General features: G+C 68.9%; 57 protein-coding genes (1 of these 57 cut by a window edge). 28 read left to right on the forward strand and 29 right to left on the reverse strand.

All coding sequences use genetic code 11. The annotated features are described in order from the left end of the window. Positions 1 to 105 precede the first annotated feature (105 nt). The 6 genes from EJO66_RS22120 to EJO66_RS22145 are packed head-to-tail and all read left to right on the forward strand — an operon-like array spanning position 106 to position 6,805. Complete coding sequence (locus tag EJO66_RS22120) at positions 106 to 2,367, forward strand: type VI secretion system Vgr family protein (protein ID WP_164547879.1); 2,262 nt, start codon at positions 106 to 108, stop codon at positions 2,365 to 2,367. 9 nt (positions 2,368 to 2,376) lie between these two features. Continuing rightward, positions 2,377 to 3,717 (forward strand): DUF2169 family type VI secretion system accessory protein, encoded by a 1,341-nt coding sequence (locus tag EJO66_RS22125; RefSeq protein WP_125966116.1) that lies wholly within the window; start codon positions 2,377 to 2,379, stop codon positions 3,715 to 3,717. Next, a complete protein-coding gene (locus EJO66_RS22130; protein ID WP_062364914.1) occupies positions 3,714 to 4,070 on the forward strand; it encodes a DUF4150 domain-containing protein in 357 nt (118 codons plus the stop codon). The genes EJO66_RS22125 and EJO66_RS22130 overlap by 4 nt, the downstream gene beginning before the upstream one ends. Before the next feature lie 2 nt (positions 4,071 to 4,072). After that, the gene (locus tag EJO66_RS22135; protein WP_124961750.1) at positions 4,073 to 5,278 is read left to right on the forward strand and encodes a hypothetical protein; all 1,206 of its coding nucleotides are present in this window, start codon (positions 4,073 to 4,075) and stop codon (positions 5,276 to 5,278) included. Between the two features lie 24 nt (positions 5,279 to 5,302). Beyond that, positions 5,303 to 5,785, forward strand: a complete 483-nt coding sequence (locus EJO66_RS22140) for a hypothetical protein (protein ID WP_125966117.1) — start codon at positions 5,303 to 5,305, stop codon at positions 5,783 to 5,785. A gap of 12 nt (positions 5,786 to 5,797) precedes the next feature. Further along, positions 5,798 to 6,805, forward strand: a complete 1,008-nt coding sequence (locus EJO66_RS22145) for a hypothetical protein (protein ID WP_124961748.1) — start codon at positions 5,798 to 5,800, stop codon at positions 6,803 to 6,805. A 50-nt stretch (positions 6,806 to 6,855) separates the two neighbouring features. On the opposite strand, the gene EJO66_RS22150 is transcribed toward EJO66_RS22145, so the two are convergent. After that, positions 6,856 to 7,503 carry an ATPase gene (locus tag EJO66_RS22150; RefSeq protein ID WP_124961747.1) on the reverse strand — a complete coding sequence of 216 codons (648 nt, stop codon included), beginning with the start codon at positions 7,501 to 7,503 and terminating at the stop codon, positions 6,856 to 6,858. Next, entirely contained in the window at positions 7,503 to 7,850 is a 348-nt protein-coding gene (locus EJO66_RS22155; protein WP_125966118.1) for a type II toxin-antitoxin system prevent-host-death family antitoxin, read from the reverse strand. Before EJO66_RS22155 ends, EJO66_RS22150 begins: the two co-directional genes overlap by 1 nt. A gap of 194 nt (positions 7,851 to 8,044) precedes the next feature. Between EJO66_RS22155 and EJO66_RS22160 the strand changes: the two genes are divergently transcribed. Continuing rightward, the gene (locus tag EJO66_RS22160; protein WP_125966119.1) at positions 8,045 to 8,869 is read left to right on the forward strand and encodes a universal stress protein; all 825 of its coding nucleotides are present in this window, start codon (positions 8,045 to 8,047) and stop codon (positions 8,867 to 8,869) included. A 30-nt stretch (positions 8,870 to 8,899) separates the two neighbouring features. Continuing rightward, positions 8,900 to 10,252, forward strand: coding sequence for an MBL fold metallo-hydrolase (locus tag EJO66_RS22165; protein ID WP_125966120.1), 1,353 nt, complete (start codon positions 8,900 to 8,902; stop codon positions 10,250 to 10,252). Between the two features lie 21 nt (positions 10,253 to 10,273). Here EJO66_RS22165 and EJO66_RS22170 read toward each other — a convergent pair whose 3' ends face one another. The 5 genes from EJO66_RS22170 to EJO66_RS22190 form a co-directional block, all read right to left on the reverse strand. Beyond that, entirely contained in the window at positions 10,274 to 12,373 is a 2,100-nt protein-coding gene (locus tag EJO66_RS22170) for a PAS domain S-box protein (RefSeq protein WP_125966121.1), read from the reverse strand. Between the two features lie 4 nt (positions 12,374 to 12,377). After that, positions 12,378 to 13,127, reverse strand: coding sequence for a response regulator (locus EJO66_RS22175; protein ID WP_124961742.1), 750 nt, complete (start codon positions 13,125 to 13,127; stop codon positions 12,378 to 12,380). 139 nt (positions 13,128 to 13,266) lie between these two features. Beyond that, entirely contained in the window at positions 13,267 to 14,319 is a 1,053-nt protein-coding gene (gene adhP, locus EJO66_RS22180) for an alcohol dehydrogenase AdhP (RefSeq protein ID WP_124961741.1), read from the reverse strand. A gap of 13 nt (positions 14,320 to 14,332) precedes the next feature. Continuing rightward, on the reverse strand, positions 14,333 to 14,986 hold the full coding sequence (locus EJO66_RS22185; RefSeq protein ID WP_124961740.1) for a BON domain-containing protein: 654 nt from the start codon (positions 14,984 to 14,986) through the stop codon (positions 14,333 to 14,335). 42 nt (positions 14,987 to 15,028) lie between these two features. Beyond that, positions 15,029 to 15,481 (reverse strand): universal stress protein, encoded by a 453-nt coding sequence (locus tag EJO66_RS22190; protein WP_124961739.1) that lies wholly within the window; start codon positions 15,479 to 15,481, stop codon positions 15,029 to 15,031. A 168-nt stretch (positions 15,482 to 15,649) separates the two neighbouring features. Here EJO66_RS22190 and EJO66_RS22195 point away from each other — a divergent pair, with 168 nt between their 5' ends. Further along, entirely contained in the window at positions 15,650 to 16,141 is a 492-nt protein-coding gene (locus EJO66_RS22195) for a universal stress protein (protein WP_125966122.1), read from the forward strand. 39 nt (positions 16,142 to 16,180) lie between these two features. Here the strand turns inward: EJO66_RS22195 and EJO66_RS22200 are convergent, their stop codons facing one another. The 4 genes from EJO66_RS22200 to EJO66_RS22215 are packed head-to-tail and all read right to left on the reverse strand — an operon-like array spanning position 16,181 to position 21,336. Next, complete coding sequence (locus EJO66_RS22200) at positions 16,181 to 18,883, reverse strand: bifunctional acetate--CoA ligase family protein/GNAT family N-acetyltransferase (RefSeq protein WP_125966123.1); 2,703 nt, start codon at positions 18,881 to 18,883, stop codon at positions 16,181 to 16,183. A gap of 52 nt (positions 18,884 to 18,935) precedes the next feature. Then, positions 18,936 to 19,310: a TraR/DksA family transcriptional regulator gene (locus EJO66_RS22205; protein WP_125966124.1), complete on the reverse strand. Its 375-nt coding sequence runs from the start codon at positions 19,308 to 19,310 to the stop codon at positions 18,936 to 18,938. Beyond that, positions 19,307 to 20,797 (reverse strand): trypsin-like peptidase domain-containing protein, encoded by a 1,491-nt coding sequence (locus EJO66_RS22210; RefSeq protein ID WP_240648664.1) that lies wholly within the window; start codon positions 20,795 to 20,797, stop codon positions 19,307 to 19,309. Before EJO66_RS22210 ends, EJO66_RS22205 begins: the two co-directional genes overlap by 4 nt. Before the next feature lie 11 nt (positions 20,798 to 20,808). Beyond that, the gene (locus EJO66_RS22215; RefSeq protein WP_125966126.1) at positions 20,809 to 21,336 is read right to left on the reverse strand and encodes a flavodoxin family protein; all 528 of its coding nucleotides are present in this window, start codon (positions 21,334 to 21,336) and stop codon (positions 20,809 to 20,811) included. A gap of 137 nt (positions 21,337 to 21,473) precedes the next feature. Between EJO66_RS22215 and EJO66_RS22220 the strand changes: the two genes are divergently transcribed. The 4 genes from EJO66_RS22220 to EJO66_RS22235 all read left to right on the forward strand — a co-directional run bounded on the left by EJO66_RS22220 (position 21,474) and on the right by EJO66_RS22235 (position 23,683). Then, entirely contained in the window at positions 21,474 to 21,896 is a 423-nt protein-coding gene (locus EJO66_RS22220) for a universal stress protein (RefSeq protein WP_125966127.1), read from the forward strand. Between the two features lie 130 nt (positions 21,897 to 22,026). Further along, a complete protein-coding gene (locus EJO66_RS22225) occupies positions 22,027 to 22,413 on the forward strand; it encodes a hypothetical protein (RefSeq protein WP_240648666.1) in 387 nt (128 codons plus the stop codon). Between the two features lie 29 nt (positions 22,414 to 22,442). Beyond that, the gene (locus EJO66_RS22230; protein WP_125966128.1) at positions 22,443 to 22,850 is read left to right on the forward strand and encodes a hypothetical protein; all 408 of its coding nucleotides are present in this window, start codon (positions 22,443 to 22,445) and stop codon (positions 22,848 to 22,850) included. Next, complete coding sequence (locus EJO66_RS22235; RefSeq protein WP_125966129.1) at positions 22,847 to 23,683, forward strand: universal stress protein; 837 nt, start codon at positions 22,847 to 22,849, stop codon at positions 23,681 to 23,683. The genes EJO66_RS22230 and EJO66_RS22235 overlap by 4 nt, the downstream gene beginning before the upstream one ends. A 38-nt stretch (positions 23,684 to 23,721) precedes the next feature. Here the strand turns inward: EJO66_RS22235 and EJO66_RS22240 are convergent, their stop codons facing one another. The 4 genes from EJO66_RS22240 to EJO66_RS22255 all read right to left on the reverse strand — a co-directional run bounded on the left by EJO66_RS22240 (position 23,722) and on the right by EJO66_RS22255 (position 26,800). Then, positions 23,722 to 24,711 carry a zinc-dependent alcohol dehydrogenase family protein gene (locus EJO66_RS22240; protein ID WP_125966252.1) on the reverse strand — a complete coding sequence of 330 codons (990 nt, stop codon included), beginning with the start codon at positions 24,709 to 24,711 and terminating at the stop codon, positions 23,722 to 23,724. Positions 24,712 to 24,780: 69 nt separating this feature from the next. Continuing rightward, the gene (gene phbB, locus EJO66_RS22245) at positions 24,781 to 25,554 is read right to left on the reverse strand and encodes an acetoacetyl-CoA reductase (protein ID WP_206168881.1); all 774 of its coding nucleotides are present in this window, start codon (positions 25,552 to 25,554) and stop codon (positions 24,781 to 24,783) included. Beyond that, positions 25,500 to 26,153, reverse strand: coding sequence for a BON domain-containing protein (locus tag EJO66_RS22250; protein WP_125966131.1), 654 nt, complete (start codon positions 26,151 to 26,153; stop codon positions 25,500 to 25,502). Before EJO66_RS22250 ends, phbB begins: the two co-directional genes overlap by 55 nt. Before the next feature lie 137 nt (positions 26,154 to 26,290). After that, positions 26,291 to 26,800: a Rossmann-fold NAD(P)-binding domain-containing protein gene (locus EJO66_RS22255; protein ID WP_125966132.1), complete on the reverse strand. Its 510-nt coding sequence runs from the start codon at positions 26,798 to 26,800 to the stop codon at positions 26,291 to 26,293. Between the two features lie 212 nt (positions 26,801 to 27,012). Here EJO66_RS22255 and EJO66_RS22260 point away from each other — a divergent pair, with 212 nt between their 5' ends. From EJO66_RS22260 to EJO66_RS22275, 4 genes are all read left to right on the forward strand, one after another. Then, a complete protein-coding gene (locus EJO66_RS22260) occupies positions 27,013 to 27,801 on the forward strand; it encodes a Crp/Fnr family transcriptional regulator (protein WP_125966133.1) in 789 nt (262 codons plus the stop codon). Between the two features lie 63 nt (positions 27,802 to 27,864). Beyond that, complete coding sequence (locus EJO66_RS22265) at positions 27,865 to 28,830, forward strand: hypothetical protein (RefSeq protein WP_125966134.1); 966 nt, start codon at positions 27,865 to 27,867, stop codon at positions 28,828 to 28,830. 22 nt (positions 28,831 to 28,852) lie between these two features. Beyond that, the gene (locus tag EJO66_RS22270; protein WP_125966135.1) at positions 28,853 to 29,188 is read left to right on the forward strand and encodes a BON domain-containing protein; all 336 of its coding nucleotides are present in this window, start codon (positions 28,853 to 28,855) and stop codon (positions 29,186 to 29,188) included. A 51-nt stretch (positions 29,189 to 29,239) separates the two neighbouring features. Beyond that, positions 29,240 to 29,512, forward strand: a complete 273-nt coding sequence (locus EJO66_RS22275) for an ElaB/YgaM/YqjD family protein (RefSeq protein WP_125966136.1) — start codon at positions 29,240 to 29,242, stop codon at positions 29,510 to 29,512. Positions 29,513 to 29,546: 34 nt separating this feature from the next. On the opposite strand, the gene EJO66_RS22280 is transcribed toward EJO66_RS22275, so the two are convergent. From EJO66_RS22280 to EJO66_RS22320, 9 genes are all read right to left on the reverse strand, one after another. Continuing rightward, complete coding sequence (locus EJO66_RS22280) at positions 29,547 to 29,732, reverse strand: DUF2188 domain-containing protein (protein ID WP_125966137.1); 186 nt, start codon at positions 29,730 to 29,732, stop codon at positions 29,547 to 29,549. Positions 29,733 to 29,739: 7 nt separating this feature from the next. After that, positions 29,740 to 32,121, reverse strand: a complete 2,382-nt coding sequence (gene lon / locus EJO66_RS22285; protein WP_125966138.1) for an endopeptidase La — start codon at positions 32,119 to 32,121, stop codon at positions 29,740 to 29,742. A gap of 31 nt (positions 32,122 to 32,152) precedes the next feature. Beyond that, a complete protein-coding gene (gene groL / locus EJO66_RS22290; RefSeq protein WP_125966139.1) occupies positions 32,153 to 33,781 on the reverse strand; it encodes a chaperonin GroEL in 1,629 nt (542 codons plus the stop codon). Between the two features lie 55 nt (positions 33,782 to 33,836). Then, the gene (locus tag EJO66_RS22295) at positions 33,837 to 34,067 is read right to left on the reverse strand and encodes a hypothetical protein (protein ID WP_125966140.1); all 231 of its coding nucleotides are present in this window, start codon (positions 34,065 to 34,067) and stop codon (positions 33,837 to 33,839) included. 24 nt (positions 34,068 to 34,091) lie between these two features. Further along, positions 34,092 to 34,607 (reverse strand): CBS domain-containing protein, encoded by a 516-nt coding sequence (locus EJO66_RS32625; RefSeq protein ID WP_164547880.1) that lies wholly within the window; start codon positions 34,605 to 34,607, stop codon positions 34,092 to 34,094. A 292-nt stretch (positions 34,608 to 34,899) separates the two neighbouring features. Further along, positions 34,900 to 35,868, reverse strand: coding sequence for an FAD:protein FMN transferase (locus tag EJO66_RS22305; RefSeq protein ID WP_125966142.1), 969 nt, complete (start codon positions 35,866 to 35,868; stop codon positions 34,900 to 34,902). Continuing rightward, entirely contained in the window at positions 35,849 to 38,059 is a 2,211-nt protein-coding gene (locus tag EJO66_RS22310) for a PepSY domain-containing protein (protein WP_125966143.1), read from the reverse strand. The genes EJO66_RS22305 and EJO66_RS22310 overlap by 20 nt, the downstream gene beginning before the upstream one ends. Positions 38,060 to 38,069: 10 nt before the next feature. Further along, complete coding sequence (locus EJO66_RS22315) at positions 38,070 to 38,537, reverse strand: DUF2271 domain-containing protein (protein WP_125966144.1); 468 nt, start codon at positions 38,535 to 38,537, stop codon at positions 38,070 to 38,072. 37 nt (positions 38,538 to 38,574) lie between these two features. After that, positions 38,575 to 38,931, reverse strand: a complete 357-nt coding sequence (locus EJO66_RS22320; RefSeq protein ID WP_125966253.1) for a PepSY domain-containing protein — start codon at positions 38,929 to 38,931, stop codon at positions 38,575 to 38,577. A 373-nt stretch (positions 38,932 to 39,304) separates the two neighbouring features. Here EJO66_RS22320 and EJO66_RS22325 point away from each other — a divergent pair, with 373 nt between their 5' ends. Genes EJO66_RS22325 through EJO66_RS22345 form a run of 5 tightly spaced genes read left to right on the forward strand, consistent with a single transcriptional unit; the run spans position 39,305 to position 43,692 of the window. Continuing rightward, positions 39,305 to 39,949 carry a thermostable hemolysin gene (locus EJO66_RS22325; protein WP_240648672.1) on the forward strand — a complete coding sequence of 215 codons (645 nt, stop codon included), beginning with the start codon at positions 39,305 to 39,307 and terminating at the stop codon, positions 39,947 to 39,949. Beyond that, the gene (locus tag EJO66_RS22330) at positions 39,946 to 41,394 is read left to right on the forward strand and encodes an AMP-binding protein (protein WP_164547881.1); all 1,449 of its coding nucleotides are present in this window, start codon (positions 39,946 to 39,948) and stop codon (positions 41,392 to 41,394) included. The genes EJO66_RS22325 and EJO66_RS22330 overlap by 4 nt, the downstream gene beginning before the upstream one ends. Before the next feature lie 20 nt (positions 41,395 to 41,414). Then, a complete protein-coding gene (locus tag EJO66_RS22335) occupies positions 41,415 to 42,095 on the forward strand; it encodes an iron-containing redox enzyme family protein (RefSeq protein ID WP_125966145.1) in 681 nt (226 codons plus the stop codon). Further along, positions 42,092 to 42,976, forward strand: coding sequence for an SDR family oxidoreductase (locus EJO66_RS22340; protein WP_125966146.1), 885 nt, complete (start codon positions 42,092 to 42,094; stop codon positions 42,974 to 42,976). Before EJO66_RS22335 ends, EJO66_RS22340 begins: the two co-directional genes overlap by 4 nt. 53 nt (positions 42,977 to 43,029) lie before the next feature. Beyond that, the gene (locus EJO66_RS22345) at positions 43,030 to 43,692 is read left to right on the forward strand and encodes a tetratricopeptide repeat protein (protein ID WP_206168886.1); all 663 of its coding nucleotides are present in this window, start codon (positions 43,030 to 43,032) and stop codon (positions 43,690 to 43,692) included. A gap of 9 nt (positions 43,693 to 43,701) precedes the next feature. Here the strand turns inward: EJO66_RS22345 and EJO66_RS22350 are convergent, their stop codons facing one another. From EJO66_RS22350 to EJO66_RS22365, 4 genes are all read right to left on the reverse strand, one after another. Further along, a complete protein-coding gene (locus tag EJO66_RS22350; protein WP_125966147.1) occupies positions 43,702 to 45,057 on the reverse strand; it encodes an ATP-binding protein in 1,356 nt (451 codons plus the stop codon). Continuing rightward, positions 45,054 to 45,728, reverse strand: coding sequence for a response regulator (locus EJO66_RS22355; protein WP_125966148.1), 675 nt, complete (start codon positions 45,726 to 45,728; stop codon positions 45,054 to 45,056). Before EJO66_RS22355 ends, EJO66_RS22350 begins: the two co-directional genes overlap by 4 nt. Positions 45,729 to 45,750: 22 nt before the next feature. Then, on the reverse strand, positions 45,751 to 46,008 hold the full coding sequence (locus tag EJO66_RS22360; RefSeq protein WP_125966149.1) for a hypothetical protein: 258 nt from the start codon (positions 46,006 to 46,008) through the stop codon (positions 45,751 to 45,753). Positions 46,009 to 46,130: 122 nt separating this feature from the next. After that, positions 46,131 to 46,457 carry an ArsR/SmtB family transcription factor gene (locus tag EJO66_RS22365; RefSeq protein WP_125966150.1) on the reverse strand — a complete coding sequence of 109 codons (327 nt, stop codon included), beginning with the start codon at positions 46,455 to 46,457 and terminating at the stop codon, positions 46,131 to 46,133. A 98-nt stretch (positions 46,458 to 46,555) separates the two neighbouring features. Here EJO66_RS22365 and EJO66_RS22370 point away from each other — a divergent pair, with 98 nt between their 5' ends. Both EJO66_RS22370 and EJO66_RS22375 read left to right on the forward strand, forming a co-directional pair. Beyond that, positions 46,556 to 47,446: an MBL fold metallo-hydrolase gene (locus tag EJO66_RS22370; RefSeq protein ID WP_125966151.1), complete on the forward strand. Its 891-nt coding sequence runs from the start codon at positions 46,556 to 46,558 to the stop codon at positions 47,444 to 47,446. A gap of 79 nt (positions 47,447 to 47,525) precedes the next feature. Continuing rightward, a complete protein-coding gene (locus tag EJO66_RS22375; protein WP_125966152.1) occupies positions 47,526 to 49,034 on the forward strand; it encodes a thymidine phosphorylase family protein in 1,509 nt (502 codons plus the stop codon). 20 nt (positions 49,035 to 49,054) lie between these two features. Here the strand turns inward: EJO66_RS22375 and EJO66_RS22380 are convergent, their stop codons facing one another. Further along, positions 49,055 to 49,405: a hypothetical protein gene (locus EJO66_RS22380; RefSeq protein WP_125966153.1), complete on the reverse strand. Its 351-nt coding sequence runs from the start codon at positions 49,403 to 49,405 to the stop codon at positions 49,055 to 49,057. Between the two features lie 694 nt (positions 49,406 to 50,099). Here EJO66_RS22380 and EJO66_RS22385 point away from each other — a divergent pair. From EJO66_RS22385 to EJO66_RS22400, 4 genes are all read left to right on the forward strand, one after another. Further along, a complete protein-coding gene (locus EJO66_RS22385) occupies positions 50,100 to 51,215 on the forward strand; it encodes a hypothetical protein (protein ID WP_125966154.1) in 1,116 nt (371 codons plus the stop codon). Between the two features lie 52 nt (positions 51,216 to 51,267). Further along, the gene (locus tag EJO66_RS22390; RefSeq protein WP_125966155.1) at positions 51,268 to 51,696 is read left to right on the forward strand and encodes a universal stress protein; all 429 of its coding nucleotides are present in this window, start codon (positions 51,268 to 51,270) and stop codon (positions 51,694 to 51,696) included. Positions 51,697 to 51,752: 56 nt separating this feature from the next. Continuing rightward, complete coding sequence (locus EJO66_RS22395; RefSeq protein WP_125966156.1) at positions 51,753 to 54,341, forward strand: cation-translocating P-type ATPase; 2,589 nt, start codon at positions 51,753 to 51,755, stop codon at positions 54,339 to 54,341. A 131-nt stretch (positions 54,342 to 54,472) separates the two neighbouring features. Continuing rightward, positions 54,473 to 54,934, forward strand: partial view of an ATP-binding protein gene (locus EJO66_RS22400; protein ID WP_125966157.1) — the 5' portion only. 216 nt of this gene lie beyond the right edge of the window; only the first 462 of its 678 coding nucleotides appear in the window; it begins with the start codon at positions 54,473 to 54,475; the stop codon falls past the right edge of the window.

Raw genomic sequence — 54,934 nt, forward strand, 5'->3', positions numbered from 1 at the left:
GCCTGATTTCCCTTTGCCTTCCTGCCTGCGCCGCCTCGCCGAAGCCGAGGTCCCAGGCATTCCGGCCACGGCTCGTTCCATGAGCCCGACGACCAGGGGGATCTCATGCCAACAGGTTCCGCGCAGCTGGCGCGTGTTCTCAGCATTTCATCGTCGGCCATGCCCACGCTGGGCGGCGAGCCGGCACTGGAGCCCATCGCCATCGAAGGCGACGAAGGGCTCAGCAGGCTGTTCCACTACACCCTGACCCTGGCCACTCCCGAGCAGCCCGGCTACAACGAACGCCAGGCCGCCAACGTGGCCATCAAGCAGCTGGTGGGCGAGGCGCTCACCGCCCACATCGTGCTCGACGGGCGCCCGGGCTCGGGGCCGCGGCAGCGCCATCTCTCGGGCCTGGTGACGCGCGTGCGCTTCCTGCGCCTGGAGAACCGGCGCGCGCTGTACGAAGCCGTGATCGAGCCCTGGCTCACGCTGGCCACGCGCACCAGCGACTACCGCATCTTCCAGAACCAGAACGTGCTGGACATCGTGCGCGAGGTGCTCGGCAAGTACGGGCTGCCCTTCGACGTGCGTGCCACGCGCAGCTATCCGCCGCGCGAGTTCCAGGTGCAGTACGGCGAGAGCGACCACGACTTCGTCGCACGGCTGCTGCACGAGTGGGGCCTGTACTTCTATTTCGAGCACGAAGAGAGCAGCCACAAGCTGGTCATCGTCGACGACATGGCGTCGCACCAGCCCTTCGCCCATGCGGGCTACCAGCGCATTCCCTTCCATGCGGCCGAAGCCACCGTGCGCGAGGAGCACTGCGACCGCTTCAATGCCTGCGAGGCGCTGCAAAGCGGCCGCTGGGTGACCAGCGACTTCGACTTCAAGCGTCCCAAGGCCGAGCTGCAGCAGGTCAGCGCCATGCCGCGAAAGACGGCGCAGGCCACCTGGGAGCGCTATGGCTGGCCGGGCGACTATGTGGTGGAGTCCGAAGGCGAGCAGCTGGTGCGCACGCGCATGGAAGAGACCGGCAGCCAGGGCGAGCGCGCCAGCGGCTCGGGCAACCTGCGGGCGGTGGTGCCGGGCTGCCTGGTCACGCTGGAGCGCCATCCCCAGAACGAGTCGAACCGCGAGTACCTGGTGACGGATGCCCGCCTGCGGCTGCAGGACGTGGGCGATGCCAGTGCGCAGCAGGAATTCGAGTGCCGCGTCGATTTCGAGGCGATCCCGGCGAGCAAGGTGTTCCGGGCGCCGGCGCCGCCGGTGCCCAGGCCGCGCACCACCGGCCCGCAGACGGCGATCGTCACCGGCCCGGCCGGCCGCGAGATCTGGACCGACGAATACGGCCGCGTGAAGCTCAGCTTCCACTGGAACCGCTACTGCACGAAGGACGAGAACAGTTCGTGCTGGGTGCGCGTGTCCTCGCCCTGGGCCGGCACCAACTTCGGCGGCATCCAGATTCCGCGCATCGGCCAGGAGGTGATCGTCGATTTCGAGAACGGCGATCCCGACCGACCCATCGTCACGGGGCGCGTCTACAACGCCGACAACATGCCGCCGTGGACCCTGCCGGACAACGCCACGCAAAGCGGCCTGCTCACGCGCAGCTCCGAAGGCGCGACCGAGGCCAACGCCAATGCGCTGCGCTTCGAGGACAAGAAGGGGCAGGAACAGGTGTGGCTGCATGCGGAGCGCAACCAGGACATCGAGGTCGAGCACGACGAGACGCACTGGGTGGGGAACGACCGCACCAAGACCATCGACCGCGACGAGACCGTGCATGTGAAGCACGACCGCACGGAAACCGTCGACCACGACGAAACCATCACCGTGCACAACAACCGCACCGAGACGGTCGACGGCAACGAGACGATCACGATCCACAAGAACCGCACCGAGACCGTGGATCTCGACGAGACCATCACGGTGCACAAGAACCGCACCGAGACCGTCGACCTGAACGAGACCATCGGCATCGGCATGAATCGCACCGAGACGGTGGGCATGAACGAGACCATCGACATCGGCGACAACCGCGTGGTGACCATCGGCGGCAACAAGGCCGAGACGGTGGCCCTGGCCAAGGCCGAGACCATCGGCCTTGCCAAGGCGCTGACCATCGGCCTGGGCTACCAGGTGTCGGTGGGCGCGGCAATGAACACCAGCGTGGCGCTGATGCAGACCGAGCAGGTCGGGCAATCCAAGCGCGTGGACGTGGGCCAGACGCTGACGCTGCAGGCCGGCGATCGCATCCAGCTGGTGTGTGGCAAGAGTTCGCTGGTCATGACCTCGGATGGCATGGTCACCATCAACGGCTCGTCGTTCGACTTCTCTGCCAGCGGGCCGGTGCAGGTCAGCGGCAAGGACATCGACCTCAACTGAGCACGCGCCGTGGAGTTTCGCAATCTCACGCCCTTCGATGCGCTGTGCTTTCGCGCCGTCGACCAGGCGGATCGCGGCTACCGCGTCATTGCGATGAAGGTCGGCTACCGGCTGCGGCGCGATGCCTCGGGCCGCTGGAAGGCACGGGTCAATGACGACGATCCCGCGCCGCTGACGCTGGCCGATGAATACTGGGGCGAGGTCGGCGCCTCCAGCCCGCGCGAGGAAAGCGACCTGGCGCCGTACAAGCCGCGCTGCGACGTGGTCGTCAATGCCACGGCGCATGCGCCTGGCGGCGTGGCGGCTTCCGAGTGGGAGGTGCACCTCAAGGTGGCCTCCAGGCGACAGTGGATGCAGCCGCCCGAGCCGCCGAGGCCTTTGCACCCTGGCGCGCGATTGACGCTGCGCCAGCAGCAGGAGTGGGACGACGCGACGCGCCGGACGCAGGCCTTGTCCACGCTCCACACGGTGCTCGACAAAAGGCTGTCGGTTCGCGGCCCGGCCGTGCTGTACCGGCGCGGCGGACGCGAGTGGGCCCGCACCCATTCCGAACCCATCGCCAGCCTGCCGATGCGCTGGGAACACGCCTTCGGGGGCCGCAGTCTGCTGCGCAAGGTCGATGCGCCCGAAGGCGAGCCGCCCCTTCGAGACGAGGTGTGTTTTTCCAACCCGCTCGGCCAGGGCTGGATCGAGCAGGGGTACCTCGAGCAGGCGCGCAAGGCGGGCCGGCCGGATGTCGAGCGGCTGCTGGCGCCCCAGATCGAGCTGGCCGGAACCTGTCTGCAGCAGCCGGTCGTCGCGCGGCATGCGGACGGTCCCCAGGACGCGCGCGCCATGGCGCAGGCGGCCAGCCGCTACGGCCAGATTCCCGCGGGGCTCGGCATCGTCGGGCGGGCATGGGCGCCGCGGCTCGCATTGGCCGGCACCTGCGACGAGCAATGGCTGCAACATCGCCATCCGGGGCTGCCCGAGGATTTCGACTTCGGCTACTGGAATGCGGCGCCGGCCGATCAGCAGGTTCCCTACCTGTCGCCCGACGCCCGGATCGATCTGTGGAACCTCACCGATCCGGCCCTGACGCCGGACGGCCATCTGTCGGTGACGCTGCCGGGGCATCGCGCCCTCGTGCTGCTGCGGCTCGACGGCGGCGCGCTCGTGCCGCTGCCGATGATGACCGACACGCTGCTGGTGGATGCGCAGCAGCTGACGCTCACGCTCGTGCATCGGCTGTGCCTTCCGGCCGATGCGCCGCTGCGCGTCGCCGAGGCGCGCTTCGAGACCGACCCGCGGGCGCCGCTGGTCCGCCCTGCGCGTGCGGCCGGAACCGGTGTGCCGGAGCCCGTGCGATGAGCGCCAACGTCGTCGCGCGCAAGCAGGGGGGCTGGAAGGTCGTGAGCATCGCTCCCGACTTCTGCAAGACCCCCATGGGCAGTTCGATTCCGCCGGTTCCTTATCCGGTGACGGCGCAGCTCCAGGCCACGACCGGCATCGCCAGGAGCGTGCGCGCGAACGGGCATCCGGTGGTGGTCTACGACATGAGCATCGTCCCCACCACGATCGGCGATGCCGCCGGAACCGCCAAGGGCGTCAAGAGCGGGACCGTGCAGGGCAAGTGCTATCCGAAGGATCACAGCAGCACCGTGCGTGCCGAGGGCAAGCTGGTCGTGCGCCATGACGATCTCTTCTGGATGAACGGGAGATAGCGGTGGTAGTAACCCTCAACGTTGGTAGAGGGAAGATTGCCCGAGCACTTCCAAATGGCAATACGCTGAACGTTCAGCCGAATGCAGACACAGTCAATGTTCAGGAATGGATCGGCCAGGACGGACTTGGAGAGCGGATTTCAGATAGCTATCTGAGCTATGACGAATACGACGAGTACCGACGCCAGAATCCGGATCTCGATCTGCCCGAATATCACCCCCCCAAGATCCGCAAGCCCGGCACGAACGCCAATGGCAACACCCTCGGCGCCGTGGTGGGAGAGACGCCTTCGGCGAAGGTCCAGGCGGCGCAGGCCAACCCGCCCGTGCAGGCCGAGACACCCAAGGAAGAGGGCTGGTGGAGCAGCTGGGGCAGCTCGGTGGTGCACACGGTGCTCGACGTGGGGGGGGCCATTCCGGTGGTGGGCATCTTTTCGGACGGCCTCAATGCGGGCATCTATGCGGCCGAAGGCGACATGGCCAACGCCGCGATCTCGGGCGTCTCCGCGGCTGCCAACCTGATTCCCGGTGGTGGGGCCGCCACAAAGGCCGGCAAGCTGGCCTACAGGGGCGGCAAGATGGCGCTCGAGAAGGCCGAGAAGGAACTCGCCGAAAAACTGCTGAAGGAGCGCCTCGAGAAGGAGGCCGCGGAAAGGCTGGCCAAGGAGAAACTCGAAAAGGAGGCCGCCCGGAAGGCGGAGGCTGGTGGCGGGGGCGGTTCGAAAAAGAAGGACTCGCAGGTCAAGAAGAAGGTCAAGCCTAAGCCAAAGTGCGGACAGAAGGGGCCATACAAGGACCGATCGAAACACGACAATGAAGGGATGAACTGGGACCATATCCCGTCACAGAAGGCGCTGCTCGAGCGTGCCGCCGAGATCAAGGGAACGCCACTCACCAAGGCCGAGAAGGCCGCCATTGTCGACAATGCCCCGACCATTGCGACACCGACAGCGCTGCATCAGGATCACAGCGAGTCGTTCGGTGGGCGGCAGCATCAGAAGATCGATGGCGTCAGGCGCCCGACGAGGGATTCGCAGGACCTGCAAAGAGCAGCCAAGGAGAACACCGAGAAGATCCTCAAGGAGATCGACAAGTACGACCCAGGCTGCAAGGGAAAGTACCGCGAGGCGGCCGAGGAGATAACCAAGATGACCCACGATCAATGGACGAAGTGGCTGAAGCAGGCCATGAAATCGGCTAGAAAGTGATTTGAAAGTACAGGAGCGCAGCGCATGACACTGAACGACCTATTGCCCTTTTTCGGACATTCCGAACTGAACACGAACCTCGATCAACTCCTGAAATCCGTGGGAGCAAGCATTCAATCCTTGTCCGCCAAGACACTCCGCGCTGAAGGATCGGACGCTATCGAGCTCAAGTCGCTGGGGCTTGAACTGGCGTTCTGGGAACGAGAAGGCTACGAACGGAAAATGGGCGCCCCGAGGGATGCGGGCAAGGCGATCCTTGCGGCGGTGTTTGCGTATGGACCAGGCGGCAAGAGCTTCAAGCCCTATACGGGACCGATTCCGTTCAGCAGCGGTCCGATTGTCAAGCGGCAAGATGCGCTGGCCGAGTTCGGCGCACCGGACGTAACCGAAGAAGACGACGACGTGGTCGAGTGGGACCAGTGGACCAAGGACGGGTTGCAAGTGCGCGCCACCTACCACGACGATGGTTCGCTGTGGAACCTTTCGTTCTCGATTCCCTTCAAGTGAATCTTCGCCTTGATGAACAGCCAGGCTCACGCCTTCGAGACGAGCAACTATCTGTTGGGCCAAGCCTGGGAGAGCGCGCGGGTGCAAGCGCTAGTCGAAGGCTGGAAACAACTGGAATGGATGGACGACGAGGCGCTGAAGAAGGCCCGCACGGATCATCGCCTGTCGCTCATCAACCGGGAGCGAGGCATCTACCTGTTCTTCACCGATGCGCACGGATACGAAGCGCGATACGGCGAACCTTGCAGCAAGGGCAGTCTGATACTGAGCCGGGTTTCGCTCTTACTGCACTTCGATGCGCAATGGACCCCCTATGCGGGAGGCTTGCCGCTCTCGCTTCGCATGGACGACGTCGTCGGCGACGTATTGCGGCGTCTGGGGCCACCCGCAGAACTGTGGCGAGTGGGTCTGCACGTCTCCAAGGCCCGGTGGTCTTCGTCGGATGCCGAGGTAGACGTGAGTTTCGAGCGCGGCACGGGTCGACTCAAGCTGGTGACGATGGCGCGACACAGGGTGGCGCCGGCATCCTCAAGTGCGGTGCCGTCACCCGAACAGTTCGCCAGGCAATTCGGTCGGCCGCTGGCCGAGTTGCAGGATGATCCCATTTTCGCCCCCTTCTCCTTGAGCGGAAAGGCCCGCGAGATTGCAGAGTACGGCGAGGCCGACTGCTCCCGGGAACTCGGTATCGAGCTCTATTTCAAGCCCGGCGCCGAGATGGCGGATTCCGTGCCCGGAGCACCTCGAAGCGCCGAGCCGTGCCTGAGCGGCGTGCGCTACCGGGCAGATCTGGATTTTCAGAGCAGCGGCTACACAGGCCCTTTGCCGTGGGACTTGCAGATGAACGACACCATCGACGTGACGATGGCAAAGGCTGCGACGCGCCCGTTCAAGGAAGCGTTGGATGGCGACGACGGCTATCAGTTGTGGCGCACCGAGCTTTGCGACGTCCACGTGCTCTACAGTTTTCTGGAAGATCGCATTTACCGCGTCACATTGCTGGCGCACGGATGCTATGACTAGAAGCCCGGGCACGGTGTGACCAGCTGCCGGGCACGCGGCATGGCAACGCCTCAGCCCAGCAGCTCGATCGCCGCCTGGACGATCGGCCGTGCCCAGGCCGGCGTGGCCGCGAGCGCGGCCAGGTCGCCCGGCTGCGGAAAGACGGGCTCGCCCGCGCTCAGTTCGAGCACCAGCAGCGGGTCTGCAATGTCGCCGCCGGGCGGCGCCTCCGCGCTGTTGTCGAAGACCTGCAGCCGCGTGAGCTTGGGCAGCAGCTGGATGAGGTTGGCGCGCGATGCGATCCAGCGCTCGCGGATCTTGGCCTCTGGAATGTCGTGGCCGCCGCGCGCCACGCGCGCCCGCACGCGGGCGATGTGCTGCTCGGGCGAGGACAGCCCGCAGAAGATCATGACCACGTCGTGGCTCGACGCGGCGCGGGCGAGCAGCGCGGGAATGGTGCTTGCGCCCAGCGTGGTCTCGAAGGCGTAGTTGGAACGCTGCGAGATCGCGGCCTCCAGCCGTTCGCGGCCGAGGTTCCATGCGCGGGCGTTCGCCTCTGCGGGCGCGAGCCCGAGCTGCGCAATGAGCTCCCGCGCGCAGGTGTCCGGGTTGAACCAGGTCAGCCCGTGCTCGGCGAGCAGGGCGCCGCCGACCGAGCTCTTGCCCGCGCCGTTGACGCCGGCCAGCACCAGGATGAAGGGGCGCGCGGCCGCCGCCATCAGCAGGTGTCGCCTGCCTTCGGGCGGCGCCCGAGCTTGCCCTTGGCGGCGAACAGCCTGCCCATTTGCGCGGCCGCCTCGGGCTGCTGCAGCACGCCCAGTCGCACGTCGAAGCGGCGCCCGAGTTCGTCGAGCACCGACTGCTCGCGCGCCTTGAGCGCCTGCGCGTCTTCCACCAGCTGGTTGTAGGTGGCCGCGGTCAGCAGCACCATCTCCACCGTCGAATGGTTGGTCACGGCCAGGCTGCCGGTCTTCTGGACCTGGCGGACCACGTCGCCCCAGCGGTTCTTGACGTGGGATGCGTTCTGACGCGGCAGTTCATCGAGGGTGGGCAGGATGGCGGCCATGGTGTGCTCCTTTTGGGGCCATTATGGCAAAAATAGCAAAAATGGACAAAAGGCTTGAAAGAAGCCATTTTCCGGCAAGCCGGACGACGCTGCCGTCGCCCGGATTGATATGGCGCAAGGCCCGCGCCGTCCGCGGGGCCTAAGGTCTGCGAATACGCCCGCACATGGGCCGCATTTCCGAAGGAGCTCCCGCCATGCAGACCCCGAAATCGATTCTCCTGCACCTCGACGGTTCCACCCGCACGGCGGAACGCATCGCCTTCGCGCGCAGCCTGGCCGAGGCCTTCGACGCGCAAGTGACCGGTGCGCCGTGCACCCTGTCCGCGCTCATGCGCTATCCGTTCGCACTGGAGGGCGCCGCAGAGGCCATCGCGATCATGCGGGAGGGCGACGAGGCCGCGCGCGACAGGATGTACGCGAGCTTCACGGCCCAGGCCGCCGGCTCGCCCCGCATGCACTGGACCGAGCAGGAGAGCGACGCGCCATGGGGTTTCGCCCGCCGTGCGCTGTACGCCGACCTGGTGATCCTGGGCCAGCGCAATCCCGAAGATCCCATGGCCTCCGAATTGCCCGCTGACTTCCTGCCGCACCTGCTGGTGGAAAGCGGACGGCCCGCGCTGGTGCTGCCCTATGCGGGTGCGCTGGTTGCGGCACCCGGCACCGTGCTGCTGGCATGGAAGGAAACCCCCGAGGCCGCGCGCGCGGTGTCGGCCGCGCTGCCCTGGCTGCGCAACGCCTCGAAGGTGCATGCGGCCTGCTATGGCGAAGGCGCCGAAGCATCCCTCAAGCAACTGCAGCGCTATCTTGCCGCGCAGGGGATTGCCGATGTCTCGCTGCATGCGGATGGCACCGGAGAAAGGGATGCCGGCAACCGGCTGCTGTCGATGGCCGCGGACCTGGGCGCGGACTTGCTCGTGATGGGCTGCTACGGCCACAGCCGGGCGCGCGAATGGATCCTGGGCGGCGCCACGCGCACGATGCTCGAGTCGATGACGCTGCCGGTGCTGATGTCGCATTGACGAACCGCCAACCAATACGCGGGAGCGGCCATGCGCATCGATTTTCTGGGCGGCACCGGCACCGTGACCGGTTCCAAGTACCTGCTCACGCACGAGGGCCGGCGGCTGCTGGTGGACTGCGGGCTGTTCCAGGGGCTCAAGCAGCTGCGGCTGCGCAATTGGGACGCGCTGCCCTTCGATGCGTCGGCCATCGATGCCGTGCTGCTGACGCATGCCCACATCGATCACAGCGGCTTCGTGCCGCGGCTCGTGAAGCTCGGCTTCAAGGGGAAGGTGTTCTGCACGGCCGCCACCCGCGAACTGTGCGAACTGCTGCTGCCCGATTCCGGCCGGCTGCAGGAGGAGGAGGCTGATTTTTCCAACCGGCACGGGTTTTCGAAGCACAAGCCCGCACTGCCGCTCTACACCGAGCAGGAGGCGCGCGCCGCGCTGAAGCGGTTCGAGTGCGTCTCCTTCGACGAAGAGTGCTCGCCCTGGCCCGGCTGGTCATGGCGGCTGGTGCGGGCCGGCCACATCCTGGGCGCGGGCAGCCTGCGCGTGGAATGGAAGGAAGGCAGCATCCTGTTCTCGGGCGACCTGGGCCGCAGCGACGACCTGGTGATGCGGCCGCCGCAGGAGGCCGCGCCGGCCGACTACGTGGTGGTGGAGTCCACCTACGGCAACCGCCGGCACCTGGACGCGGACACCCTCGGCGAGCTGGCCGCCGTGATCAACCGCACGGCCGCGCGCGGCGGGGTGCTGGTGGTGCCGGCCTTTGCGGTGGGCCGCGCGCAAACGCTGCTGTACTGCATCCAGATGCTCAAGCGCGAAGGCCGCATTCCGGACATGCCGGTCTACCTGAACAGTCCGATGGCCGCGGATGCCACGCGGCTCTACAAGGCGCACCTGGACGAGCACCGCATGAGCGCCGAGCAATGCGCCGACATGAGCGGGAAGACCATCATCGTCAACACGCTGGAAGAGTCCAAGCGCCTGAACAGGCTGAGCTATCCGTCGATCATCGTGTCGGCCAGCGGCATGGCCACGGGCGGCCGCGTGCTGCATCACCTGAAGGCCTACGCACCCGATGCGCGCAACACGATCCTGTTCGCGGGCTTCCAGGCCGCGGGCACGCGCGGCGCGACGCTGGTGGGCGGCGCGGACGCGGTGAAGATCCACGGCACCTACGTGCCGGTGCGTGCCGAAGTGGCGAACCTCGAGACCCTGTCCGCCCATGCCGACAGCGAGCAGTTGCTGGCCTGGCTCTCGTCCCAGAAGACACCGCGCCGCGTGTTCGTGACGCACGGCGAACCCGTGGCCGCCGACGCGCTGAGGCTGGCCGTCGAGGAGCGCTACGGCTGGCCGTGCACCGTCCCCGACTACCGTGAATCGCGGGAGCTGTGAAGGCGCGGCGGCAGCCGGCGGCTAGGGTCGTGCGGCCGCCAGCACCTTGGCCAGGGCGCGTGCGAGTTCGCCGCGCGTGTAGGGCTTGCGCAGCAGCTCCCAGCTTTGCGGCACGTCACGGTCGGCGTCGAGCAGCTCCGACGAGAAGCCGGACATCAGGAGAATGGCGAGCTTCGGAAAGCGCTGCTGCACCTCGGCGGCGAGCCGGGTTCCGCGCATGCCGGGTCCGAGCGCGATGTCGCTGAGCAGCACGTCGAAGGAATCCGCATCCGTTTCCATGCCCAGCAGGGCCTGCTCGGCATTGGCCGCGGTCACCACGCTGCAGCCGAGCGTCACGAGAAAGGTGTGAACGACCCGGCGCACTTCGGCATCGTCCTCGACCAGCATGACCCTCAGGCCGGTGGGAATCGCCTGTTCTTCGTCTTGCTCCTCTGTGGCCACAGGGGCCGGGTCGTACAGCTGGGGAAGGTAGAGCGTCACGGTCGTTCCCGCGCCCGGCCGCGTCGCGATGGCCACGGCGCCCTTGGACTGCTTCACGAAGCCGTACACCGTGCTCAGGCCCAGGCCGGTGCCCCGTCCGGCTTCCTTGGTCGTGAAGAAGGGCTCGAAGGCGCGCTCCTTCACCTCCTCGGTCATGCCCGTGCCGCTGTCGGCCACCGAAATGGCAACGAAGCTGCCGTGCGCATCGCGGTCGCTGAGCTCGTTGTGCACCTCGGGCGGCAGCGCGCCGCAGGCCTCGGCGCGAAAGTGCAGCGTGCCGCCCTCGGGCATGGCGTCGCGGGCGTTGATGGCAATGTTCAGCAATGCCGATTCGAGCTGACCGGGGTCGGCGAGCACTGACGGGCAGCCCGGTGCGGCATCGATCGCGATGCCGATGCGCTGGTCGAGCGTGCGCCGCAGCATGTCGGCCAGGGAATGCAGCATCGCATGCGTATCCACCGCGTTGGGCTGCAGCATCTGCCGGCGCGAAAATGCCAGCAGCTTGCCCGTGAGCTCTGCGCCGCGCCGCGACGCCCGCGCCGCGGCGCCCACCAGCTGCTGGGCGTAGCCGTCCTCTGCAATGGCGGGCAGCTCTTCGAGCACCTGCAGGTTGCCCTGGATGATGGTGAGCAGGTTGTTGAAGTCGTGCGCGATGCCGCCCGTGAGCTGGCCGACGCTTTCGAGCCGCTGGGCGTGGCTGAGCGCCTCTTCGGTCTGCACCCGCTGCAGGCTGGTGGCCAGCAGGTTGGAAAGCGATTCGAGGAACCGCAGTTCCTCGTCGCCGAAGCGCTTGGCCTCGCGCGATCGCACGGTCAAGACGCCGATGAAGCGGCCCCGGTCGTAGAAGGGCACGGCCAGCGCGCTGACCAGCCCGGCATCGAGGTACGTCTGCGGCACCGAGAAGCGCCGCTCGTTGCTGTAGTCGGCCACCACCACCGGCCGCCCCTCGGCAAACACGAAGCCGGGCGGCGTGTTCGCATGGCTGGGAATGCGTACGCCGATTTCTTCTCCGGGCACCAGGCCCACGCCGCTGGCCACACGGAATTCGAGGCGGCTGTTTTCCAGCAGCAGCACCATGGCCACCTCGACCTCCAGCGCTTGCGCGGCCATGGCGGGCACGTGGTCGAGCACCACCTGCAGGTCGCGGGTGTCCACGGCCAGGCGGCCCAGCTGCGCGAGGTGGTCGCTGTAGCGCGCCCGCTGCAGCGCCTGCTTCACCCGGGGATAGGCGCCGATGTCGCGGATGGCGGCCACCACGAAAGGCAGGCCCTGGCTCTGCAGCGGGCTGAGCGCGATCTCGACCATCACCTCGCTGCCGTCCTTGCGCTTGGCGACCAGCTCCATCTGCGTGCCCATGGGCCTGGGGCGCGGCGCCCGGCCGTAGGCCTCGCGGTAGGAAGCGTGGCGCGGGCGGATGCTGTCGGGCACCAGCGCGTCGACATTCAGGCCCACCAGTTCGTCGACCGCGTAGCCCAGCAGGCTGGCTGCCGCGGGGTTGGCCAGCACGATGCGGCCGGCCTGGTCGACCAGCAGCAGCGAGTCCGGATAGGAAACGAAGAGCGAACGAAAGACGCTGCCCTCCTCAACGCCCGAAGGCAGGCCCGGCAGGATGGGGGCGATCGGAGAAGAGGGCGGCTTCATGAATTCAGCCCTGGGTGACGGGCGGAACCAGGATGTAGCCCGCGCCCCGCACCGACTTGACGATCTGCGGGTCGTCCGGATCGGCCTCGATCTTCTTGCGCAGCCGGCCGACCTGCACGTCGATGGTGCGGTCGAAAGGGGCGGCTTCGCGCCCGCGGGTCTGCTCGAGCAGGAAGTCGCGCGAGAGCACGCGCCCGGGGTGCCGTGCAAACGCACAGAGCAGGTCGAATTCGCCGCCGGTGAGCGGTACGTTCTGTCCCTGCGGATTCGTCAGGCTGCGTGCCGCGAGGTCGAGCTGCCAGCCGGCGAAGCGCAGCCGGTCGGAAGCGCCCGGTGCGGCCGATGCCGGCGCGGCGGCTGCCGGGGCAGCGGAGGCCTCGTTCGGCGCCAGGCGCCTGAGCACGGCCTTGACCCGCGCCACCAGCTCGCGCAGGTCGAAGGGCTTCGTCACGTAGTCGTCCGCACCCACTTCCAGCCCGACCACCTTGTCCACCGCATCGCCGCGGCCGGTGACGATGACCAGGCCGCAGCGCCAGTTCTCGCGCATGCGGCGGGCAATGGAGAAGCCGTCCTCGCCTGGCAGCCCGAGGTCGAGCAGCACGAGGTCGGCCGGGTCGCTGTCCATCAGCGTCATCAGCGATGGACCGTTGTGCAGCTGGGTCACGCGAAAGCCGTGGCTCTGAAGGTAGTTGGCCAGCAGCTGCGTGATGTCGATCTCGTCGTCGAGTACCGCGATGTGAAAGGCGGATTTCATTCGGAAAGCGTGGATTCGAAGCCGAATGTCACAGCATTGTTAAGGACTGTACAAGCGTAGCACGCACCTCTTGTGCAGGCACGCCCATTTTCGCGTGCCCGAGGCCAGCGTGCCTGTGTCCGACAACTCCGGCAATGCGTCACGGATTCGCTGCTGCTCCTTGTCCGCCATCCGCTATGCGCATCACGACGCGGCCTTCGACCCGGCCCTGCCGCATGCGGTCGAGCACGGTGTTGATGTTGTCCAGGGTGTCCTCGGTGCACACGGTCCGCACCTTGCCTTCGCCGGCGAATTCCAGCGCCTCCTGCAGGTCCTTGCGCGTGCCGACGATCGAGCCTCGTACCGTCTTGGCGTTGAGCACCATGTCGAAGATCGGCAGCGCAAAGTCACCGGGCGGCAGGCCCACCAGCGCCATCGTGCCGCGCTTGTGCAGCATGCCCAGCGCCTGGCCGAAGGCGCTGCGCGACACCGCCGTGACCAGCACGCCGTGCGCGCCGCGCAAGCTGCGCTGCAGTTCCGCTACGGGATCCTGGGTGGCGGCATTGATGACCATGTCGGCGCCGAGCGCCTTCGCCAGCTGGAGCTGGCCGTCGTGGATGTCGACGCCCACCACGTGGAAGCCCATGGCCTTCGCGTACTGCACGGCCAGATGGCCGAGACCGCCGACGCCCGAGACCACCACCCAGTCGCCTGGCTTGCAGTCGAGCATCTTCAGGCCCTTGTAGACCGTGACGCCGGCGCACAGCACCGGAGCGATCTCGGTGAAGCCCACGTTGGCGGGCAGCTGCCCGATGTAGCCCGGGTCGGCCAGCACGTACTCGGCGTAGCCGCCGTTGACGGTGTAGCCGGTCATCTGCTGCTGGTCGCACAGCGTTTCCCAGCCGGTGATGCAATGTTCGCAGTGTCCGCAGGCGGTGTGGAGCCAGGGCACGCCCACGCGGTCGCCTTCCTTCACGCCCTTGACGCCGGCGCCGATGGCCGCGACGAAGCCGACGCCCTCGTGCCCCGGAATGAAGGGCAGCGAAGGCTTCACCGGCCAGTCGCCGTCGGCGGCATGCAGGTCGGTGTGGCACACGCCCGATGCGACCACTTTCACGAGCACCTGGCCGGGCGAGACCTGCGGAATGGCGACTTCCTCGATCTGCAGGGGGCGGCCGAATTCCCGTACGACGGCAGCTTTCATGGTTTGCATGGCGTCTTGTTCCTCAGGCCTCGACGGCCAGTTCGTTGACCACCGAAACCACCCCGGGCGCGGACCAGGCGGCGCCGCGCACCGCGTTCAATTCCGCCCAGGAGCGCACCTTGCCGCGCAGCACGACCTGCGAGCCGTACACGTCGACCGCCACCTGCCGCGGCGCGTCGTGGAACACGCGGACGAGCGCGTCCTGCACCTGCCGTTCCACATCCGCGGAACACAGCTGCAGCTTGATCTTCACCAGGTTCGTGATGCCGGTGACGCCCAGCAGGTTGCGCACCGTCGATTCCGCGGCCTGGCGCTGGTAGTCCCACTCGACTTCGCCGGTCAGCGTGACCCATCCGCCCTCGACCACCGGCCGGACCGCGTCGCGTGGCACCTGCACGTTCCATTCGAGCGCGTGCCCGACGGCCCGTGCGATGTCGGCATCGGTGCGCTCGAGGCCGGCAGCCAGCTTCACCGAGGTTTCGATGGCCAGGGCCTTCACGCCGCTGACGCGCTGCGCGGCCTGTTCCACCGCGAGCTTCTCGGCGTAGCTGCCGAGATGGCCTGTCAGCGTGACCACGCCGTGGTCGACGATGACGCCCACATCCGCCGAAGTGACGGCCGGATCCCATTCGAGTTCGGCCTGGATGTCTGCTCTGAGCTGTGTGTCGGATTTCATTGGGTTCCTGTTCCTTGGCTGGTATCGCTGCGCCGGGGCCGATCAGTCGGCTGATTCCTGCCGCACCAGCAGCACGGGCACCGGACTGCCGCGCACGACAAGATCGGCGTCGCTGCCGAGCGCGAGGCGGCTGAAGCCGCGCCGGCCGTGGGTGCCCATCACGACCAGGTCGCATGCGGCGTTTTTGGCCTCTTCGATCACGACGTCGGCAATCCGCCCGCGCGTGACCTCGCGCAGGATGGTGTCGGCCTCGACTTCCGACTGCGCTGCGGCAGCCTTGCCAGCCGCCAGCACGGACTCCCCGTACGCACGCATCTTCTGCAGGCCGGCTTCGAAGCTGGAGATGGTCGACATCTCCATCAGCATCGGAAAGTCGTCGATGACGTGCAGGAGGCGCAGTTTTCCCTTTTGCTCGGCCGCCAGGCGGATGGCCTCGCGCAGCCCGCGTTCCGCCGTGGGGCTGCCGTCGATGGGAACAAGAATGCGGTGGTACATGGCGCTGTCTTCCTTTGGGCCGGGCTGAAGGGGGGTCCGCCGCCGGCCGATCGGCGAACGCTTCGATTTTTCGGCCGGGCCGCGGGTGCGGACTTGCGCCATGTCAAGCCAGCGGCGGGGAACTGTGCGGAGACTGGAAGCCACACGCCACTTCATGATGGATTCAGCATGTACCACCGCATTCTTGTTCCCATCGACGGCAGCCCCACCTCCCTGCGGGGCCTGGACGAGGCGATCCGCCTGGCCGGGCTCATGGGTTCCGTCCTGCGGCTCATCCACGTCGTTGACGAACTGAAATACGTGACCGGCTTCGAGAGCCTCCCCGCTCCTGACTTGCTGCCGCTGATGGAGGAGGCCGGCGAGCAGATCCTTCAGCAGGGCAGGGAGCGCGCGGAACACGCCGGCATCCGCACCGAGACCCTGCTGTTCACCTCGCTGGCGGGCCGCCTGTGCGATCTGGTGGCCGAACAGGCCAGTGCCTGGAACGCCGATCTGATCGTGATCGGCACCCACGGGCGCCGCGGCGTCGGGCGGGTGCTCCTGGGCAGCGGCGCCGAGCAGATCCTGCGCCTGGCGCCGGTTCCGGTGCTGCTCGTGCGGGCCCCGTCGGGCGAGGAAGAGGCCGACGTCCAGGCGCGCGTCGACATCACCACCACCTGAGCGGGAGCCCCCATCCCGCGGCGGGGCGGCCGTGATGCCTCAGCGCCCGCGGTCGGCCAGGCGTCCGGGCGGCGGCTTCTCATCGGCCAGGTTCCGGACCATGCGCCGCTGCCCCGAGTCCGCGGGCTCGGCGGGGTCGGCCTCGAAGCCCATCGCGCGCGAAAGCGCCAGCATGCGGGTGTTCTCGCGCAGCACCAGGCCGACCAGCCGCTGGATGCCGCGATGCCGGGCGTGCTCGATGAGCCGGTCGAAAAGCAGCGTGCCGAGCCCCTGGCCCTTGAGGTCGGAGCGCACGATGATCGCGAACTCGGCCTCCACGTTGTCGGGATCGCTCACGGTGCGCGCCACGCCCAGTGTCTCGGCTGCGCCATTCGCGTCCCGGGTTTCGGCGATGAAGGCCATCTCGCGGTCGTAGTCGATCTGCGTCAGCCGTGCAAGCTCGCTGCGCGGAAGCTCGCTGCGGCTGTGGAAGACGCGCATGCGGATGTCCTGCAGGTCGAGCGATTCGATGAAGCGCCGGTGCTGCGCTTCGTCCTCGGGGCGGATGGGCCGCACCACGATCGCACGGCCATTCCATTGCTGCGTGCGAACCCATTGCGTGGGATAGGGCAGGATGGCAAAGCGCTCGGCGCCGCCCACCGGCGTCTTCGACAGCCGGACGCGCGCATCGAGCGCCAGTGCGCCGTGCTCGTCGACCCACAGCGGGTTGATGTCGAGCTCGGCCAGCTGCGGCAGATCGGCCAGCATCTGCGACACCGCCATCAGCACGTCGTGCAGCGCATCGAGCCTTGCCGGCGGATGGTCGCGGTAGCCGGCCAGCAGGCGCGAGACGCGGGTGCGCGACACCAGTTCGCCTGCCAGGGCCCGGTTGAGCGGCGGCAGCGCGATGGCGCTGTCGGCGACGACTTCCACCGCGGTTCCGCCCTGTCCGCACAGGATCACCGGGCCGAAGACGCTGTCGATGCTGGCGCCGACGATGACCTCCTGCGCATGGGGCCGGTGCACGGTGGGCTGCACCGTGAAGCCGTCGATGCGCGCGCCGGGCCGGGCGGCGGCGACAGCACTGCGCATCGTCCCGACCGCGTCCCGCAGCGCCGTGTCGTCGGCCAGTGCCAGCCGCACGCCGCCCACGTCCGACTTGTGCGTGATGTCGGGCGACAGGATCTTCAGCGCCACCGGATAGCCGAGCTCGCGCGCGGCCGCCACCGCGGCGTCGGCCGAATCGGCCACCGCGATGGTGGGCACGGTGTCGATGCCGTAGGTCTTCAGCAGGGCCTTGGCTTCGTGCTCGTGCAGCCATTCGCGGCCTTCGGCCAGGGCGCTTTCCAGCAGGCCGAGCGCGGCGGCTGCTTCGGGCAGGGGATTGCGGCTGGCATCGGGCGTCTCGGTCAGGATCTCCTGGTTGCGCCTGTAGGTCTGCAGCATCGCAAAGGCATGCACCGCCTCTTCCGGCGTGGCGTAGTCGGCCACCCCGGCATCCTCGAAGAGCTTGCGCGCCTGCGCGACGGCCGCGTCGCCGAGCCAAGCGCTCATCACGCGCGAGGCGTGGCTGCGCACCAGCGGCAGGCAGGCGCGTGCGATGTCCTCGCTGCGCACGATGGCCGTGGGCGCATGGACGAAGAGCACCGCACCGGTGCCGGGCTCCGCCAGCAGGGCCGAAAGGGTTTGGGCGTAGCGCTCCACCGGCGCGTCGCCGATGATGTCGATCGGATTGGCATGCGACCAGTTCGCCGGCAGCACGGCATCGAGCCGGGCCAGCAGCGCCGCGCCGGGTTCGGCCAGCGCGATGCCGGCGCGCGCGGCCGCGTCGGCCGCCATGACGCCGGCGCCGCCGCCGTTGGTCATGACGGTGAGTTCGGTGCTGCGGTTGGTGCGAAAGCGCGCCAGCGTCTCGGCGGCGAGGAACAGCTCCTGCAGGGTGTCCACGCGCAGCATCCCGGCGCGCCGGATGGCGGCGTCGTACACCGTGTCCGAGCCCGCCAGCGCGCCGGTGTGCGACGCGGCGGCCTTCATGCCGTTGCCGGCGCGGCCGGCCTTCACTACGATGACGGGCTTGTTGCGTGCCGCCGCCCGCGCGGCCGACATGAACTTGCGCGGCGAATCGATGGCTTCCACATACAGCAGGATCGACCGCGTCCGCGCGTCGTTGGCCAGGTGGTCGAGCAGGTCGCCGAAGTCGACATCGCAATGGTCGCCCAGCGAAACCAGGTGCGACAGCCCGACGCCGCGGCTGCGCGTCCAGTCGAGCACCGCGGTCGCGAGCGCGCCCGACTGCGACACGAAGGCGATGTCTCCGGCCAGCGCATCGCAATGGGCAAAGCTGGCATTGAGCCCGATGTGCGGGCTCAGCAGCCCGATGCAGTTGGGCCCCAGCAGCCGGACCGTGTTCGCACGCGCGGCATCGAGTGCCGCCTGCTTCTGTTCGGCGCTCAGGCCCGCGGTCACGATGACCACGGCGCGGGTGCCGAGCGCGCCGAGTTCTCCGATCAATGCCGCCACCGTGTGCGGCGGCGTGCAGATCAGGGCGAGGTCGGGTGCGGCGGGCAGCTGCGAGGCCCGGGCGTACACCGGCATGCCGTCCAGCATGGCGTGCTTCGGATTCACCCCGTAGACCGGTCCGGAAAAAGCGCCGGCGCGCAGGTTGCGCCACACCGTGGCGCCGACGCTGCCGGGCCGGGCCGAGGCGCCGAACACGGCGACGGAAGCCGGCGACAGCAGGCGGTCGAGATGGCGGATGCTCAATGGGATCTCCGGATGGTTCGGCCTTGGTCCTGCCCGGCGAGGCCGGCGGGGTTCAGCGGCGGTGGCCCGCCTCCGCCAAGGCCTGGCAAGCGGCGCAGCGGATGGCCATGGGCTGCGCCAGCAGGCGGTCGCGCGGGATGTCCTCGCCGCAATCGGTGCAGATGCCGTAGCGGCCTTCGGCGATGCGTTGCTGCGCCTGCTCGATCTCGCTCAATCGCAGGCGGTCGACCTCGATTTCCGCAAAGCGCACATCGTCCTGCCGCTCGGTCTCCGCCTCGTCGGCATGGCTTCGTACCTCATGCGCATCGTCGGTCGAGCTTGAATGGATGCCCGGAGCGCTTTCGCGCAGCTCCTTCAGGACCTGGCTCTTCATGAGCTCGAGTTGCCGGGCCAGCATGTCGCGGTCGGTGGCGTTCAGGTGTTTCATTGCGTTCTCGTTGAAATCGGCGTTCGAAGAAGAGATGTTGCCGCGGCGGCCTGCTGTTCCGGCATGCGCACCGCGACATACGCCAGGCGCCCGTCGCGCAGCACCAGCAGCGCGATCGGCCGACCGGCCGGCATGCGTGACAGGATCTGCCTGAACTGATCGACGCGGTCGAGGCGCATGTCGTTGAGGGCCACGATGAAATCGCCGGCGCGGATGCCTTCGCTGCGTGCGAGCCCGGTGGCGTCGCGCACCAGCAGGCCGCTGCCGATGCGCAGCTGCGCCTTCTGCGCCGCGGACACTTCGCCCAGGCTCAGGCCCAGGCCGTCGTTCCATTCGGGCGCGGCGGCAGGCAGCAGGGAGGTCCTGGCCGCCGGCTGCTCCGAGGGCGTGATCCAGACGGTGCGCTGCGCGCCGTGCCGCCAGACCTCCATGCGGCTGCGGTTGCCCGGGATGCGGTCCTCGATCTGGCGCAGCAGCGCGGTCAGGCGCGAGACCGCAAGGCCGTCGAAGGCCGTCACGATGTCTCCCTGCACGAGGCCGGCAGCATGCGCCGGGCTGTCCGCATCGACGCGGACCACGAGCGCACCGGCAGCTGCCGGCAGCGCGAACGACTGGGCCAGCTCGGGCGTCACTTCCTGGAACTCCGCGCCCAGGCGGGCGCGCCGGACACTGCCGCGCGCGCGCAGCTGCGTCGCGATCCGTATCGCCAGGTTGATGGGCACCGCGAACGACAGGCCCATGTAGCCGCCGCTGCCGCTGTAGATCATCGAATTGATGCCGACGACCTCGCCGCGGCTGTCGAAGAGCGGGCTGCCGGAACTGCCCGGGTTGATGGCGACGTCGGTCTGGATGAAGGGGACGTCGCCGGCGCCGCCCACGAGGCGGTCCACGGCGCTGATCACGCCCGCCGTGACGCTGCCGTGGAATCCGAACGGCGCGCTGATGGCCGCCACCCAGTCGCCCGGAACGAGCCGCGAGGAGTCGCCGATGACGGCAGCGGACAGGCCGGTGGCGTCGATCTTCAGCAGGCCGACATCGGTGCGCCTGTCGGCGCCGACCACGCGTGCCATGAAGCGCCGGCCATCGTCGAGCCGGACCTGGGCCTCGTCGATGTTCGCGACCACGTGCGCGCTGGTGAGGATCAATCCGTCGCTGCTGATGATCACCCCGGAAGCGAGGTCGCGGATCTGGCTGATGCGCACGCTGGCCGGCAGCGGCCAGGCAAGGCGGTCGGCAAAGTCGCGCTCGGGCGCGATCTCCAGCTCGATGTCTTCCGGGTTCTGGTCGCGCCCGATGCGCAGCGTGCTGATGTCGACGACCGAGGCGCTGCGGCTTGCGACGAGAGAGGAAAAGGCCGGCGCCGAAGGCGCGCCGCCGGATCGGGCGGTGCCGGATGCCGGTGCAGCGGCCGGCAAGGGCGCCGTGGCGCACGCTGCCAGCAGGCCGGCACACGCCGCCGCGAGGATGAAGCGCTGGATCGACCGCACGGCAGACCCTGTCAAAGCGCCTGGGGCGACAGGACGGCGGGCCGGACCGCCGACTGTGCGCCTTCGGCATTGCGCACCGCCGTGCCGAACGCCTGCAGCCGCGTGGCGAAACTGCCGTCGTCCACTTCGCGCGTGGTGAACGCCGTATCGAGGATGGGAGCGCGCCCGATCAGGCGGCTGATCTCTGCCACGGCATGGGGCGCGCCGCTTCCCCCCATGACCGAGACCACCGCCACGTCGGGCAGGTGATGGCGCCGCGTGCCGACGAAGCTGCGCATCGGTCCGGCCAGGCGCTGTCCCCAGATCGGCGACACCAGCACCACGGCGTCGAAGTCCTTCGTCTTCGGACCGTCGTAGCGGATCTGCGGGTGCCGGCGAAAGACCGAATCGAGCAGGCAGCGAAAGCCGCCGAGGGCGCCGGCGCGCGGCCGGGTTTCGGCGATCTCGGCCATGGGCCAGCCCTGCTGGCTGCATAGCAGCTGCGCCACCTTGCGCGACGTTCCCGTGTAGGAGTAGACGACCACGAGGATCTTGTTCATGGCTCACCCTTGGTGTGTGTTCATGGAGCAGTCAATGTAGGCCGCGCGCGCCGCGGCTGCCTTGATCTGGAACAAGGCGCATCTGCCGGCCGGCGGCGAACATCCGCCCATCTCCAACGAGCCAACAAAGGAACATCATGAAAATTCTTCTTGCCGTGGATGGCAGCGAATACACGGCTCGCATGCTCGACTACCTGGCTGCGCACAAGGAGTGGTCGAACGCAGGCCACGCGTTCACGGTCTTCAACGCGGTGCTGCCGGTGCCCCATCGCGCAGCAGCCTTCGCGGGGCCGGACCTCGTGCACAGCTACTACGACGACGAGGCACGCGTCGTTCTGGATCCGGTGCGCGCCGCGCTGGCCGCGTGCGGCATCGAGGCGGCGTTCGCCCACAAGGTCGGCCATCCCGCGGACGAGATCGCCAACTTTGCGGAGCACGGAAAGTTCGACCTCGTGATCATGGGATCGCGCGGGCACGGCGCGCTGACGAATCTCGTGCTGGGTTCGGTGGCGATGAAGGTGCTGGCCCGCTGCACGGTGCCCGTGCTGCTGGTGCGCTGAACGCGATCGTCCGGACCCGGTTCGTGGCACGCATGGACGCGATGAAGCCGCGAAGGCGGGATTGATCTGCGTCAATCGGACGAGCCGGCGACGAGCCGATGATCTCTTGTCAACTCTTCAAGGATTCGCCATGAACATTATTCGCACACTCGGTCCGGTTGCACTGGCATTTCTGGCGGGTTGCACCGCGCTGCCTTCGGCGGACGGCAAGAAGGACAAGGATCATCTGCTGCACCATCCGCCTGCGGCGATGAAGTCGGACCAGCAGATGGCGCAGATGCGCGAGATGCACCGGAAGATGATGGCCGCCAAGACCCCGCAGGAACGCCAGGCGCTGATGGCCGAACACATGAAGGCCATGCAGGGCGGGATGTCGATGATGTGCCAGATGGGCGCCGCGCCGGCCCCGCAGTCCGGCGCCCCGTCCGACGACATGATGAAGCGCTGCATGGCCATGAGGGACATGACCATGCAGATGATGCAGGACCGGGAACGCCTCCAATCGCCTGCGCGGTAGGCCGGCGCACCGATCTTGCCCCGCCCATCATGCACAACGACTTCACCTTCCCGCTGGCGCTTTGCAAGGCGCAGTGGAGCGTTGGCCTGCACACGCTCGCCATGCTCGAGACCTGCGGCGCAGAGGGCCTCTCGCTTGGCGCGCACATGCTGCAGGACCGCAGCGCGCAACGCCGTGCCGATTCGGATGCCGTCTCGGGTGCGGGCGACTGGCAGGCACTGGCCATCGCGGCGGCGAATGCGTTCTGGCGCACGTCCGGCGGCGCACCGGATCATCCGGAGACTGCGATCACCGCGGAGCACCGCGCGGCAGACACCGTGCCGTCGCGCAATGCCGTGGTGCAGGACGCGGTGCGCACGCTGCACGCAGCGCTGAGTGCGCGCCCGGTCCGGCACCCCCGCAAAGGCGGGGCCGGGCCCTCCCGGGCCAAGGCATGACGCTCTCGACCATCGCTGTCCATCTCGACCATACGGAGCGCTGCGAGGTCCGCGCCCTGCTGGCGGCCCGCCTGGCGAAGCGCCATGGCAGCCACCTGCGCGGGATCGTGCCCACGGGCGTGCGCAAGGACGCGGGCATGCCGCCACCGCATGCAGCGGAAGGGCAGGCGGTCATCGTTTCGCCATCGCTGCACCTGCGCAGGCGCGCCGAAACCGTCGCGCATGTCTTTCTCGACCGGGTCCGCGGTCTGGGCCTGCTGTCCTTCGACGTGCGCCTGGTGGACGGCGAACCGGCGGACGCCGTCGTTGCGCAAGGCCGCGCCGGCGACCTGCTCATCGTCGGCCAGCCCGACGGGCCGGCGGCCGTGGAGGATTCGGCACGCCGCCTGCCGGAAGAAGTGATGCTGCATGCCGGGGGATCCGTGCTCATCCTGCCTCGCACAGGCCGCTTCGATGCGGCTGGAGACAGGGTGCTGGTTGCCTGGGACGGGAGCCGGGAGGCGGCGTTCTCGGTGCGCGGCGCGCTGCCGTTGCTGCGCCGGGCTTCGCAGGTCATGCTCGTGTCGCTGGCGCATGCCAAAGGTGCCGCGGCTGCGCGGTGCTGCCGTGAAGCCGAAAGCTGGCTGCGGCGGCACGGCATCGAAGCTGCGGTAGAGCAACGCGCAGGCTGCGCGGATTTCGCTGCCGCCTTGCTCGGATGCGCCTCGATGGCCGCCGCCGATCTGATCGTGATGGGGGGCTATGGCCATGCCAGGTCGCGCGAGCGTCTTCTCGGCGGCGTCACGCACGATGTGCTGGCCCGCGCCTATATTCCGGTACTGATGGCGCATTGAAGCCGCAGGCCCCGAGCGAGGGCACCTGCGGCGCCCGTTCAGGGCACCAGGACCGCGGCCCCTTCGATCCGGCCGGCGCGCAGGTCGTCCAGTGCCTCGTTGGCCTGCATCAATGGATAGGTCTTGACGTGGACCTGCAGCGGATGCGCCTGTGCGAAGGCCAGGAACTCGCGGGCGTCGGCGCGGGTGAGGTTGGCCACCGACGCCACGCTGCGCTCTTCCCAGAGCCAGCGATAGGGAAAGGCCGGGATGTCGCTCATGTGGATGCCGCCGCACACCACCCGGCCACCCTTGCGCACGGCTCGCAACGCCGCCGGCACCAGCTCGCCGGCAGGCGCAAAGATGACGGCCGCGTCCAGCGGCTGGGGCGGGCATGCGTTCGAGCCGCCCGCCCACCGGACGCCGAGGCTGCGCGCGAAAGCCTGCGCCTCGTGGTCGCCGGGCCGGGTGAATGCGTAGACCTCTCGGCCCTGGACCACGGCCGCCTGCGCCACCAGGTGCGCCGCGGCGCCGAAGCCGAAGAGCCCCAGCCGGCGCGCGCCTTCACCGGCCGCCTTCAGGCTGCGCCAGCCGATCAGACCGGCGCACAGCAGGGGGGCGATGCGTGCGGCATCCGCTTCGGGCAGGGTCAGCGGCAGGCAGAACGCCGCCTCGGCGATCACGTGGCTCGCGAAGCCGCCGTCGCGGTGGTAGCCGGTGAAGCGCGGCGCATCGCACAGGTTCTCGCGGCCCGCGATGCAGAAGTCGCAGCAGCCGCAGCTGTGGCCCAGCCACGGCACGCCCACGCGATCGCCGATGCGACAGCCCTCCACGCCGGGGCCGAGCGCCTCCACGACGCCGACGATCTCGTGCCCGGGCACGATCGGCAGCACGGGCAGCGGCAGGTCGCCATCGGCGATGTGCAGGTCGGTGCGGCAGACCGCGCAGGCCAGCACGCGCAGGCGCAGCTCGCCCGCGCCGGGTGTCGGGATCCTGCGTCGCTGCAATTCGAGCGGCAGCATCGCTGCGCTCAGTACCATGGCGCGCATGGTCGCGGGCTCGTCAGTCATGTCGACACTCGCCTTCGAAGAAGGAATGAGGCGCAGCCACTGCGCAGCTCAAGCCATGTACTTGCCACCGTTGATCGACAACGTGGTGCCGGTGATGAACCCCGCGTCGTCGGAGGCAAGGAACACGATGCAGCGCGCGACCTCGGCCGGCGTGGCCAGGCGGCCGGCCGGGATGCCCGCCAGGATGCGCGCCATCACCTCGGAATCGACCGCCTCGACCATGGCGGTATCGGTGTAGCCCGGGGCCACCACATTGGCCGTGATGTTGCGCGAGGCGCCTTCGAGCGCCAGCGACTTCGTGAAGCCGATCAGCCCCGCCTTCGTCGCCGCGTAGTTGGTCTGGCCCAACTGCCCGGACAGGCCATTGACCGACCCGAGGTTCACGATGCGCCCGAAGCGTCGCTCGCGCATGCCGCCGATGATGGCGCGGCACATGTTGAAGCAGCCGCCAAGGTTGACGTCGAGCACCTCCTTCCATTGCTCGAAGCTCATCTTGTGCAGCATTGCATCGCGCGTGATGCCCGCGTTGTTGACGAGCACTTCCACCGGGCCGAGCGCCGCCTCGACGCGCGCCACGCCCGCCGTGCAGGCCTGCGCATCGGCCACGTTCCAGGCAAAGGTGGCAATGCCGGTGCGCGCGGTGAATGCCTCGGCAACCTGGGAGTGGCTGCCGTAGTTGGCCGCCACACGATAGCCGGCAGCCTGCAGCGCCTCGGCCGTGGCCGCGCCGATGCCGGAGGTTCCGCCGGTGACCAGCGCGACGCGTGTCAATTGTCCACCACGAGATCGTTCACGACCAGCGAGACTCCCGGCGCCGCCCATGCCGCGCCCTGCACCGCATTGCGCTCGGCCCAGGAGTGGACCTTGCCGCGCAGCGTGACCTGCGAGCCGGTCACCGTGATGGCCAGGTGCTTGGCCTCGCGCTCGGCCTGGCGTGCGAGCGCTTCGTGGATCTTCTTCTCGACGTCGGCGGGGCGGACCTTGGGCGTGACGTTGACGAGGTTGGAGACACCCCTCACGCCCATGAGGGTGCGCACGGCGCTTTCCGCGGCACGGCGCTGGTATTCCCATTCGACCTCGCCGTTCAGCGTGATCCAGCCTTTTTCCACCATGGGGTGGATCCTGTCGTCCGGCACCAGCACATTCCATTCGAGCGCGCGCTCGGCGGCCTGTGCGATGTCGGCATCGGTGCGCTCATGGTCGAACGGAACCTTGACCGTGATCTCGACGGCCACGGCCTTCACGCCGTGCACGCGCTGCACCGCACGTTCGACGGCGTATTTTTCGGCAAAGCTCGCCAGGTGGCCGCTCAGGGTGACCACGCCATCCTTGACGGTCACGCCGACATCGGAGGCCTTGAACGACGGATCCCAGGCCAGTTCCGCCTGAATGTCGTCCCGCAATTGAGCATCGGTTTTCATGGGATTTCCTTGCAGTGAATGGAGGTTGGGCGGTCCCGCGAATAGCCGCCTGCGACCGCGGATCCACTGTAGGAAGGCTGCGCGCCCGCGGCATTGCGCTGGATCAACCCGCGCGCTGCTCCCGCGCGCGGCGCACGTCAGGCGATGCTGTCCGACAGCAGCGCCTGCAGCACGAAGCGCCTGTTGTCCGCGGGGGAGGTCCGCTCATCGAGCTGCGCGGCAAGCCGGGCGGTGGGGTGGCTCGTGCACGCGAGGCCGTCGTAGACGGGAATGCCCGCATGCCGGCCGATCTGCCGCACGATGTCTGGCGTCATGCCCTGGCACTCGAGCGCATCGTAGAAGCGGCCGAGGAGGCGTGCGGTGTGCTCGATTGCTCCGGGGTTGCCGAGGCTCGAGAGCGCGGGGCGGATGATCGCCACATGCGCGCCCAGCTCCTCGGCTGCGCGCTGGAACAGCAGCCGGCTCTCGCTGCGGTCGCTGCCTTCGTCGCAGAGGATGCCGAGCTTCTTCCCCTTGAGCTGCAGCGAAGGGGCGCCCCGCAGCGAGGCCGCCTGCAGCAGGCGCGCGCGGCTCACCAGGGCCGCCTCGTCCTGCGGCGACAGCGCCTGGAATGCCGAGCAATTGTGGATTTCAAAGGGAAAGAGCATGAACCCCCGGGGTCTGAGCGCGCAAGGCTAGCCCCCGCAGGGCATGTCCGGTTTGATACAGATCAAGGCCGGTCGCGTCGGCGCTGATACACGCCGGACACAAAACATTCACCGAGCGTTACCCACCGATTCCGGCCGTTGTCATTGTGTTGTCGGGCGCTTCCTAGCATCCCTTCATCGACCCGCGACCCACCAACACCCAGGAGTTCTTCATGTTCAACCCGTCCCAGACCCAAGCCGCCGCACCGGCGATGAACGGATTCCTCGCCGCACGCGCTGTGCCGCAGGCAGGCATGGCGGTCCACGAGCGGGCCAGCCAGAAGCTGGTGGAGACGCAGAAGCTGCTGAAGGAGCGCCTGGCCCCGCAGCGCCGCGTGGTGCATGCGGGCGATGTGATCTACCAGGCCGGCGAGCGCTTCGGCAATCTCTACATCCTGAACTCGGGCTTCTTCAAGATCGTGAACCTGTCCGCGGACGGACGCGAACAGGTGGTGGGCCTGAAGTTCCGCGGTGACTGGCTCGGCTTCGACGGCATCGCCGCCAACCACTATGCCTGCGATGCCGTGGCCATGGACACGGGCGAGGTCTGGGTCGTCTCCTACGAGGCGCTGCTGACCGCCTGCCTCGCCGAGCCCGCGCTGCTGCAGGTGTTTCACACCGCCATGAGCCGCGAGATCGCCCATGACCGGGATTCGCTGATGTCGGTGTGCACGCTGCCGGCCGACGCGCGGGTGGCCGACTTCCTGCGCTACTGGGCCGAATCGCTGGCCGAGCGCGGCATGCGCACCGACCAGATCACGCTGCGCATGACGCGCGCCGAGATCGGCAACTACCTGGGCATGACGCTCGAGAGCGTGAGCCGGGCGCTGTCCCGCCTGGCGCGCGACAAGGTGATCGAGTTCGTGGAAAAGGGCCGCCGCGAGGTGCAGATTCCCGACGTGGGCGCTCTGTCGGCCTTCGTGCAGCGCTGCCTGGCGCCGGCGCCCGCCATGCTGCAGTGAGCCGCGCGCGGCCGCGGACCCGTCGGGGTCGACAGCGGCCCCTCGAAGCGGGAACAATGCGCCATGACTCGATGCTTCGACGTCTGCAACGGCGATGCCGATGGCCTCTGCGCCGTCGTCCAGTGGCGTCTCGAGGACACCCGGCCGGCGGAGCTCGTGACGGGACTGAAGCGCGAGATCGCGTTGCTCGCCCGCGTCGTCGAGGCCCAGGCGGGCGACCAGGTCAACGTGTTCGACCTGTCCATGCAGCGCAACCGCGCCGACCTGCTGCGCCTGCTCGACCAGGGTGTGCACGTGCGCTACTTCGATCATCATGCGACCGGTGGACTTCCTTCCCACCCCGGCCTGGAATCCCATGTCGACGAGGCGAGCGATGTCTGCACCAGCCTGCTGGTGGACGCCCATCTGGGCGGTGCGCACCGGGCCTGGGCCCTCGTCGGCGCCTATGGCGACAACATGGCGTCGGTCGCCGACCGGCTGGCTGGCGGTGCCGGCTTCGAGCCGGGCGACCGAGCAGGCCTTCGGCGCCTGGGTGAGCTGATCAACTACAACGCCTACGGCGACGACGAGCGCGACGTGTGCATCCCGCCCCGCCTGCTGTACCCGCTCATGGCGTGCTATGCGGACCCGCGCGACATGATGGCGCACGAACCCATCGTCGAGGACATCGACGCCATGCGGCGCGGCGACCTGCGGCAGGCGGCGGGCGCGACGGTGCTCTGGCAGGGTCCCACGGGCAGCGTGCGCATGCTGCCCGACGCGCCATGGAGCCGGCGCGTGCTCGGGTGCTTCGCCAACCGCCTGGCCGGCGAAGCGCCGGACCTCGCGCATGCCGTGCTGGCACCGGGGGCGCAAGGCTTTGTCGTCAGCGTGCGTGCGCCGTTGGCGCATCCCCACGGCGCCCATGCGCTGTGCAGCCGCTTCGGCGGCGCCGGACGTGCACGCGCCGCCGGCATCGATAGCCTCGGCACCGGCGACCTGGAGCGCTTCGTCGCCACCTTCGCCACCACCCGCTGGTCTCCAGGGTGAATCGTGAAATTCGGATGCGCAGCTGGTGAATGACGTCACCCGCGCGCTGGCATGGGAGCCTGCCGTCCATGCCGCGAATGTCGGGATGGCGGTGAAGGACGGCGTGGTGACGTTGACGGGCCATCTCGACTGGGCGTACCGGCGCAACGCCGCCGTGCGCGCGGTGCAGCCGCTCGCCGGCGTCGTGGAGGTCCGCAGCCGCATCGCGCTGAAGGCGCGCCTGATCCCCGCCGACATCGGAACCCCTGTTCGCGAAGCGCTCGAGCGCCAGGCCCGCGGCATATCGAGCGTGGTGAACGAACTCGAGGTGGCGGGCTCCCTTGACCTGCGTCAATCCGGCGGGCGCGCTCCTGCCTAGCATGGGTGATGCGTGCCGGATGCACGCCAACATCATGAAAAGGACGATGCCATGAACGCGACAATTCACGCCGCCACGCAAGCGCTCGAGCGGGCCCTGGACGAGACGATCGGCGAGGCACGGTTCGCCGAGGCCGGCGACAAGCTGATCTCGAACTTCAAGCGCGCGTGCTCGCAAGCCGATGCGCTGCAGGACGAAACCGTGCGCGCCGCGAGATCGGCGGTGCGCCGCACCGACCGGGCCATCCACCGTCATCCGTACAGCGCGATCGGCGTCGTCGCGGTGGCCGCGATCATCGTCGGGGCCCTGGCGGCCAGGCGCTGAGGCGCACCTCTTTGGATCGCCGGGCCGCTGCCGCCTACCGGGCGCCGCCCGGCAGCTGGCGGCGCGCCCATTCCTTCGCCTTGGCAATGCCGATGCGGATCGCCTTCCCGTCGTCGCAGCCCTCGGCCAGCAGCGCGTTGGCGATATCCACGGCCTTTTGCCGCACGCGCGGCGGCAGCCGGCGCATGGCTGCGGGATAGCGCTCACCGGTCCAGGGCATGCGCGGCTCAGCCGCCCGTCGTGCCGGTGCGCGGCAGCTCTTCGGCGGCAGTCAATCCGTGGCGTATCGCATCGTCCACCGTGTCCAGCCCGACGATGCGAAGCGTCGCGCGAACGCTCTCAGGCACATCGCGCAGATCCTTCAGGTTGCGCGACGGCAGCAGCACGGTGCGCACGCCGGCGCGCTGCGCCGCCAGCACCTTCTCCTTGATGCCGCCGACCGGCAGCACCAGGCCGCGCAGGCTGATCTCGCCGGTCATGGCCACGTCGTGGCGCACCGGCCTGTCGGTGTACAGCGAGGCCAGCGCGATGAACAGCGCAACGCCGGCGCTCGGGCCGTCCTTGGGAATGGCACCGGCGGGGATGTGCAGATGGATGTCGACGTCGGCGAAGCCCGCAGGCGACACGCCCAGCGAGACCGCGCGCGCCTTCATCAGTGTCAGCGCGGCCTGCGCGCTCTCCTTCATCACGTCGCCCAGGTGGCCCGTGAGGTTCAGCTTGCCATGGCCCGGCACGCGCGTGGCCTCGATGAAGAGGATCTCGCCGCCCGCGGGCGTCCAGGCCAGCCCCGTGGCCACGCCCGTCACGTGACCGGTGCCGGTCAGCGCGGCCTCGTGTTCATAGGGTGCCGGGCCCAGGATGGCATCCAGTTCGGTTGCGTCGATGCGGATGTCGGCCGTCGAGCCTTCGGCGACCTGCACCGCGGCGTGCCGCATGACGCGCCCGAGCTCGCGCTCGAGCTGGCGCACCCCCGCCTCGCGGGTGTAGTCCGAGACGATGGACCGCAGCGCGTCGGCCGAGATCTCGCATTGCCCTTCCTTGAGGCCGTTGGACTCGCGCTGGCGCTGGATCAGGTAGGTCAGCGCGATCTGCATCTTTTCTTCCTGCGTGTAGCCCGGCAGTTCGATCACCTCCATCCGGTCGCGCATCGGCGCCGGAACGTTGTCGATCACGTTCGCGGTGGCGATGAACACCACCCGGCTCAGGTCGAAGGGCACGCCCAGGTAGTTGTCGCGGAAGCTGTTGTTCTGCTCGGGGTCGAGCACTTCGAGCAGCGCGGCCGACGGGTCGCCCTGTGCGCTCGCGCCGATCTTGTCGATCTCGTCGAGCATCATCACGCAATCCCGGGCGCCGGCGCGCCGCAGTCCCTGCACGATGTTGCCGGGCATCGCGCCGATGTAGGTGCGCCGGTGTCCCCGGATCTCGGCCTCGTCGTGCACGCCCCCGAGCGACACGCGCGTGAAGGGCCGCTGGATCGCGCGCGCGATGCTCTGCCCGAGAGAGGTCTTGCCGACGCCGGGCGGTCCCACGAAGCACAGGATGGGCGCGCGGCCGGTGGGGTTGAGCTTTCTCACCGCGAGAAACTCGACGATGCGCTGCTTCACGCGCTCGAGCCCGAAGTGGTCGGCCTCGAGCGACCGGCGCGCCGCCGCGAGGTCCAGCGGCGCCTCGGGCCCGAGGGTCCATGGAAGCTCCACCATCCAGTCGAGGTAGTTGCGCAGCATCGAGTATTCGCCTGACGCGTCGGGCATCCCGCGCAGGCGGCCGAGTTCCTTGCGCGCATGCGCCTCGACCTCCGCAGGCATGCCGGCCGCGGCAATCGCCGCTTCGATCCGCGTGAACTCCTCGTCGTCGGCGCCTGTCTCGCCCAGCGCGGCCTGGATCGTCTTCAGCTGCTGGCGCAGCAGGTACTTGCGCTGCTGGTCGTCGAGCTGCTCCTTGGTGCGCTCGCCGATTTCCCGCGACAGCCGCAGCACCTCCACGCGGTGCGAGAGCAGCTTCAGGAGCTGGCCGATGCGTTCCGAGGGCGACAGTACTTCGAGCAAGCCCTGCTTCTCGCTCACGTCGGCATCGATCACGCTGGCCGTGATGTCGGCCAGGGCGGACGGCTCCCGCGTGGTCTGCAGCGCATGCACCAGCTCCGCCGGCACGCTGGGCAGCAGCGACAGCAGTTCGATCGCGCGCTCGCGAAGCTGCAGCGCCAGCGCCTCGGACTCGGCGGACACGTCGGCGACCTCCTCGACGATCTCGATCTTCGCGGCGAGATAGGGCTGGCCTTCCACCGGCGCCACGATGCGGAACCGCTTCAGGCCCTGGCAGACGGCGTGGTGCTGGCCTTCGCCGGAGTCCAGGTGCTGCACGATTCTCGCGAGGGTTCCCACGGCGCACAGGCTCGCGACCGACGGATCGTCTTCGCCCGGTTCCTTCTGCAGGACGATGCCGATCGGCGCGTCCTCGGCAATCGCGTGCTGGAGCGCAGCAACCGATTTCTCGCGCCCCACGCTCACAGCGGTTACGACATGCGGGAACAGCACGAGGTTGCGCATCGGGATCAGCGCCACCGACTCGGGCAGCGCGGCAGCGGGGGGCGGGACGGGGACAGTGGTCATGGGATTCTCCGAGAGCCGCGAGCGGCGGGCTTCAGTAGAGATCGCCGCCGGCGCCGCCCTGCACGTGCGGGGCTTCCTTCCTGGGAGCGATGGCGATCATGCAGTCGGTGCTCAGGATCAGGCTGGCGATCGATGCGGCGTTCTGCAGGGCCAGGCGCGTCACCTTGGCGGGATCGATGACGCCCATCTCCAGCATGTCTCCGTACGCGCGCGTCGCCGCGTTGTAGCCGTAGCTCGGCTGGACCGCCTCGGCGACCCGGGCCAGCACGATGGACGGCTCGTCGGCTGCGTTGCTGACGATGCGGCGCAGGGGCTCCTCCAGCGCACGCTGGACGATCTTGATCCCCGACCCGTGGTCGATGGTGGGCGAGGCAAGCTGCCCCAGGCTCCTGCGTGCCCGCAGCAGCGCCACGCCGCCGCCCGGGACGATGCCTTCCTCCACGGCCGCCCGCGTGGCGTGCAGCGCATCCTCGACCCGCAGCTTGCGCTCCTTCAGTTCGGTCTCGGTTGCGGCGCCCACCTTGATCACTGCCACGCCGCCCGAGAGCTTCGCGATGCGCTGGTCCAGCTGCGTGCGCTCGTATTCGCTGGTCTGGGCTTCGCGCTCCTGGCGGAGTGCCGCAATCCGGTCGCGGATGGCCTGCGGTTCGCCCGCACCGCCGATCAGCGTGGTGCTGTCCTTGTCGATCACGATGCGGCGTGCACGGCCCAGGTGGTCGAGCGTGGCCTTCGCCAGGCTCAGGCCCAGCTCGGTCGAGATCACTTGCCCGCCGGTCAGGATGCCCATGTCCTGCAGCAGCAGCTTGCGCCGGTCGCCGAAGCCCGGCGCCTTGACCGCGCAGGTCTTCACCACCCCGCGCATGCTGTTGATCACCAGCGTGGCCAGGGCATCCGCATCCACGTCCTCGGCGATCACGAGCAGGGGGTCGCCCGACTTCGCCGCGGCTTCGAGCAGCGGGACGAGGTCGTTGATCGCGGACAGCCGCTGGTCGCACAGCAACACCAGGGCGTTCTCCAGCAGCACGGTCTGCTTCTCGGCGTTGTTGATGAAGTAGGGCGACAGGAAGCCGCGGTCGAACTGCATCCCCTCGACGATCTCCAGTTCGCTGACGAGCCCCGAGCCGTCCTCGATGGAGACGGCACCCTCGCGGCCCGCCTTGTCCATCGCGCGGGCGATGAGGTCGCCGATCGAGCGGTCGTTGTTGGCCGAGATCGCGGCCACGTGCGCGATCTCCTGCGAACTCGTGCAGGGCTGCGAGAGCGCCTTCAGCTCGTCCACCACCGCCGCGACCGCGAGGTCGATGCCGCGCTTGAGGTCCATGGGGTTCATGCCCGCCGCCAGGTACTTCAGCCCTTCCTGGATCATCGCGTGGGCCAGCACAGTGGCGGTGGTGGTGCCGTCGCCGGCCATCTCGCTGGTGCGGGCCGCCACTTCGCGCAGCAGCTGCGCGCCCATGTTCTCGAACCGGTCCTCCAGCTCGACCGCGCGGGCGACGACCACGCCGGAGTTGACGATCTGCGGCGGGCCGTACTCGCTGTCGATGATCACGGTGCGCCCGCGCGGACCCAGCGTGACCTTCACCGCCTCGGCCAGGGCATCCACGCCGCGGCGGATCTTGTCGCGGGCCTCTCCACGAAAGAGCAGTTGCTTGGCAGTCATCGAATGCATCTCCATGGATGGCGGCGGCGGCGCGCAGGCCGCGCGGGTTCAACGATCAGGCGGGCCTGCAGACGATCTCGGGCCACAGCGTGGTGGATGCAGGGCTGTAGTGCCACACGATCCTGCGCACCCTGACGCGGCCCTTGGCTTCCTGCGGCACGTCCGCGTCGTCGGGAATCACGAGGGTGTCGCCCACCTGGGGCAGCGGGCCCGGGTGCGGATGGTGGGTCGTGCCGACCTGCAGCTCGCACGATGCCTTGCCGGACAGGCGTAGCGTGATCTTCATGGCCATGCCCCGGGCGGGTCCGGCTCAGCCGACCACCGTGTTCCAGCCGGCCGTGCCGACCGAGGGAACCCGCAGCGGCATCGGCGGCGTGTCGTCGACCTGCGAGGCCTCGCGCTGAAGCCCGCTGCGGATCACCTTGGACAGGCCGGCGATCTCTTCCGCGCAGGCGTCCATCAGGTCGTCCAGCGCGACGACGCCGACGACGCGCTCCTGGGCATCGGTCACCAGCACGCGCCGCACGCCATGCGCTTCCATGACGGCCATGGCGTCGGCGAGGTCCGCGCTCTCGGAGACGCTCACGATCGTCTCGCTCGCGAGCTCGCCGACCTTCATGCCCGCAGGGTCCAGGCCCTGGGCCAGGACGTCGATCACGAGGTCGCGATCCGTGACGATGCCGGTCACGCAGGCGCCCGCGCCCACCGAGTGGGTGATGACCAGGGCGCCGACGTGCTGCTCGCGCATCATGGCGGCCGCCTGGAAAAGCGTGCTGCCGCCGTCCACGGCCACCAGGCGCCGCGTGCAGATGGATGAGATGTTCATGGGACCTTCTTTCGTGGAAATGGGTTCTCGCGAAGCGCGTCGTCCATTCTGGAGAGGGCGGGCCACGGCACGTTGCGCTGGATCAAGGATGCGGCCGGTGCCGGGGCGAATGCCCTGCGGCGGCTTCCCTAAGCTGGCGTCAATCGGCGGCAGCGACCATGCACCCCATGCCCGGACCGCTGCCGGCGGCGGGTTTCCTGAGGAAAGTGCATGTTCATGCCTCTGTCGTCGCGCACCCGCATGGAGGCCGACCGCCGAGTTCGCGGCGCACGAATCTGACTCACACTTTGCATCAGCAGCTAGCGAAAAGGCCGGTACCGACCTTGCGAAGCTCATCGTGCTCGCGCGTGACGAAGAGTGCATCGAGCCCCTGCCGCCGCGCATGGTCGCGCCCGGCCTCGGCACCGAGCACCATCAGCGCCGTGGCGTAGGCATCGGCATCCGTACAGGTCGGTGCGATGACCGTGACCGACGCGACCGCCCCGCGCAGCGGCGCGCCCGTGCGTGGGTCCATCGTGTGCGAGATGCGCTCGCCGCCGATCACGCGCCATTGCCGATAGTCGCCCGAGGTCGCGATCGCGGCGTCGCCGAGCTCGATCACGCCCATGGCCGTGCGCCGGTCGTCCTCGGGCGCTTCCAGTGCGATGGCCCATGGCGAGCCGTCGGGCCTGCAGCCGCGGGCGCGCATTTCACCATCGATGCCGACCAGCCAGGAGCCGACGGCGTGCCGGTCCAGCACACGCGCGAGTTCGTCCACGCCGAAGCCCTTGGCGATGCCGCACAGGTCCAGCGCGACGCGCGCATGCTTGCGCACCCGGCGCCCCGGCAGGTCGACCTCCAGCAGTTCATCGAGCGGCCGGCAGGCGGGCGAGCCTGTCGACGTGTTTCGCGGGCAACTCCTGCCTGCCGGGCCGAAGCCCCAGGCGTCGACGAGTTCGCCGACGCCGATGTTGAACGCATTGCCGGTCTCGCGCCCGACCTCGCCCGCCCGTACCAGCACCGACGCCAGGTTCGCGGAGACGGGAACCCAGCCGTCCGGCGCCGCGCGGTTGAGCCGCGACAGGTCGGAGTCGGCCTTCCAGTTCGACATCTGCGCATCGACGGCGGCGACGGCCGCTGCCAGGGCGCCGACGATCGCCTGCACGTCGGTCTCTTCCGGCACGACGAAGCGCGCGGTGTAGCGCGTGCCCATCGTCGCGCCGCTCGTGCGGCAGTCCTTCAGCCGCGCGCCGCGCAGCCACTCAATAGACGTCCTCGACATAGCGTCCCTGTGTCTTCAGTTGTGCGACCGACAGGCCGGAGCCTTCCAGGATGCGGTCCCAGGCGTGCGCCACGCCCTCGGCCATCTGGCGGCCGCCGCACACCATGACCTGCGCGTCCTGAGCGATCGACGCGCGCAGGCGCCGGGCGTCCGCGAGCAACCGGTCCTGCACGTAGGCTCGATCGGCACAGCGCGAGAAGGCGGTCGTCAGCGTGCGCAGCCGGCAATCGTCGACGAGGCTGTCCAGTTCGTCGCGATAGAGAAAGCCGTCGTCGGCGCTGCGCGCGCCGAAGTACAGGTGCATCGGGCGTCTGGCGCTGTTGTGGCGGATGAAGCCGATCAGCGGACCGATGCCGGTTCCCGCGCCGATCAGGATCAGCGGCGCAGCACCGGCGGCGGGGCGGAAGCTCTGGTGCGGTCGAACGAAGGCCCGGATCGCGGCGCCCGGCGACAGGCCGGTGAGGTAGCCGGAGCATATGCCGCCGGGTTGGCGGCGCACGCAGATTTCGGCCACGCCATCCGGCGCCGCGCTCACCAGGGAGTAGTAGCGCGGCGAGGCGCCGCCCGGCGGTACCACGCCCAGCAGGTCGCCGGTCTCGAATTTCGGCAGTCCCGGCAGGCCGAGCCAGCTGCGCCAGGCTCTCGCGGGCGCCCGAGGTGCAAAGCGCAGGACTGCGGTCAGGGTCTGGGGATCGGCGCCGTAGTCGGTTCGCGAGACGAGTTCGAGCGCCGTCGTGCGCGGCAGCAGCGGCTCGTAGCGGATGTCGAGCGTCATCCCGAGCGTCTCGCCGAGCCACTTGCACCATTGGCGGAACTCGGGCTCCGACTGCCGGTCCACCGTGCCCGCTTCCCCCAGCGCCTCCAGCCCTCTGGCGGCGAGTGCGTCGTGGACCTGGCGTGCATAGCCACAGAAGTGCGGGAATTGCCGGTCGCCGAAGCCGAGCACGGCGAACGCGACGGCGGGCCCGGCGGGCAGGCGGGCAAGCCGGGGCAGAAACTGGCGCGCGCCCTCCGGTGCCTCGCCGTCGCCGTAGGTCGCGGTCAGGACGAGCAGGCGCCGCAGGCCGTCGTGAGGGGTCTCGATGTCGTTCATCGGCGCCGCATGCACCCGCAGGCCCGCGCGCGTCAGCGCCGCGTGCAGCGCCGCGGCGAATCCCCAGGTCGTGTGGGTCTCGCTGCCGACCAGCAGCAAGGTGTCGGCGTCGCGCCTCGGGGCGTTGTTCGCCAGGCGGGGCAGGCTCTGGCGCCGGTGCAGCCACAGCAGGAAGCCGGTCGCCGCGAGCAGCGGCACCGCGAGCGACGAGGCGCCAAGCACCAGCCCCAGCCACCACAGCCCCTCGCCGGTATGCAGCATGCGCACGGTCGCGTGCAGGCGCTGCCACCCGTCGAGCTCCCGGTAGGCGAGCCAGGTGCCCGTGGCAGGATCGATCACGCCCGCGCCGTCCGCGATCTCAAGCTCGATGACGTCGCTCGGGTCGTCCGGACTCGCGAGCTTCAACTGCGCCAGTTGCGACACGTCCACGGATTGCAGCACCGCCATCTGCTCGAGCGCCATCCGCGCCGCCCCGCTCGGGCGCAGGTCAAGAAGAGGGTCCGCATCACCGCCTTCGGGGATCAGGCCGAAGGTCGCAAGCGACATGACCAACCCGGTTGCCGCCGACAGCGCGAGCCCGGCGAGCGCGGGGCGTGCGCTCTCGTTGTGCAGCCGCTGCAGCGTGCTGCCGCGTACACGGCCCAGCAACAGCTTCCATCCGCCCATTCGCCGCGCGAAGAGCGTGAGGCCCGAAAGCACGACGAACAGCATGAAGGCGGCGGCAACCCCCGTCGCAACACGGCCGAGGTCGTCGAGCAGCAGCTTGCGATGCAGGTTCTTCAGCCAGCGCTGGGTGGCCGAAGGCCGATAGGCGGCGACCGCCTCCCCGCTGGCGGGGTCGATGACCGATGCGCGCTGCTCGCTGCCCACCATGTGGTAAGCCACGATCACGCCCGAAGGCTGGCGCACCAAGGTCTCCACGCCGGGCAGGCGCGCGTTCACGCGGCTGGCGAGCGTTGCGACGTCGACGCCGCTCGCGCCCGCCGCACCCGCCCGCTCGAAGGCGGGAAACACCGACAGCACCGATCCCGTCAGGGCGACGAGCACGAGCAGCAGTGACGCGATCAGGGCGGGGATCGAATGGAGCGTCCGCAGCATCGCGCTCCTGTCAGAGGGTATAGCGGAACGATCTGACGTAGCCGCGTCCGGCGGCCGGCTTGCCCGTGCCTGCCCTGGTGAGCGGAACGACGACTTCCGAGGGGTTCTCCTTCATCTTCTCGACCGCGGTGTCGACGTGGATCTCGTAGCCGGCGTCGAGCAGCGTGTCGGCCAGATCGACGGTCACGCGCAGGGTCTTGCCGGCGCCGACACTTGCGCCGCTGATGCCGTCCACCTTCGCCTTGCCGCCCGTTGCGCGGTACCAGTCACCCAGGTGGCGCCAGTACTTCGCCTTGGTCCCCGCGACCCACAGGGTGCTTTGGTAGCGGCCGCTGCCATCGGTCACGTAGATGGCCACGTAGGCGCCATCGCCGCCGTAATCGGCCAGCTGGGCCTCGATCGCGATCTGGCGCGCCGAGACGTTGGATGGTGCGGCGAGGGCGCCCGCGACCGCCGCAGCGGTCCATGCATGCTTCATGGGTGATCTCCTGGTGTCGGTAACTTGGGGGGAAGGCTCAGCCGATTCCGGCCCCGGGCTTCGCGCCCGGCGGCGTCTCGGGGGGTGTGCCGTGCCTGCGCTCGCGATCGCGATCGCCGTGCTCGCGCTTCATGCGCAGGACCTTGAGCGTCACCGGGTCGAGCTTGGCCTTGAAGCGGCGGTCGTCGGCATCTCGGCCTTTGATTTCGTAGCAGCCGTCGTCGATCTTGAGCTTGTCGATGCGCCAGCCGTTGCGTTCGGCCAGCGCGCGCACGGCACTGCGCGGCTGCCACGTTTCGGAGGGGGCATCGCACTCATCTTCAGCGCGCACCGGCTGCGCGACCAGCACGAGAATAGCCAGCGCGAGGTTTCGGATCGCAAAGAAATGATTCATCGGTCGCGCGCCCCAATTGAGAGTCGCCGCGGAGATTGCGCCCGAAACATGGACGTGACCTTGCGTTGGATCAAACGTCTTGACGACCTGCAAGGCTGACTGCCGCCGCCCCCGGCCAGCAGGCGCCGCGTCCAGATGGATGAGAGGTTCATGGAAACTTCTTTCGGAATCGGGTTGGCGGAACGTGGCGAAGCGCGTGTTCATTCCGCAGAGCGCGGGCCATGGCGCGTGGCGCTGGATCAAGGGTGCGGCTGGTGCCGGGGCGAATGCCCTGCGGCGGCTTCCTTAAGCTGGCGTTAATCGGCGGCAGCGACCATGCACCCCATGCCCGGACCGCTGCCGGCGGCGGGTTTCCTGAGGAAAGTGCATGTTCATGTCCCTGTCGCCCCGCACCCGCATGGTCGAGCCGCCAGCCGGCGTTCCCGCCGTGACCCCGGCCGAATTCGCGGTGCACGAGCGCCACGATCCGCGCCGCGCCGCGGTCGAGGATTTCATCCGCGGCATCTACGCGCACCGCTACGGCGCGCAGGTGTCGCACTTTGCGCCGCGGCTGGTGAGCCTGCGCAGGAACGGCGAGCTCGTCGCCGCGGCCGGCTACCGCAACGCGGCGCACGGTGCGCTGTTTCTCGAGCACTACCTGTCGTCGCCCGTCGAGGTGCTGCTCGCCGGCTGCGCGCTCGGCCACCCGGCGCGCGAGGACATCGTCGAGGTCGGGCATCTCGCGGCAAGCCGCGCCGGCGAGGGACGGCAGCTGATCCAGTGGCTGGCGCCGCATCTGGCGACCGAAGGCTTCGAGTGGATCGTCGGCACGGTGACCCAGGAGCTGCGCAAGATGCTCGTGCGCCTGGGCGTGGTTCCGCTGACGCTCGGCGCGGCCGACGCGTCCGCGCTGGGTGCCGAGGCCGTGCATTGGGGAAGCTACTACGACCACCATCCCGTGGTGCTGGCCTCCCATCTGCGGCTTGCGCTGCGCCGCCACATGGCGCGCCGGTCCACGGCCCCGGGAGCACAGGCGTGAGCCCGCGCACCGAGGCGTCCGGCGTGGCGCTGGACGACGGCGAGCGCCGCCTCGCGTTCGCCGAACTGGAAGACGAGGCGAACCGGCTCGCCGAACGGCTGCGGGCAGAAGGCAGCCGCGTCGTCGCCACCCTGATGGACAACTCGCCCGCCTGGGTGGTGGCCGACCTGGCTGCAGCGCGGGCGAAGGTGGTGCATGTGCCGCTGCCGGTGTTCTTCGCACCCGGGCAGATCGACCATGCGCTGCGCGCTGCCGGCGTGGACACCGTGCTGACCCTGCCGCCCCTCGCCGCGCGTTGGCCGGCAGGCGCCGCCTCGGGCCTGGCGGTCGCGGGCCAGCCGCTGTCGATCGTGCGCCTGGCGGCGGCGGCCCCGCCGATGCCGGCGGGCACGGCCAAGATCACGTTCACTTCCGGCACCACCGGCGCGCCCAAGGGCGTGTGCCTCGATGCCGATGCCATGCGCCGGGTGGCCGAGGGCCTCGTCGAGGCGATGGCGCCGCTCGACATCCGCCGCCACCTCTGCGCGCTGCCGTTCGCGGTGCTGCTGGAGAACATCGCGGGCGTGATGGCGCCGCTGCTGCGCGGCGCCACCTGCGTCACGCTGCCCCTGCAGCAGCTGGGCCTGAACGGCTCCTCGGGCTTCGACGCGGCCCGCTTCCATGCCTGCGCGGTGGCGCAGCAGCCGCACAGCATCATCCTGCTGCCGCAGATGCTGCGCGCCTGGTCCGGCTACCTGCTGCAAAGCGGCCAGCGTGCGCCGGACTCGCTGAAGCTGGTGGCCGTGGGCGGGGCGGCGGTGGGCGCCAAGCTGCTCCGCGACGCACGCGCGCTCGGCATTCCGGCTTTCGAAGGCTATGGCCTGTCCGAAGGCGCTTCCGTGCAGACGCTCAACCTGCCCGGGCACGACCGCCCCGGCACGGCCGGCCGCGCGCTGCCGCATGCGCGGCTGCGCATCGCGCCGGACGGCGAAGTGGAGGTGGCCGGCAGCCTGTTCCTCGGCTACCTCGGCGACGCCGCTGCACCGCCGCAGTGGTGGCCCACGGGCGACCTGGGCCGGATCGACGCGGATGGCTACCTCCACATCAGCGGCCGCAAGAAGCATCTTCTGATCACCGCCTTCGGCCGCAACGTGTCGCCCGAATGGGTCGAGACGGCCCTGCGCGGCGAGCACGCCGTTGCCCAGGCCGTGGTGTTCGGCGACGCCCAGCCGGCACTGAGCGCAGTGCTCTGGCCGGTGCGGGCCGACGCGCCCGATGCGCAGCTGCAGGCCGCCGTCGACGCCGCCAATGCCACGCTGCCCGACTATGCCCGGATCCGGCGCTGGGTCCGGGGCCGGGCGAACTTCGATGCCGCATCCGGCATGGCCACGGCCAACGGCCGTGCGCAACGCGCCGCCATCCTGCAACTGCACGCCGATGCCCTCGACATCGCCGCCGCATCCTGACCGAATCCACTGGAGTCCCCATGAGTTTCCATGACCGCCTGGTCGCACAGACCACCGACACCCGCGCGGGCCTGCTCGGCACGCCCATCATCCAGGGCTGCCTGCGCGGCGAGGTCTCGCTGCCGAGCTACCTGGCCTTCCTGCGCGAGGCTTACCACCACGTGCGCCACACCGTGCCCCTGCTGCAGGCCTGCAAGGCGGCCTTGCCGGAACGCAATGCGTGGCTGCGCGGACCTCTCGACGAATACGTGGAGGAAGAGCGGGGCCATGACGAATGGATCCTCGACGACATCCGCGCCGCCGGCGGCGATGCGCAGGCCGTGCGCAACGGACCGCCCGGCCATGCCACGGAGGTCATGGTGGCCTACGCCTACGACACCATCGCGCGGCGCAATCCGCTCGGGTTCTTCGGGATGGTGCATGTGCTGGAGGGCACCAGCGTGTCACTGGCGCTGATGGCCGCCGACCAGATCCAGAAGCCCCTGGAGCTGCCCGATGCCGCGTTCACCTACCTGCGCTCGCACGGCATGCTGGACCGGGAGCACACCGCGCATTTCGAGCTGCTGATGAACCAGGTCGAGGACCCGCAGGACCAGGCGGACATCGTCCATGCCGCGCGTGCCTTCTACCGCCTGTATGGCGACGTGTTCCGCAGCCTGCCGCTGCCGCAGGCGAACGCCGGTGCCGGAGCGGGTGCATGAAGACCGCCGAAGCCCGGGTGCTGCTGACCGGCGCGAGCGGCGGCATCGGCCAGGCCGCGGCGACGCGCCTGGTGAATGCCGGCGCGTCGGTGATGCTGGTGGGCCGATCGCCGGCGCGGCTGGCGGCGCAGGCGAGGGCCCTGGTGCGCGACTGCGGCGTGCCCCGGCCCCGGGTGGAGTGGTACGCCGCCGACCTGACGCGCGTCGCCAGCCTGGCGGGCATTGCCGAGGTGGCATCCGGCTGGGGCAGCAACGTGCTGGTTCACAACGCGGGCGCATCGGGTTTCGGCCGGGTCGAATCGCTGGCCGCGAATGACATGGCGCAGGTGCTGCACCTCAACCTGCTGGTGCCGATGCTGCTGACCCAGGCGCTGCTGCCTCATCTGCGCAGCCTGCCGCGGGCGCAGGTCGTCTGCGTGGGCTCGGTGCTGGGACGCCTCGGCCTGCCGGGCTTCAGCGTGTATTGCGCCAGCAAGTTCGGGCTTCGCGGATTCGCGGAATCGCTGCGCCGCGAGCTCGGCGATACGCAGGTGCGCGTGCAATACCTCGGCCCGCGCACCACGCGCACCGGGTTCAACAGCGCCGAAGTGGAAGGCTACAACGAGGCCACGGGCACGGCGACGGATCGGCCCGACATCCCCGCGGCGGCACTGCTGCGGCTCATCGAGAGCGAGGACGCCGAGTGCTTCCTGGGCTTTCCCGAGAAGCTGGCCGTCCGGCTCAACGGGCTCGCGCCGGAGCTGCTGGACGGCGCCTTCGACAAGCACCGCCGCGCGCTGCCGTCGCTCGCGCCGCCGGCGCAGCCTTTCCTCGAGTGCCCGGACACCGTCGGTGCCTCCGCCGAAGCCGACTCCCATTCGCTGCTGCACAGCGTGCACTGACCCACAAAGGACCACCCATGACACCGACCGCTTCACGACTCCCTTCTTCGTCCATGCCATCCGCGGTGCAACGCCGGTGGCTGATCGGCATCGCCGCTGCCGCTGCGTTGGGAGCCGCGCTTCCGCGCGCGGCCTTCGCGGCCGGCGTCGACGATGCCGTGGTCGAGCTGCAGCACGACTGGGAAGCGATCCGCTACCAGACGCCCGCGGCCGAACGCGAGAAGCGCTTCGAGGCCCTGGCCGCCAAGGCCCGCAAGGTGAGCGAAACCTACCCGGGCCGCGCAGAGCCCCTGGTCTGGGAAGGCATCATCGTCAGCTCGTGGGCGGGCGAGAGGGGCGGCCTCGGCGCGCTGGGGCTGGTGAAGCAGGCCAAGGCCCTGTACGAAGCCGCGATCGCGATCGACGGCAATGTGCTCGACGGCTCGGCCTACAACAGCCTGGGCGTTCTCTACTACAAGGTCCCGGGCTGGCCGGTAGGGTTCGGCGACAAGGCCAAGGCGAAGGAACTGCTGCAGAAGGCACTGGCGCTCAATCCGAAGGGAATCGATCCGAACTTCTTCTACGGCGAGTACCTGGTCGAGGTCCGCCAGCCCGACCAGGCCGTTGCCTATCTCGAGCGGGCCTTGCAGGCGCCGCCCCGGCCCGGCCGGCAGGTGGCCGACAGCGGGCGCCGCGACGAAGCGCGCCAGCTGCTGGAAAAGGCCAGGGCCAGGTAGGCCGCTCCGTCAGCGGTGCGCCGCATCGAATTGCAGTGTTGCCTTCACCCCCCGGCCGCCCTCGCCGGGGCCGAACTGCAACTCGAGGCCGTGCAGTTCGGCAATGCGCCGGACGATCGACACCCCCAGGCCGCTGCCGCCTTCCTGCTGCCCGTCGGGCCGGTAGAAGCGCTCGCCCAGCCGCGTCAGTTGTTCGGCCGACAGCGGCTCCCCTTCGTTTTCGAGCTCCAGGTGCTCGCGCCCGATGCGCAGCACCACGCTCGACCCTTCCGGCGCATAGCGGACTGCGTTGTCGAGCAGGTTGCGCAGCAGCATCGTCAGCAGGTGCTCGTCGCCGAGGATCGGCAGGGGGTGCGATCCACGCGGTGGCCATTCGCAGGCCAGTTCGATGCGGCGGCGTTCGGCCGTCGCCAGGCAATCGCTCATGGCCTGCTCGACGATCCGCGGCCACTGCACCTCGGCGGTCAGGGCCGGCGCGACGCCGGACTCCACGCGCGAGAGCGAGAGCATCTGCGTCACCAGCCGTCCCATGCGATCGAGGCCGGCGCTGAGCTTGGCTTCGGCCGCGGTGCGTTCGGCCTCGCTGCCGGCGCGGCGCACCACGTCCCACTGGGCGCGCAGCACGGCCAGCGGCGTGCGCAGTTCGTGCGCGGCGTCGGCCGTGAAGCGGCGCTCGCGCACCAGCAGCTGCTCGATGCGGGCGAACAGTCCGTTCATGGCGCCCAGCAGGGGCTTGAGCTCGGCCGGTGCGCGGTCGACGGGCACGGCCTGCAGATCGTCGGCCTTGCGGCGCCGCAGCTCGGCGGTGAGCTGGTGCATCGGCGCCAGGGCGCGGCGCACGGCCCACGCCATCACCGCCAGCAGAAAGGGCAGCACCAGCAGCCACGGGACGACCTGCGTGACCGTGAGGCCGTACACCAGTTCATCGCGCTCGTACGCGTCCTGGCCGGCGGCTACCAGCCAAGCGCCGTCGAAGGACTGCAGGTAGTAGATGCGCCACGTCCTGGTCCCGATCTTCTCGTCGACGAAGCCGCTCGCATCGGGCCGCCGCGGCAGCACCGCGCCTTCGTGGTCTGCGATCACGAGGCGGCCCTTTGCATCCCACGCCGCCACGGCGAGATCGCGCACGTCCGACTCCCCGGCCTCCCGGGTGCCTTCGCCGGGCGGAGGCGGCAGCACCGGCGTAGCGCCCGGATGGCTGGGGCTCAACGTGGACTGCACCTGGCGCGCCAGCCGGATCAGTTCGGTGTCGAACAGCTCGTTGACCTCATGCCGGGCCCGGCTGATGGAGAAGTACAGCGCCACGCCCCAAACCAGCGGCGCGCAAACCAGCAGGTAGAGCAGAAGGCGGCGCTGCAGGCTCATGGCGAGGGCTGGCCGGCGCCGAGCGCATAGCCCACGCCGCGCACGGTCCGCACGATGCCCGGGTCGATCTTGCGCCGCAGGTGATGGATGTGGACCTCGAGGACATTGCCTTCGGGCTCCGTGCCGCTCCAGTCATAGAGCTTTTCCTGCAGATGGGCTTTCGAGAGCACGCGCTGCGGCTGCGCCAGGAGCGCCTCGAGCAGCGCCAGTTCGCGTCCGGTCAGATCGACGGATTCGCCTTTCCAGAGCACGAGTTTCCTGGCGGGGTCGTACTCGAGCGCACCGTGCTGCCAGACCGGTTGGGCGCGGCCGGCCGCGCGGCGCACCAGCGCCCGCAGGCGAGCGGCGAGTTCGTCGATGGTGATGGGTTTGACCAGGTAGTCGTCGGCCCCGGCATCGAGGCCGGCGATGCGCTGTTCGACGCCGTCGCGCGCCGTCAGGATGAGCAGCGGCAGCTTCAGCCCCCGATCGCGCCAGCGGCGCAGCCAGGTCATGCCGTCGCCGCCCGGGAGTCCCAGGTCCAGCACCAAGGCATCGAACGAGGCGCCGGACAGTGCTGCGTCGGCCTGGCCGCCGCTGCCGAACCAGTCGACCGCATGGCCGAGCTGGCGCAGGCCGGTGGCCAGCGCATCGCCGAGCAGGGGATCATCTTCGACAATCAGCAAGCGCATGTGAAAGCGGCGCTCCTTGGCCTCAGAAGCCGGCCAGAGCCAGGATGCGGGACAGTGTAGACCCGCTCATCCCGAACCACTCGTCGTCGAAGGCGTTGTAGATCCCGCACACGAGGGCGGCGGCTCCGATGGCCAGGACCCCCATGATGGCGAGGACCGCGGCATCCGCAAGGCGGCGGCCGCTGGCGGCGGCGGGGACCTCCTTGCTGCGCGGCTCTGGCGCCTCGGCGCACGATGGCGCAACGGCGGCGGCGCCACCGGACTCGGCTGCAATGTTCATTGGCATCTCCACGTAGGCTCATGTCGCAGCCGCCCCGTGGGCAGGCCGCACATCACATGATCGCGGCGGCAGATTCGATTTGCCTTAAGACGCCGGCGGAAGGCGCGCCCGCAAAGCGGGGGTCAGCGTCTTTCCTTCGGGCAGTAGATCCGGTAGAGCAGGGCGAGGACCTCGAGCAGCGCCGGATCCGCCACAGCGTAGAAGATGTTCTTGCCTTGACGGCGCGTGGCGACCACGCCTTCATTGCGTAGCACGCCGAGCTGCTGGGACAGCGTCGGCTGGCGGATGCCAAGCTGCGCTTCGAGCTCGCTCACGCACATCTCGCCCTGCGACAGCTGGCACAGCAGGAGCATTCGATCTTCGTTGGCCAGCACTTTCAGCACGCCGGCCACCCGCGCGGCGGCGCCGCGCAGGATCTCGGCATCGAAGACGGGGTGGGGCGATGTCATGGCGTGCGTGAAATTTGCTCGGCGATCGGGCTTGGATTTTAATATATGAATTCATATAATGTCTGGTGACGGGTTATTGATCGACGCCGCCAAACCGAATGAACACCCCAGCCTCCATCCAGGCCTTCTTCGACCCCCAGACCGGAACCGTCTCCTACGTCGTGTGGGATCCGGGCAGCCTGCGTGCTGCCGTGATCGACCCGGTGCTCGACTACGACTTCAAGTCGGGCCACACCGGCACCGCGTCCGTGGACCGGGTGCTGGCCTGCGTGGCCGGGCACGGGCTGCAGGTCGACTGGATCCTGGAGACCCATGCCCATGCCGATCACCTCTCGGCGGCCAGCTATCTCCAGGAGCGGGTCGGCGGGCGCATTGCCATCGGCGAGCACATCCGCACGGTGCAGGCCACCTTCAAGAAGCTCTTCAACCTGGAGCGCGGCTTCCTGCCCGACGGCAGCCAGTTCGACCACCTGTTCAAGGACGGCGAGACCTTTGGCATCGGCGCCATCGAAGCCACCGCCATCCTGGTGCCCGGTCACACGCCCGCCGACATGGCCTATCTGATCGGCGGCGCGGCGTTCGTCGGCGACACGCTCTTCATGCCGGACCTCGGCAGCGCGCGGGCAGACTTCCCCGGAGGCGATGCGCGCCAGCTGTACGCATCGATGCGCCGGTTGCTGGAATTGCCGCCCGAGACGCCGATGTACGTCTGCCACGACTACCCGCCGCCATCGCGGCCGGCGCAATGGCGGACCACGGTCGCCGAGCAGCGCGCGCGCAACATCCACGTGCGCGACGGCATCACCGAGGACGAGTTCGTGGCCATGCGGCGCGCGCGCGACGCCACGCTCGAAGTGCCGACGCTGATCCTGCCGTCGATCCAGGTCAACGTGCGTGGCGGCCGGCTGCCGCCGCCCGATGGCAACGGCGTGTCCTACCTGCGCATTCCGCTGAACGCGCTGCCGGTTCGCCGCCCCGCCGCCGAGTGAGCGCCGGAATGCCGGCTTGACGGGCATCAAGCCCCGGGCGCCCGGCGCATGCCAAGCTCCATCCGGACAAGGAGCGCCCATGTCGTCACCCAACCACCTGCTGGCCCGTCGCGCCGGCATCGACACCTACCAGCAGCCCGTGGTCTACATGCGCAGCGACTGCGCCGTGTGCCGGGCCGAGGGCTTCCAGTCGCAGGCGCAGGTCGAGGTGATCGCCAACGGGCGCCATCTGTTCGCGATCCTGCACCAGGTGAACAGCGACTGGCTGCGCGGCGACGAGATCGCGCTGTCGGAGGCGGCCTGGACCCTGATGGGCGCCGCCGAGGGCGAGGAGCTGGTGGTGCGCCATCCGCCGCTCCTCGATTCGCTGGCGCACCTGCGCAACAAGGTGCATGGCGGCAGGCTGGACTACGCTGCGCTGCGCGCGCTGATGGAGGACGTGAGCCGCGGGCGCCTTCCCGACATCCACCTGGCCTCCTTCGTGACGATCTGCGCCGGCCGCGGCCTCGACCTGGACGAGACCGTGGCGCTGACCCGCGCCATGGTCGACGTCGGAGAGCGCATCGACTGGGGCGCTTCGCCCGTGATGGACAAGCACTGCATCGGCGGCTTGCCGGGCAACCGGACCACGCTGCTGGTGGTGCCGATCATCGCGGCCTGCGGCCTGATGATGCCCAAGACCTCGTCGCGCGCCATCACCTCGGCGGCCGGCTCGGCCGACGTGATGGAAACGCTCGCGCCGGTCGACCTCGACCTGGCGGCAATGCGCCGCGTGGTCGAGCGCGAAGGGGGATGCGTCGTCTGGGGAAGCGCCATGCGCGTGAGCCCCGCCGACGACGTGCTGATCCGCGTGGAGCGGCCGCTGGGCATCGACAGCGAGGGCCTCATGGTGGCGTCCATCCTGTCCAAGAAGGCCGCGATGGGGTCGCAGCGCGTGCTGATCGACATTCCGGTGGGCGCATTGGCCAAGGTGCGCAGCGATGCGGCCGCCGGCCAGCTCTCGCGCAGCCTGGTCGCGGTGGGCGCGGCGCTGGGGCTGCAGGTGCAGACGGTGTTCACCGACGGCAGCCAGCCGGTCGGCTGCGGCGTCGGCCCGGCGCTCGAGGCGATGGATGTGATGGCGGTGCTCGAACGCACCGCCGACGCACCGTCGGACCTGCGCGATCGCGCGCTCCTCTTGGCCGGGCTGCTGCTCGAACTGGCGGGCAAGGCGGCGCCGGGCAGCGGCCACGCGCTGGCGCGCGCGGCGCTGGACGACGGGCGCGCGCTTGCCCGCTTCATTGCAATCTGCGAAGCACAGGGCGGCCTGCGCGTGCCGCCGAAGGCCGCCCACACGCACTGCGTGACCGCGCCCGCGGCCGGGGTGGTGTCGGGCATCGACACCCGCCTGGTGGCGCGCATGGCCAAGCTGGCCGGTGCGCCGCGCGATCCGGCGGCAGGCGCCTCGATGCACGTGCGCTTGCAGGACCGCGTCGATCGAGGCCAGCCGCTCTTCACCTTGCATGCCGAAAGCCTCGGCGAGCTCCAGTACGCCCTGAGCTTCGTGCGCTCGCAGCTACCGGTCGTTCGCATCGAGGCCGGGCCCTGAGGCGCACGGGCGGCAGGGCCTCAACCGTCGGTATCGCGGCTGCCGGCATGCCGGCTGGAGCGGCCGAACGAGGCGGCCAGCCGCACACGATCCAGCGCGGCGCTGCGCGAGCGTGCCGGCTGCATCGGCAGGGACGGCGCTTCGTCCTCGACCACTTTCGTGCGCAGGACTTCCCATCCGCGGGACGTGATCTCGAGGACGGTGGCCGCGTCCTGCCGCAGGCAGTCGTCGCGGTCGACGTGCGGCGGCGGAATCAGCACCTTGATCAGGCCGGCGGCGTCGAGCAGGCGCAGCCTGTCGATCAGCGCGGCATCGGCCCTGGTGCAGGGCAGCGGCGTTTCGGACAGTTCCCTGAGCAGGTTCAAGCACATGGACGCGGCTTCGAAGGCTCAGTCGATCGCGAGTCGGAAGACGCCGCCGCGCCGCGTGCGGTCGAGGGGGCCGATGTTGTTCGACGGGAAGGGCATGCGTTTCTCCTGGCAGGCTGGAGCCGATCTTGGGCGGCGCAAGCCTGGCGGGGGTTGCGGCAGATCAAGAGCCTGAGCGCGGACCTGCTGGTCATGGGCTGCCGAGCGGCGCCACGCAGTCGATCCTGCAGTCGATGACGCTGCCCGTGCGGATGTCGCACTGAGCCGCTCACTCCACCCCTCGGAAAAAAAGAAGCCCGCCATCCTTGCGGATGGCAGGCCTGGTGAAGGTCCCCGCCCGGGCCTTTGGAGCCCGGGCAGTCTGGGGTTGCCTTCATCCCCACGGTGTCGGAGCGACACCATGAACTCCCCCGAGGGGATTCCCCACTGTCACCTTTGAATCTGCGGCTTTCGCTTTCGATTCATCGGTCCGTTCAATGTACGGCCGGCCATCCGCGTGCGGTTTGATCCAGCGCAAGTCCGGGCCACTTGGGGGTTCATTTCTTGCCGAGATCCACCGACCGAACATGCGTGCGCGCACCATCGTCGACGCTGCGGCAGCTGGCGCGTACACCCTGAGTCCCGATGCGTGAAGGGACCTGCGCCTTGATCTGCCGCAACCGACGGTCCCCTTCTCCCGCCTAGAGTGACAGCAAGCATGTCCCCCGCCAAGGGATTGGCAAAGGAATCCATGGCTTCCGACTCAAAAATCTGTTCCGACACTGGTTGCGTCACTGCCGACGCCGTGTGCGACCTGTTCAAGCAGGTGGTGCGACCCGAAGCGCAGTTGAACCCGCGATTCTGCGTGCTCCGGGATCGGGCCGAATTCGAGCCTGCGCGCGGGCTGGTGAGCGCATTGCATCGGACGGAAATTCGCGACAAGCGGCCGGACTATTTCGAGTATTTCCGGCGAAAGGATTTCGACAGCGCCCTCTTCGAGCTCTTCCTGGTTGCGCTGTTCAAGGCTGCGGGCCATGGAGTCGATCTCAAGCACGATGCCCCAGCCCTTCTATTGACAAAGGGCAACGCCACGGCGGCCGTCGATGCATTCACTGTCGGAACACCGGTCATTGGGGTCGAACCCCAGGTCACGTCGCCAAGGTCGGTTGCATCCGAGCCGCAATTGCACGGGTTGGGCGGAATTCTCTTCCAGCGGCTGCATCGGCGCGCCTGGCGTGTGCCTCATGCGGACGGCCATCCCTTCGTCCTTGCCCTTCAGGATTTTGATCACGGGCAGGCCCATGGCGCGCCATCTGCGCTCCTGCATTTCCTCTTCGGATCCGGCCCGTCGCAGGAACTCGGCGAACTGTTCCCGGACGGCTTCTTCGGTCACCAGGAGGCCGAGCATGTTTCTGGCGTCCTGTTCTGCAACGATGCCACGATCGCGAAGTTCAACCGACTTGGGCAGGAAGAGCACGCAGCCAGTGCAGCAAGGATGCTGCGCCATGGAGCTTGCCTTGCAGAAAACGGGGACACATCCACCGCGGCAGGCTACGCCTACGAAGTCGGCCAACGCGGTGCACAGCGTGAGCAGTGGAACGAAGGCACGGTGCTGATCCACAATCCTTTCGCTCTGCATCCCCTGCCGCCGGACTGGCTCGGTGCCTCCGCCGAGGTGAGATGCAAGGACGGCCAGACCACGGAATGCCTGGCGCATGGCTTTCATCCATTTTCGTCGACCACCGAGTTGCTGCGGCAGGATGCCCCCGCGTGGTGGGTCGAGGAGCGAAAGCGCCTTCTCGAGCAGGAGCAGGCGGCCCACCCCTCGGCGTGAACGGGCCGTACGCGTTCAAGCTGCGCCTCTGCACACAGGAAGGAAGATCCGAATGAAGATCCTCGTGGCAACCGATGGCTCGAAGTACGCCCTGAGGGCCGTCAAGTACGCGGCCAAGCTGATCGGATGGCTGCGTCCGGCAGCGCACTCGATCACCCTCATCAGCGTGCACGACAACACCAACCTGCGCTTCGCGAATTCGATCCTCGGTTCCGAGGACGTGATCGCCTTCCTGCACCAGCGCAGCACCGCGGAACTCAAGGCCGCCATGAAATTTCTCAAGACGGCGGACATCGACCACAGATCGGTGATTCGCACGGGGCACGTGGCGCAGGAGATCGTCAGGTTCGCCAAGGAGGGCAAGTTCGACCTGATCGTCCTGGGCTCGAAAGGGCGAAGCGCCATCGTCGATCTTCTGGTGGGCTCGGTAGCCCAGCGTGTGCTGGCGACGGCCAGGCAGCCGGTCGTACTGGTCAAGTAGTGCGAGTTGCTCCCCACGCGCCCGAAGAAAAGGGGACGAGCGGCTCCGAGCCGTCCATGGCGGATGCCCGCGATCTGACAGATGTCGTGGCGCGCCAGCGCCTGGCGCAGGACGGCCCGAATGAAGTGACGGTCTCTCGCCCGCGCAGTGTGTTGCGGCTGGCGCGCGAGGTGGCGTCCGAGCCGATGTTTCTGCTGCTCGCGGCCTGCGGCAGCATCTACTTGGCGCTGGGCGATGCGCAGGAAGCGCTCATGCTGCTCGGCTTCGTCTTCATCGTCATGGGCATCAGCTTTGTCCAGCAACGGCGCAGCGAGCGCTCCCTGGAAGCACTGCGCGATCTTTCCAGCCCGCAAGCGCTGGTCCGTCGCGGGGGCACGGTGCGCCGCATCGCGGCACGGGAACTGGTGGTGGGCGACATGGTCCTGCTGTCGGAGGGGGACCGTGTTCCTGCCGACATGTCGCTCCTCGACGCGTCGAACCTCGCCATCGACGAGTCATTGCTGACCGGCGAGTCGGTGCCGGTGAACAAGCACGCCGTGGCCAGCGAGGAAGCCATGGCGGCGGATGCCTGGACCGCGTTTTCAGGCACGCTGGTGACGCAAGGAACCGCACGGGGGCGCGTGACTGCCATCGGCGCGCGCAGCGCGCTCGGGCGCATCGGCGCCTCGCTGGCCGGCATCGCCGTGCAGGCCACGCCGATCCAACGGGAGACACGAGGCGTCGTCAAGGGGGTGGCAATTGGGGGGCTGGCACTGGCCGCGGCGCTCGCGGCGGCGTACGGCGCGCTTCGCGGCGACTGGCTCCAGGGCCTGCTGGCCGGGCTGACGCTCGCGATGGGCATCATCCCTGAGGAGTTGCCGATGGTGCTTGCGCTGTTCCTCGGCCTGGGTGCCTGGCGGCTGGTGCGCGAGAAGGTGTTGGCCCGAAGCATCCCCGCGGTCGAACTGCTCGGGGCCACCACGGTGTTGTGCGTCGACAAGACCGGCACGCTGACGGCCAATCGCATGAGCGTACGGCAGCTTCGGTCCGGCGATGCAAGGTACGACGCGTTGGAGGCGAAGGGTGCCGCCCTGCAGGAGGAACTGCATCCGTTGCTGGAGTATGCGGTGCTGGCCAGCCACCGGCGCACGTTCGACCCGATGGAGTCCGCCATCGCCGAAGCCGCCGGGCAATGGCTTGCCGGCACGGAGCATCTGCATTCCGACTGGACCCTGATCGACGACTATCCGCTGTCGCCGGAATTGCTGGCGATGTCGCGCGTGTGGCGTTCACCCGATCAGCGGGCGTTCCTCATTGCCGCCAAGGGAGCTCCCGAAGCCATCGTCGACCTGTGCCACATGGATGCAGGCCGCGCCGGCCGCATCGCCGAACAGGTCCTGGAGATGGCAGCCGACGGCCTGCGTGTACTTGGCGTCGCGTGTGGCACCTTCGATGCCGATGTCCTGCCCGGACTGCAGCACGACTTCGATTTCCGGTTCCTTGGCTTGGTCGGGCTGGAGGATCCGGTACGGGCCGACGTGCCGCAGGCCATCGCCGAGTGCCGTGCCGCCGGCATCCGAGTCGTGATGATGACGGGGGATCATCCCGCCACCGCAATCGCGGTGGCGCGGCAAGCCGGGCTGAGTGCCGAGGCGCCTGTCATGACCGGCGCCGAGATGGCTTCTCTGGCCGACGAGGCACTTGCTGCACGGTTGGCCGCGACAACCATCTTCTGTCGGGTCCAGCCTGATCAGAAGCTTCGTCTGGTGCGCGCTTTCCGTGCGCAGGGCGATGTGGTCGCGATGACCGGCGACGGCGTGAACGATGCGCCGGCCCTGAAAGCCGCCGACATCGGCGTGGCGATGGGTGCGCGAGGGACCGAGGTGGCCCGCGAGGCGGCCGCGCTGGTCCTGCTGAACGACGACTTCGCCTCGCTGGTCACGGCGATCCGCCATGGGCGCCGCGTGTTCGCGAATCTTCGCAAGGCGATCGTTTTCGTGGTGGCGGTCCATGTGCCCATCGTCGGGCTGTCGATCCTGCCGGTGGTCCTTGGCTGGCCCATGCTGTTGATGCCGGTCCACATCCTGTTCCTGCAATTGATCATCGACCCTGCCTGCTCGGTTGTGTTCGAGGCCGAGCCTCTCGAAAAGAGCGCGATGAAGGTCCCGCCCCGCCGCCCCGACCAGCGGCTGTTCGACTCCGCGGTGCTGGTCCGCGGCCTGTGGCAGGGCGGCGTGTTGCTGGGGGTGCTTCTGGTGACCTATGCGGGCGCGCGCTGGATGGCGCCGCTGGAGGTCGGCAGGGACGACATGGCAAGGACGCTGACTTTCATGGTGCTGGTGCTGTCGAACCTCGGCCTGATTCAAAGCAATCGATCCTGGGAGCGAATGGCCTGGCACGGCAACACTGCATCCAACCGCCAGTTCGGCTGGATCGCCGCGGGAGCCGTTGCAGTCCTGTGCGTGGTGCTTGCCGTGCCTGCCGTTGGTCGTCTGTTCTCGTTTGTGACGCCGTCGCCGGCGTTGCTGGCGGCGGGTCTCGGGATGGCGGTCCTGAACGTGCTCTGGTTCGAATGCATCAAATGGGGCCTGCGCAGAGTTCGCAGCATCGAAAGCCCGAGCGGCGCCGTTCACGGGCCGGCGAATTCTTGTTCCGCCAGGCGGTAGCAACAACGCGGGCTGGCCGTTGGTAACTGATCTTTCAATTGGCGCCGCGGAATTGACTACCGGATGCCGGTCGCACCATTCGACACCCGGCGTAGCATGTGTGAATTACTCATTCACGAGAAGAGGCACCGATGGAGATGCAGCCGAAGAATCCCGCATCGGATCTCGCGATCGGCGTCTCTGCAGCGCTGAGGGAGTTGCTCGCCTCCATGCGGACGCTCCTGGCCAACGGCAACGATGCGGGATCATCGAGGGTACCCCATCGACAGGTTCAGGCCCTGCGCAGGGGAGATGCACTGGCGGCGGCCCTGGTCGCCTATGCACGGTGTCAGGAGCTTTCGCCTGCATCCATCGAGGTGCTGCCATTCCTCAGCTCCTTCGCCAACCTCCTGTGGCATACCCTTGACCGCCGCATCGTGGTCACCGTGGACGTCGAGAGGGACTGCCCTGCCTTGTTCGTCGATGCGCCTGCACTCGAGGAAGCGTTGACACAGATCGTGAGGAACGCGCAGTCGGCCATGCCGCATGGCGGCAGGCTGGTGCTGCGCGGTGCACTCGATCGGCGGGACAGTCGTTTGCTCAATCTCGACGTC

This window comes from Variovorax beijingensis (assembly GCF_003951285.1).
Lineage (GTDB): Bacteria > Pseudomonadota > Gammaproteobacteria > Burkholderiales > Burkholderiaceae_C > Variovorax > Variovorax beijingensis.

Coding starts and splice junctions, on each gene's coding strand:
- EJO66_RS22120 (WP_164547879.1), top strand. CDS start 106: ATGCCAACAGGTTCCGCGCAGCTGGCGCGTGTTCTCAGCATTTCATCG.
- EJO66_RS22130 (WP_062364914.1), top strand. CDS start 3,714: ATGAGCGCCAACGTCGTCGCGCGCAAGCAGGGGGGCTGGAAGGTCGTG.
- EJO66_RS22140 (WP_125966117.1), top strand. CDS start 5,303: ATGACACTGAACGACCTATTGCCCTTTTTCGGACATTCCGAACTGAAC.
- EJO66_RS22145 (WP_124961748.1), top strand. CDS start 5,798: ATGAACAGCCAGGCTCACGCCTTCGAGACGAGCAACTATCTGTTGGGC.
- EJO66_RS22150 (WP_124961747.1), bottom strand. CDS start 7,503: ATGGCGGCGGCCGCGCGCCCCTTCATCCTGGTGCTGGCCGGCGTCAAC.
- EJO66_RS22155 (WP_125966118.1), bottom strand. CDS start 7,850: ATGGCCGCCATCCTGCCCACCCTCGATGAACTGCCGCGTCAGAACGCA.
- EJO66_RS22160 (WP_125966119.1), top strand. CDS start 8,045: ATGCAGACCCCGAAATCGATTCTCCTGCACCTCGACGGTTCCACCCGC.
- EJO66_RS22165 (WP_125966120.1), top strand. CDS start 8,900: ATGCGCATCGATTTTCTGGGCGGCACCGGCACCGTGACCGGTTCCAAG.
- EJO66_RS22170 (WP_125966121.1), bottom strand. CDS start 12,373: ATGAAGCCGCCCTCTTCTCCGATCGCCCCCATCCTGCCGGGCCTGCCT.
- EJO66_RS22175 (WP_124961742.1), bottom strand. CDS start 13,127: ATGAAATCCGCCTTTCACATCGCGGTACTCGACGACGAGATCGACATC.
- adhP (WP_124961741.1), bottom strand. CDS start 14,319: ATGCAAACCATGAAAGCTGCCGTCGTACGGGAATTCGGCCGCCCCCTG.
- EJO66_RS22185 (WP_124961740.1), bottom strand. CDS start 14,986: ATGAAATCCGACACACAGCTCAGAGCAGACATCCAGGCCGAACTCGAA.
- EJO66_RS22190 (WP_124961739.1), bottom strand. CDS start 15,481: ATGTACCACCGCATTCTTGTTCCCATCGACGGCAGCCCCACGGCGGAA.
- EJO66_RS22195 (WP_125966122.1), top strand. CDS start 15,650: ATGTACCACCGCATTCTTGTTCCCATCGACGGCAGCCCCACCTCCCTG.
- EJO66_RS22205 (WP_125966124.1), bottom strand. CDS start 19,310: ATGAAACACCTGAACGCCACCGACCGCGACATGCTGGCCCGGCAACTC.
- EJO66_RS22215 (WP_125966126.1), bottom strand. CDS start 21,336: ATGAACAAGATCCTCGTGGTCGTCTACTCCTACACGGGAACGTCGCGC.
- EJO66_RS22220 (WP_125966127.1), top strand. CDS start 21,474: ATGAAAATTCTTCTTGCCGTGGATGGCAGCGAATACACGGCTCGCATG.
- EJO66_RS22225 (WP_240648666.1), top strand. CDS start 22,027: ATGAACATTATTCGCACACTCGGTCCGGTTGCACTGGCATTTCTGGCG.
- EJO66_RS22230 (WP_125966128.1), top strand. CDS start 22,443: ATGCACAACGACTTCACCTTCCCGCTGGCGCTTTGCAAGGCGCAGTGG.
- EJO66_RS22235 (WP_125966129.1), top strand. CDS start 22,847: ATGACGCTCTCGACCATCGCTGTCCATCTCGACCATACGGAGCGCTGC.
- EJO66_RS22240 (WP_125966252.1), bottom strand. CDS start 24,711: ATGCGCGCCATGGTACTGAGCGCAGCGATGCTGCCGCTCGAATTGCAG.
- phbB (WP_206168881.1), bottom strand. CDS start 25,554: ATGGGCGGCGCCGGGAGTCTCGCTGGTCGTGAACGATCTCGTGGTGGA.
- EJO66_RS22250 (WP_125966131.1), bottom strand. CDS start 26,153: ATGAAAACCGATGCTCAATTGCGGGACGACATTCAGGCGGAACTGGCC.
- EJO66_RS22255 (WP_125966132.1), bottom strand. CDS start 26,800: ATGCTCTTTCCCTTTGAAATCCACAATTGCTCGGCATTCCAGGCGCTG.
- EJO66_RS22260 (WP_125966133.1), top strand. CDS start 27,013: ATGTTCAACCCGTCCCAGACCCAAGCCGCCGCACCGGCGATGAACGGA.
- EJO66_RS22265 (WP_125966134.1), top strand. CDS start 27,865: ATGACTCGATGCTTCGACGTCTGCAACGGCGATGCCGATGGCCTCTGC.
- EJO66_RS22275 (WP_125966136.1), top strand. CDS start 29,240: ATGAACGCGACAATTCACGCCGCCACGCAAGCGCTCGAGCGGGCCCTG.
- EJO66_RS22280 (WP_125966137.1), bottom strand. CDS start 29,732: ATGCCCTGGACCGGTGAGCGCTATCCCGCAGCCATGCGCCGGCTGCCG.
- lon (WP_125966138.1), bottom strand. CDS start 32,121: ATGACCACTGTCCCCGTCCCGCCCCCCGCTGCCGCGCTGCCCGAGTCG.
- groL (WP_125966139.1), bottom strand. CDS start 33,781: ATGACTGCCAAGCAACTGCTCTTTCGTGGAGAGGCCCGCGACAAGATC.
- EJO66_RS22295 (WP_125966140.1), bottom strand. CDS start 34,067: ATGAAGATCACGCTACGCCTGTCCGGCAAGGCATCGTGCGAGCTGCAG.
- EJO66_RS32625 (WP_164547880.1), bottom strand. CDS start 34,607: ATGAACATCTCATCCATCTGCACGCGGCGCCTGGTGGCCGTGGACGGC.
- EJO66_RS22305 (WP_125966142.1), bottom strand. CDS start 35,868: ATGTCGAGGACGTCTATTGAGTGGCTGCGCGGCGCGCGGCTGAAGGAC.
- EJO66_RS22310 (WP_125966143.1), bottom strand. CDS start 38,059: ATGCTGCGGACGCTCCATTCGATCCCCGCCCTGATCGCGTCACTGCTG.
- EJO66_RS22315 (WP_125966144.1), bottom strand. CDS start 38,537: ATGAAGCATGCATGGACCGCTGCGGCGGTCGCGGGCGCCCTCGCCGCA.
- EJO66_RS22320 (WP_125966253.1), bottom strand. CDS start 38,931: ATGAATCATTTCTTTGCGATCCGAAACCTCGCGCTGGCTATTCTCGTG.
- EJO66_RS22325 (WP_240648672.1), top strand. CDS start 39,305: ATGTCCCTGTCGCCCCGCACCCGCATGGTCGAGCCGCCAGCCGGCGTT.
- EJO66_RS22335 (WP_125966145.1), top strand. CDS start 41,415: ATGAGTTTCCATGACCGCCTGGTCGCACAGACCACCGACACCCGCGCG.
- EJO66_RS22340 (WP_125966146.1), top strand. CDS start 42,092: ATGAAGACCGCCGAAGCCCGGGTGCTGCTGACCGGCGCGAGCGGCGGC.
- EJO66_RS22345 (WP_206168886.1), top strand. CDS start 43,030: ATGCCATCCGCGGTGCAACGCCGGTGGCTGATCGGCATCGCCGCTGCC.
- EJO66_RS22350 (WP_125966147.1), bottom strand. CDS start 45,057: ATGAGCCTGCAGCGCCGCCTTCTGCTCTACCTGCTGGTTTGCGCGCCG.
- EJO66_RS22355 (WP_125966148.1), bottom strand. CDS start 45,728: ATGCGCTTGCTGATTGTCGAAGATGATCCCCTGCTCGGCGATGCGCTG.
- EJO66_RS22360 (WP_125966149.1), bottom strand. CDS start 46,008: ATGAACATTGCAGCCGAGTCCGGTGGCGCCGCCGCCGTTGCGCCATCG.
- EJO66_RS22365 (WP_125966150.1), bottom strand. CDS start 46,457: ATGACATCGCCCCACCCCGTCTTCGATGCCGAGATCCTGCGCGGCGCC.
- EJO66_RS22370 (WP_125966151.1), top strand. CDS start 46,556: ATGAACACCCCAGCCTCCATCCAGGCCTTCTTCGACCCCCAGACCGGA.
- EJO66_RS22375 (WP_125966152.1), top strand. CDS start 47,526: ATGTCGTCACCCAACCACCTGCTGGCCCGTCGCGCCGGCATCGACACC.
- EJO66_RS22380 (WP_125966153.1), bottom strand. CDS start 49,405: ATGTGCTTGAACCTGCTCAGGGAACTGTCCGAAACGCCGCTGCCCTGC.
- EJO66_RS22385 (WP_125966154.1), top strand. CDS start 50,100: ATGTCCCCCGCCAAGGGATTGGCAAAGGAATCCATGGCTTCCGACTCA.
- EJO66_RS22390 (WP_125966155.1), top strand. CDS start 51,268: ATGAAGATCCTCGTGGCAACCGATGGCTCGAAGTACGCCCTGAGGGCC.
- EJO66_RS22395 (WP_125966156.1), top strand. CDS start 51,753: ATGGCGGATGCCCGCGATCTGACAGATGTCGTGGCGCGCCAGCGCCTG.